Origin of the sequence: Prevotella sp. kh1p2 (assembly GCF_900111525.1) — a bacterium.
Taxonomy (GTDB): Bacteria; Bacteroidota; Bacteroidia; order Bacteroidales; family Bacteroidaceae; genus Prevotella.
In genome coordinates this window covers 114899-172569 of the sequence record NZ_FOHY01000003.1, presented here as the reverse complement: position 1 = coordinate 172569, position 57671 = coordinate 114899, and the positions used below count along the sequence as shown (strand labels likewise).

Annotated in this window: 35 protein-coding genes (2 of these 35 running past the window's edge); 29 read left to right on the top strand and 6 right to left on the bottom strand. The window is 55.0% G+C overall.

Translation table 11 applies throughout. The features are described from left to right. From BMW31_RS03215 to BMW31_RS03180, 7 genes are all read left to right on the top strand, one after another. Positions 1-1040, top strand: partial view of an efflux RND transporter periplasmic adaptor subunit gene (locus tag BMW31_RS03215; RefSeq protein WP_091820962.1) — the 3' portion only. Its footprint begins 157 nt before the window's first position; the window shows 1040 of its 1197 coding nt (coding positions 158-1197); its start codon lies off the left edge, out of view; it ends in the stop codon at positions 1038-1040. 93 nt (positions 1041-1133) lie between these two features. Beyond that, positions 1134-4421 (top strand): efflux RND transporter permease subunit, encoded by a 3288-nt coding sequence (locus tag BMW31_RS03210; RefSeq protein ID WP_091821052.1) that lies wholly within the window; start codon positions 1134-1136, stop codon positions 4419-4421. Continuing rightward, a complete protein-coding gene (locus BMW31_RS03205; RefSeq protein ID WP_091820960.1) occupies positions 4408-5802 on the top strand; it encodes an efflux transporter outer membrane subunit in 1395 nt (464 codons plus the stop codon). The genes BMW31_RS03210 and BMW31_RS03205 overlap by 14 nt, the downstream gene beginning before the upstream one ends. A gap of 23 nt (positions 5803-5825) precedes the next feature. Beyond that, entirely contained in the window at positions 5826-6608 is a 783-nt protein-coding gene (gene lpxA / locus BMW31_RS03200) for an acyl-ACP--UDP-N-acetylglucosamine O-acyltransferase (protein ID WP_091820958.1), read from the top strand. Between the two features lie 410 nt (positions 6609-7018). Beyond that, the gene (locus BMW31_RS03190; RefSeq protein ID WP_091820954.1) at positions 7019-9205 is read left to right on the top strand and encodes an alpha-galactosidase; all 2187 of its coding nucleotides are present in this window, start codon (positions 7019-7021) and stop codon (positions 9203-9205) included. A gap of 15 nt (positions 9206-9220) precedes the next feature. Beyond that, complete coding sequence (locus BMW31_RS03185) at positions 9221-12106, top strand: TIM-barrel domain-containing protein (protein ID WP_091820953.1); 2886 nt, start codon at positions 9221-9223, stop codon at positions 12104-12106. Positions 12107-12261: 155 nt separating this feature from the next. After that, the gene (locus tag BMW31_RS03180) at positions 12262-13281 is read left to right on the top strand and encodes an alpha/beta hydrolase (RefSeq protein ID WP_091821050.1); all 1020 of its coding nucleotides are present in this window, start codon (positions 12262-12264) and stop codon (positions 13279-13281) included. Between the two features lie 469 nt (positions 13282-13750). Here BMW31_RS03180 and BMW31_RS03175 read toward each other — a convergent pair whose 3' ends face one another. Continuing rightward, on the bottom strand, positions 13751-14530 hold the full coding sequence (locus BMW31_RS03175) for a radical SAM protein (RefSeq protein WP_091820951.1): 780 nt from the start codon (positions 14528-14530) through the stop codon (positions 13751-13753). Positions 14531-14765: 235 nt separating this feature from the next. On the opposite strand from BMW31_RS03175, the gene BMW31_RS03170 reads away from it, so the two are divergent. From BMW31_RS03170 to folK, 6 genes are all read left to right on the top strand, one after another. After that, positions 14766-15647, top strand: a complete 882-nt coding sequence (locus tag BMW31_RS03170; protein ID WP_091820949.1) for a cell division protein FtsX — start codon at positions 14766-14768, stop codon at positions 15645-15647. 74 nt (positions 15648-15721) lie between these two features. Then, positions 15722-15964 (top strand): DUF3098 domain-containing protein, encoded by a 243-nt coding sequence (locus BMW31_RS03165; RefSeq protein WP_091820948.1) that lies wholly within the window; start codon positions 15722-15724, stop codon positions 15962-15964. Then, positions 15965-16822 (top strand): undecaprenyl-diphosphate phosphatase, encoded by an 858-nt coding sequence (locus BMW31_RS03160; protein ID WP_091820946.1) that lies wholly within the window; start codon positions 15965-15967, stop codon positions 16820-16822. Next, positions 16822-17526 (top strand): tRNA pseudouridine(55) synthase TruB, encoded by a 705-nt coding sequence (gene truB, locus BMW31_RS03155; protein WP_091820944.1) that lies wholly within the window; start codon positions 16822-16824, stop codon positions 17524-17526. Before BMW31_RS03160 ends, truB begins: the two co-directional genes overlap by 1 nt. Positions 17527-17529: 3 nt before the next feature. Then, a complete protein-coding gene (queA, locus tag BMW31_RS03150) occupies positions 17530-18696 on the top strand; it encodes a tRNA preQ1(34) S-adenosylmethionine ribosyltransferase-isomerase QueA (RefSeq protein WP_091820941.1) in 1167 nt (388 codons plus the stop codon). Beyond that, positions 18696-19130 carry a 2-amino-4-hydroxy-6-hydroxymethyldihydropteridine diphosphokinase gene (gene folK, locus BMW31_RS03145; protein ID WP_091820940.1) on the top strand — a complete coding sequence of 145 codons (435 nt, stop codon included), beginning with the start codon at positions 18696-18698 and terminating at the stop codon, positions 19128-19130. The genes queA and folK overlap by 1 nt, the downstream gene beginning before the upstream one ends. Before the next feature lie 132 nt (positions 19131-19262). Here folK and rpsO read toward each other — a convergent pair whose 3' ends face one another. Beyond that, positions 19263-19532 carry a 30S ribosomal protein S15 gene (gene rpsO, locus BMW31_RS03140; RefSeq protein WP_091820938.1) on the bottom strand — a complete coding sequence of 90 codons (270 nt, stop codon included), beginning with the start codon at positions 19530-19532 and terminating at the stop codon, positions 19263-19265. A 276-nt stretch (positions 19533-19808) separates the two neighbouring features. On the opposite strand from rpsO, the gene typA reads away from it, so the two are divergent. The 3 genes from typA (at position 19809) to BMW31_RS03125 (ending at position 27012) form a co-directional block, all read left to right on the top strand. Continuing rightward, positions 19809-21611, top strand: coding sequence for a translational GTPase TypA (gene typA / locus BMW31_RS03135; RefSeq protein ID WP_091820936.1), 1803 nt, complete (start codon positions 19809-19811; stop codon positions 21609-21611). Positions 21612-22171: 560 nt separating this feature from the next. Then, entirely contained in the window at positions 22172-25312 is a 3141-nt protein-coding gene (locus BMW31_RS03130) for a SusC/RagA family TonB-linked outer membrane protein (protein ID WP_091820934.1), read from the top strand. 20 nt (positions 25313-25332) lie between these two features. Further along, positions 25333-27012: a SusD/RagB family nutrient-binding outer membrane lipoprotein gene (locus tag BMW31_RS03125; protein ID WP_091820932.1), complete on the top strand. Its 1680-nt coding sequence runs from the start codon at positions 25333-25335 to the stop codon at positions 27010-27012. A 353-nt stretch (positions 27013-27365) separates the two neighbouring features. Here the strand turns inward: BMW31_RS03125 and BMW31_RS03120 are convergent, their stop codons facing one another. Continuing rightward, entirely contained in the window at positions 27366-28067 is a 702-nt protein-coding gene (locus BMW31_RS03120) for a porin family protein (RefSeq protein ID WP_094148851.1), read from the bottom strand. 376 nt (positions 28068-28443) lie between these two features. Here BMW31_RS03120 and BMW31_RS03115 point away from each other — a divergent pair, with 376 nt between their 5' ends. From BMW31_RS03115 to BMW31_RS03095, 5 genes are all read left to right on the top strand, one after another. Further along, on the top strand, positions 28444-31584 hold the full coding sequence (locus tag BMW31_RS03115) for a SusC/RagA family TonB-linked outer membrane protein (protein WP_091820928.1): 3141 nt from the start codon (positions 28444-28446) through the stop codon (positions 31582-31584). Between the two features lie 36 nt (positions 31585-31620). Then, a complete protein-coding gene (locus BMW31_RS03110; protein ID WP_091820926.1) occupies positions 31621-33267 on the top strand; it encodes a RagB/SusD family nutrient uptake outer membrane protein in 1647 nt (548 codons plus the stop codon). A 109-nt stretch (positions 33268-33376) separates the two neighbouring features. Beyond that, entirely contained in the window at positions 33377-35629 is a 2253-nt protein-coding gene (locus tag BMW31_RS03105; RefSeq protein WP_091820924.1) for a GH92 family glycosyl hydrolase, read from the top strand. Between the two features lie 672 nt (positions 35630-36301). Further along, positions 36302-38047, top strand: coding sequence for a class I mannose-6-phosphate isomerase (locus BMW31_RS03100; protein ID WP_091821048.1), 1746 nt, complete (start codon positions 36302-36304; stop codon positions 38045-38047). Positions 38048-38065: 18 nt separating this feature from the next. Further along, a complete protein-coding gene (locus BMW31_RS03095) occupies positions 38066-39160 on the top strand; it encodes an ROK family protein (RefSeq protein WP_091820922.1) in 1095 nt (364 codons plus the stop codon). 225 nt (positions 39161-39385) lie between these two features. Here BMW31_RS03095 and BMW31_RS03090 read toward each other — a convergent pair whose 3' ends face one another. Together BMW31_RS03090 and BMW31_RS03085 are read right to left on the bottom strand one after the other, a co-directional pair. Then, complete coding sequence (locus tag BMW31_RS03090; RefSeq protein ID WP_091821046.1) at positions 39386-39865, bottom strand: S-ribosylhomocysteine lyase; 480 nt, start codon at positions 39863-39865, stop codon at positions 39386-39388. Between the two features lie 45 nt (positions 39866-39910). After that, on the bottom strand, positions 39911-40603 hold the full coding sequence (locus BMW31_RS03085; RefSeq protein WP_091820920.1) for a 5'-methylthioadenosine/adenosylhomocysteine nucleosidase: 693 nt from the start codon (positions 40601-40603) through the stop codon (positions 39911-39913). Between the two features lie 394 nt (positions 40604-40997). Between BMW31_RS03085 and BMW31_RS03080 the strand changes: the two genes are divergently transcribed. Genes BMW31_RS03080 through BMW31_RS03060 form a run of 5 tightly spaced genes read left to right on the top strand, consistent with a single transcriptional unit; the run spans position 40998 to position 50256 of the window. Further along, positions 40998-43538, top strand: coding sequence for a YfhO family protein (locus tag BMW31_RS03080; RefSeq protein WP_091820918.1), 2541 nt, complete (start codon positions 40998-41000; stop codon positions 43536-43538). Further along, positions 43535-46372, top strand: a complete 2838-nt coding sequence (locus BMW31_RS03075; protein ID WP_255404799.1) for a bifunctional fucokinase/fucose-1-phosphate guanylyltransferase — start codon at positions 43535-43537, stop codon at positions 46370-46372. The genes BMW31_RS03080 and BMW31_RS03075 overlap by 4 nt, the downstream gene beginning before the upstream one ends. Before the next feature lie 9 nt (positions 46373-46381). Beyond that, complete coding sequence (locus BMW31_RS03070; RefSeq protein WP_091820914.1) at positions 46382-46840, top strand: NUDIX domain-containing protein; 459 nt, start codon at positions 46382-46384, stop codon at positions 46838-46840. Between the two features lie 22 nt (positions 46841-46862). After that, a complete protein-coding gene (locus tag BMW31_RS03065) occupies positions 46863-47720 on the top strand; it encodes a GSCFA domain-containing protein (protein ID WP_091820912.1) in 858 nt (285 codons plus the stop codon). 58 nt (positions 47721-47778) lie between these two features. Further along, complete coding sequence (locus BMW31_RS03060) at positions 47779-50256, top strand: bifunctional UDP-N-acetylmuramoyl-tripeptide:D-alanyl-D-alanine ligase/alanine racemase (protein WP_091820910.1); 2478 nt, start codon at positions 47779-47781, stop codon at positions 50254-50256. A 540-nt stretch (positions 50257-50796) separates the two neighbouring features. On the opposite strand, the gene BMW31_RS03055 is transcribed toward BMW31_RS03060, so the two are convergent. Beyond that, positions 50797-51534 carry a nitroreductase family protein gene (locus BMW31_RS03055; protein ID WP_091820908.1) on the bottom strand — a complete coding sequence of 246 codons (738 nt, stop codon included), beginning with the start codon at positions 51532-51534 and terminating at the stop codon, positions 50797-50799. 321 nt (positions 51535-51855) lie between these two features. On the opposite strand from BMW31_RS03055, the gene BMW31_RS03050 reads away from it, so the two are divergent. From BMW31_RS03050 to BMW31_RS03040, 3 genes are all read left to right on the top strand, one after another. Next, positions 51856-53976, top strand: coding sequence for an AAA family ATPase (locus tag BMW31_RS03050; RefSeq protein WP_091820906.1), 2121 nt, complete (start codon positions 51856-51858; stop codon positions 53974-53976). Continuing rightward, complete coding sequence (locus BMW31_RS03045) at positions 53976-55289, top strand: 5-methylcytosine restriction system specificity protein McrC (RefSeq protein ID WP_091820904.1); 1314 nt, start codon at positions 53976-53978, stop codon at positions 55287-55289. Before BMW31_RS03050 ends, BMW31_RS03045 begins: the two co-directional genes overlap by 1 nt. Positions 55290-55968: 679 nt before the next feature. Continuing rightward, positions 55969-57671 carry the 5' portion of an adenosylcobalamin-dependent ribonucleoside-diphosphate reductase gene (locus BMW31_RS03040; RefSeq protein ID WP_091820902.1) on the top strand. It continues 877 nt past the right edge of the window, so 1703 of the gene's 2580 nt are visible here — the first part of the coding sequence; its start codon is at positions 55969-55971; its stop codon lies beyond the right edge, outside the window.

Here is a 57671-nt window from a genome sequence, read left to right as displayed (position 1 = left end):
AGGGCATTCAGGATGTGGAGGTGCGCCCCAAGGTGTCGGGATTCATCACCAAAGTGTATGTACACGAGGGCCAGACGGTAAGCGCCGGCCAGGTGTTGTTTACTATTGACAGCGAGACCTACCGTGCATCAGTGCGCCAGGCCCAGGCCGCCCTCAACACTGCTCGGGTGCAGATGAACACTGCCCGGATGACTTACGAGAACAATAAGAAACTTTTTGAGAAGAACGTCATAGGCCAGTACGAGCTCAGTACGGCCCAGAACTCCTACGCCTCGGCACAGGCAGCTGTGTCGCAGGCACGGGCAGCGCTGGCTTCGGCTAACGAGACGCTGAGCTGGTGCACCGTCAAGAGCCCGGCATCGGGCGTGGTAGGCAGTCTGCCTTTCAAGGAGGGCGCACTGGTGAGCGCATCGAGCATGGAGCCGCTCACCACCGTTTCAAATATCAGTACAGTGGAGGCGTTCTTCTCCATGTCAGAGAGCGAGATACTGGAGCTTACCAAATCGGCCGGTAACGTGAGCTCCGCTATCAACTCCATTCCCGCAGTAAAGCTGCAGCTGGCCGACGGCACGGTGTACAACCATCCCGGAAAGGTAGTCAAGATGAGCGGCGTGATAGATGCAGCCACCGGCTCCGTGTCGCTCATAGCCCATTTTGCTAACCCCGAGAAGCTGCTCAAGAGCGGCGGCGCAGGGCAGATTATCATCCCCAGAGCCAACAACAACGCCATCCTGGTACCGCAGGAGGCAACCTCGGAGGTGCAGGATAAGATTTTCGTTTACGTGGTGGGCAAGGACAACAAGGTGAAATATACCGAGATAACCGTGAACCCGCAGAACGACGGAAAGAACTACATCGTGACCAGCGGACTGAAAGTTGGCGACCGATATGTGAGCAAGGGCATTACCAAACTTACCGACGGCATGGAAATAAAGCCCATAACGGAGGCGCAGTACCAGCAGAAGATAGACAACGCTGCCAAGCTCTCCGAGCAGCAAGGCACCGCCAAGGGATTCATAGATGCAATGAAGAGCAAATAAGGATGCGGCATCAAGGTGCCCGGAAACGGCCTTCGGGCTGTTTGACGGGCACAGCGAATGATGCCGGCTACCAGGATACATAAAACCAGAAATATGTCATTTACAAACTTTATCAAACGTCCGGTACTCTCGACGGTGGTGTCCATCTTCTTCGTCCTGCTGGGTACAATCGGACTGATATCACTGCCTATCGAGCAGTACCCGGATATCGCGCCGCCTACTATCGTGGTTTTCACCTCCTATCAGGGCGCTGATGCCAACACGGTGTTGAACTCCGTCATCACTCCTCTTGAGGAGAGCATCAACGGAGTGGAGAATATGACCTACATGACCTCGCAGGCTACCAACGACGGTTCGGCCTCCATTACGGTCTACTTTAAGCAAGGTTCCGATGCCGACATGGCTGCCGTGAACGTGCAGAACCGCGTTTCGCAGGCCCAGGCACTGCTGCCGGCCGAAGTAACTCGTGTGGGCGTAACGGTGATGAAGCGCCAGACGTCGAACGTTATCATGTACTCGCTTACGACCGAGGACGGCCGTTACAACAACGAGTTTGTGACCAACTACAACAATATCAACATTGTACCGCTGCTCAAGCGTATCAACGGCGTGGGCGACGTGCAGAGCCCGTCTACCGCCAGCTACTCCATGCGCATCTGGCTCAAGCCCGACAAGATGAAGCAGTACGGCCTCGTGCCTACCGACATCAGCGGAGCGCTGGCCGAGCAGAACATAGAGGCTGCGCCGGGTAAGTTCGGCGAGCAGAGCGACATGGCCTATGAGTACGTGCTGCGTTATAAAGGCAGGCTCAAGACTGCAACGGAGTACGAGAACATTATACTGACAAGTTCCACCACGGGGCAGACCCTCAAGCTGAAGGATGTGGCCAAGGTAGAGCTCGGTGTGCTGCAGTACAACGTGAACCTGATTAACAACGGCCAGCCTGCCGTAATGGGTATGGTGCAGCAGATAGCCGGCTCAAACGCCACGCAGATTGCCACCGACGTGAAGGCAGCCCTGAAGGAAGCGTCAAAGAACTTCCCGCCTGGACTGGAATATACCATCGAGCAGGATACTACCGAGTTCCTCTTCGCCTCTATCGAAGAAGTAGTAATGACGCTGTTCATCACCCTGCTGCTGGTGTTCATTGTGGTTTACATCTTCCTGCAGGACTTCCGCAGCACGCTCATTCCTATGATTGCCGTGCCAGTAGCTTTGATAGGTACGTTCTTCTTCTTGTGGGTATTCGGCTTCTCCATCAACTTGCTCACGCTTTCGGCATTGCTGCTGGCCATCGCCATTGTAGTAGATGACGCCATCGTGGTGGTTGAGGCCGTGCACGCCAAGCTCGACCAGGGCTACCAGAGCTCGCTTACGGCATCTATCGATGCCATGAACGAAATCAGTTCCGCTATCATTTCCATTACGCTGGTGATGTCGGCCGTGTTCGTGCCGGTATCGTTCATCGGCGGTACTTCGGGTACTTTCTACCGTGAGTTCGGTGTAACGATGGCCGTGTCTATCGTTATCTCGGCCATCAACGCCTTGACCTTGTCGCCTGCCCTCTGTGCTATCTTCCTGAAACCGCACAAAGAGGAGGAGACCGAAAAGAACAAGACGTTCATCGGCCGCTTCCATGAGAACTTCAACAAGGTATTCGAGAAGACGACCACTAAATATAAGAAAGGTGTAGAACACGTTATCAACCACCGCATCATCACCGCTGCCATCGTGGCCGTAGGCATCATCGCGCTGGTTATAACCATGGGAACAACCAAGACCGGACTGGTTCCCGACGAGGATACCGGTACGCTCTTTGTAACCATCTCGGCCGCTCCCGGTACCAGCCAGGCACGTACGTCGGAAATAGTGAAGGAGGTTGACAGGATGCTTGCAGGCAACCCGGCCATTCAACGGCGTGAGGCTGTGATGGGTTATAACTTCATCGCCGGCCAGGGTTCTGACCAGGCAACCTTCATTATCAAGCTAAAGCCGTTCGAGGAGCGCGGAGGCGGTTTCTTTACCCGCATCAAGAACGCCATCACCGAGGCCGACCCTATGGCCCTGTTCGTGAACCCCAAGGAGGCAAACTCCGTGCTGGGCATGATTTACAAGCAAACAGCAAGCATCAAGGACGCACAGATTCTGGCCTTTGGTCCGCCAATGATACCGGGCTTCTCGGCACAGAGCGGTCTGACGCTCTCGCTGCAGGACAAGACTGGTGGCGACCTGAACAAATTCTTCCAGGTAACACAAAGCTTCCTGAAGGAACTCAACAAGCGTGAAGAAGTGCAGACCGCCATGACTTCCTACAACCCAAGTTACCCGCAGTATATGGTCGACGTGGATGTTTCCAAGACCAAGCAGGCCGGCATCTCGCCGTCAACTGTACTGGCAACGCTGCAGGGCTACTACGGCGGACTGTACGCTTCGAACTTCAATGCCTATGGTAAGCTCTTCCGTGTGATGATACAAGGCGACGTGGCCAGCCGCATGCGCCCCGACGGATTGAGCAATATCTATGTGCGTACGGCATCGGGACAGATGTCTCCTGTAAGTGAGTTCGTGAGCTTGCGGCGTGTATATGGCCCGTCAAACGTGACACGTTTCAACCTCTTTACTTCCATCAGCGTGAGCGTTACGCCTGCAACGGGCGTCTCGTCCGGCCAGGCCATGGAAGCTGTCAAGGAAGTTGCAGCCCAGTCGTTGCCCGATGGCTACGGCTACGAGTATTCAGGTTTGAGCCGTTCAGAGGCCGAGAGCAGCAACTCAACGGCACTTATATTCGTGCTGTGTCTGGTCTTCGTGTACCTGATACTGTCGGCCCAGTACGAGAGTTATATCCTCCCGCTGGCTGTAATACTCTCAATACCGTTCGGACTTGCCGGCGCTTTCATCTTTACTCAGCTGTTCGGCCATTCCAATGACATCTACATGCAGATTTCGCTCATTATGCTTATCGGTCTGCTTGCCAAGAACGCCATCCTTATTGTGCAGTTCGCACTGGAGCGCAGGCAAACAGGTATGGCCATCCGCTATTCAGCCATCTTGGGAGCAGGCGCCCGTCTGCGTCCTATTCTGATGACTTCTCTGGCCATGATTATCGGTCTGTTGCCGCTGATGTTCGCATCCGGCGTAGGCAAGAACGGTAACCAGACCCTCGGCGCAGCCGCAGTAGGCGGTATGCTCATCGGTACTTTGTGCCAGATATTTGTGGTTCCGGCCCTGTTCGCCGTCTTCCAGTGGCTGCAGGAGCGCATCAAGCCCATCGTATTCGAGGACGAAGTAAACGAAGAGGCGGCCATAGAGCTCCAGCAGTATGCACACACCAAGAAGCCATCTACTTACGTAAATCAATTCGACGAAGATGAAAATAAATAAATCAATCCTGTTCCTGGGCCTTGCAGCGACGGTGTTCACCAGCTGCAAGAGCCTGTACGGAAAGTACGAACGCCCTGCTGTGAACACGGCGGGACTGGTGCGCGACTCGGCCTCTGTTACCGATACGCTTGCCGTTACCGATACTACGAGCTTTGCGAACATACCCTGGCGCAGCGTGTTTACCGACCCGCAGCTGCAGCAAATCATACAGAAAGGGCTCGACAACAATAAAGATTTGCTCAACGCAGCGCTCAACGTGAAGATGGCCGAAGCCCAGCTCAAGGCCGCCAAGCTCTCGTTCCTGCCCTCGTTTACCTTCACTCCGCAGGGCACCATCGCCTCTTGGGACGGCAACAAGGCCACCAAGACCTACAGCCTGCCCATCAACGCGAGCTGGAGTGTTGACCTCTTCGGCAACCTGTTGAGCCAGAAGCGTGCCGCGCAGATGGCCCTGCTGCAGAGCAAAGACTACCAGGTGGCCGTACAGACCAATGTAGTAGCCAACGTGGCCAACCTCTACTACACGCTCCTGATGCTCGACAAGCAGCTGGAACTGGTAACTGACATGGAGAAACTGACCAAGGACACCTGGGACATCATGAAGCTGCAGAAGGATGCAGTCATCGGAGTACGCTCCACGGCCGTGCAGGGCGCCGAGTCAAACTACTACTCGGTACTCACCCAGAAGACCGACATCAAGCGCCAGATACGCGAAAGCGAGAACGCGCTCAGCCTGCTCGTTGGACAGCAGGCACAGACCATAGCCCGCGGCAGGATAGAAGACCAGAACCTGCCCACCAGCTTCTCCACCGGCGTAGGCCTCCAGCTGCTCAAGAACCGGGCCGACGTGCACGCTGCCGAGATGGCTCTTGCCGAGTGCTTCTACGGTGTCGAGACGGCTCGCAGCCGCTTCTATCCCTCCATCACCATCAGTGGCAGCGGCGCTTTCACCAACAGTGGCGGCGGCATGATTACCAATCCGGGCAAGTGGTTGCTCAGTGCAGTGGGCGCGCTCACGCAGCCCATCTTCATGCGGGGGCAGCTCATAGCCGGCCTGCGCGTAGCCGAAGCCCAGTATCAGCAGGCTTACAACACGTGGCAGAACACCATTCTGTCGGCCGGAAACGAAGTGAGCAACGCCCTCGTGCTGTACAACTCCTCGGCCGAGAAGAGTGCCATAGAGGCCAAGCAGATAGAAGTGCTCAGGCAGAACGTGGAGGACACCAAGCTCCTCATGGCCAGTGCAGGCAGCACCTACCTTGAAGTAATCACGGCGCAGAGCAGCCTGCTGAACACAGAACTGTCCAAGGTGGCCGACGACTTCAGCAAGATGCAGGCCGTGGTCAACCTGTATTATGCCCTCGGAGGCGGTGCAAAGTAGTGTTGAACTTAAACAATAGAATTATGGCAAGCCAAATAAGTGACAAGGCAGTGGTATCTCCTAACGCCAAGATAGGCAACAACTGCAAGATATTCCCCTTCGTGTATATCGAAGACGAGGTAGAGATAGGCGACAACTGCATCATCTTTCCCTTCGTGAGCATCCTCAACGGAACCCGCATGGGCAGCGATAACAAGGTGCACCAGGGCACCGTTCTCGGCGCTCTTCCGCAGGACTTCAACTTTACGGGCGAAAAGTCGGAGCTCGTCATCGGCAACAACAACATCATTCGTGAGAACGTGGTGGTGAACCGCGCCACGCATGCAGGCGGGCAGACCGTTATCGGCAACGACAACTTCCTGATGGAGGGAGTCCACATCTCGCACGATACAAAGGTGGGCGACAACTGCGTTTTCGGCTACGGAACAAAGATAGCAGGCGACTGCGAGATAGGCCACGGCGTCATCTTCAGTTCCTCCGTCATCGAGAATGCCAAGACCCGGGTGGGCAAAGGCGCAATGATACAGGCCGGAACAACCTTCTCCAAGGATGTTCCTCCATACATTGTAGCCGGTGGAAAGCCCGTGGCCTACGCCGGTCCTAACAACACCATTATGACCACTATGGGTATAGAGGACAAGGTGCAGAAGCACGTTGCCAACGCCTACAGGCTGGTGTTCCACGGCCAGAACAGTGTTTTCGACGCCGTGCTGCAAATCAACGCCCAGGTGCCCGACAGTCCTGAAATTCGCGAAATAGTGAATTTCATCAAAGCAACCAAACTTGGAATTATCAGTAAAATGTAATTCATACCTATACATTTTTACTTGTACGAAGACAGGCTGGCCGAGAGGTCAGCCTGTCTTTTTGTTTTCCGCCGGGCCGGCGGGAGCCCGGACGGCTTCCCGGAAGCCATCACCCAACACCCCACACCCCACCTTCGGGAACTTTTGACAGGTGTCGCACAATCGTGCGACAAGTGTCGAATTCATGTGCGACACTTGTCGAAAGTTCCTGCTTGTGCCTTTCAACACCTTTTTGCCGCAACTTTTGCAACCCGAGAGCATGCCGGCCGGCATCGTTCTGCACAGTTTGCGCAGAGGCTTTGATACGTTTCTGCCCTTTCATGATACAATTTTACACAATTAGCTGCTGCGAGTTGCGCGAACTGATAATTTTTTGTAGCTTTGCAAGTAAATCCAACTACCACCTTGAAATGAAAAAAAACCTCTTCTTATTGTTTGTATTGCTCTCTGCTGCCGTCGGTGTGCGGGCGGAGAAAGTGACCATTGCCGCCAAGAACATCGCCATTGTTCTGGATGTTGAAAATGGCCGTCAGCCCCAGTATCTCTACTTCGGCACCCGGCTGAGTGCTGCCGACGAGGCTGCCCTGCAGCTGCCCCAGGGCGGCCGCATGGATGCTTACCCGGCCTATGGGCTCAACACGCCGGCCGAAGCAGCACTCGCCATGCGCCATGCCGACGGCAACCTGTCTACTGCCTTGGTGGCAACGGGCGTATCTCGGCAGGGCAATGTTACCACCATTCACCTCGAGGACCCCGTCTATGCCACGCAGGTTGACCTGAAATACAAGGCCTACGCAGATGTTGACATGATTGAGATGTGGACCGAGATAACCAACCGCGAGAAGTCTGCCGTTACGCTCACCCAGTTTGCCAGCGCCATGCTGCCCATCCGCCGGGGCAACGTGTGGCTCTCGCACCTCTACGGCTCGTGGGCCAACGAGGGCCGGCTGGCCGAAGAGGAGCTGCTGCCGGGACAGAAAATCATCAAGAACAAGGACGGCGTGCGCAACAGTCATACCGACCATGCCGAAGTAATGTTCTCCCTGGATGGTAAAGGTCGCGAGAATGCAGGTGACGTAATAGGCGCCGCCCTGTGCTACAGCGGCAACTACAAGCTTAAGGTCGAGACCGATGATACGGACTATCATTACTTCTTTGCAGGCATAAATGAGGAGAATTCCGAGTATCATCTCAAGCGCGGAGAGACCTTCCGCACGCCCGTTCTGGCACTAACATTCAGCCGTGAAGGCCTGAGCGGGGCCAGCCGAAACTTCCACAAGTGGGGCCGCACTTATCAACTGGCCCACGGCAACAAGCCTCGCAAGATACTGCTCAACAGCTGGGAGGGTGTTTACTTTGACATCAACGAGGCCGGCATGGACCAGATGATGGCCGACATAGCCGGCATGGGCGGCGAACTCTTTGTGATGGACGACGGCTGGTTCGGCGAGAAATACCCGCGAAAGAACGACCACACCTCGCTCGGCGACTGGCAGGTGGACCGCCAGAAGCTGCCTCACGGCATTGAGGGGCTCATAGCCGACGCGGGAAAACACGGCATCAGCTTCGGCATCTGGATAGAACCCGAAATGACGAACCGCATCAGCGAACTCTACGAAAAACATCCCGACTGGATTATCAAGGCGCCCCGGCGCGACGCGGTGCAGGGTAGGGGAGGCACGCAGCTGGTGCTCGACCTGAGCAATCCTAAGGTGCAGGACTTCGCCTTCGGCATAGTCGACGGGCTGATGACCAGGTATCCGGGCATCGACTACATCAAGTGGGATGCCAACATGGCCGTCATGAACCACGGTTCGCAGTATCTGCCCATGCAGGACCAGAGCCATCTCTACATTGCCTACCACGAGGGCTTCCGCAAACTGTGCGACCGCATCCGCTCGAAGTATCCCGACCTCACCATTCAGGCATGTGCCAGCGGCGGCGGAAGGGCCAACTGGGGCGTGCTGCCTTGGTTCGACGAGTTCTGGGTCAGCGACAACACAGACGCCCTACAGCGTGTGTACATGCAGTGGGGCACCAGCTATTTCTTCCCCGCCATTGCCATGGCGAGCCACATCAGCGCCGTACCAAACCACACGGTGTTCCGCACCACGTCGCTCAAGTACCGTATCGACGTGGCCATGAGCGGCCGGCTGGGCATGGAAATCCAGCCCAAGAACATGACCGATGCCGAGAAGGCGCTCTGCCGGCAGGCCATTACGGAGTACAAGCAGATACGCCCCGTGGTCCAGTTTGGCAACATCTACCGCCTGCAGAGCCCATACGACAGGCAGGGAGTGGCCTCGCTCATGTACGTTGATGATGCCCGGAGCAAGGCCGTGTTCTACTGGTGGAAGACCGATAACTTTGCCAACCAACACCTGCCGCGCATCAAGATGGCGGGCCTGCAGGCCAACAGGAACTATCGCGTACACGAGCTGAACCGCATCGACAACAAACCTCTCGACTTCGAGAGAAAGAGCTTCAGCGGCGCGTACCTGATGGAGCATGGCCTCGAAATACCCTACACGCACTCCGTAGACCATGCCGAAAGGAACGAATGGTCGAGCCGTGTGCTCTTTCTGGAAGCACAATAACCAATCCCGAAGGCTATGAAAAAGCTAACGATATTTCTCCTCTCAGCGCTCTGTATGGTGTCCATGCAGCTTTGGGCACAGCGTTTCGTCGACGTGCCGCTGCTCAGTCCGGTAGCCGGAGGGCCGCAGCTGGTGCGCCTGCAGGTTGTGAGCGACAAAATCATACGTGTGGAGGCAACGCCCGAACGGGCCTTCCCTGCTAAGCAGAGTCTCATCATCGTGCCGCAGAAACCTTTCTCCGACTATCAGGTAAAGCAATCGGCAACGGCCGTAACCGTAAGCACCCGCAGCCTGCGGGCTGTGGTCGACCGCAGTAACGGGCACGTCCGCTTCTTCTCGTCCGGCGGCCGCGAACTGCTTGCCGGCGACGGGGCAGGGGGCATGAAGTTTACTCCGTTCACCGTGCCGGAGCGAGAGATTGGCGCCGACAGCAAGCTCACCGAGGCCCAAAAGCATGGCTGGACGTGGCAGGCTACGTTCGCTTCGCCTGCCGATGAAGCCTTCTACGGGCTCGGGCAGCATCAGTCGGAGGAGCTGAACATGAAAGGACGGAACGAAGATTTGTTCCAGTACAATACCAAAATCAGCGTTCCGTTCGTGTTGAGCAACAAGGGCTACGGCCTCCTGTGGGACAGTTACAGCTATTGCCGCTTTGGAAATCCGGCCGAATACCTGCAGTTGAACGGCGCTTTCAGCCTCTACGACCGCGACGGAAAGCCCGGAGGACTGACCGGAACTTATGTTGGCAAGAACGGCGAGCAGCTCGTCAGGACAGAAGACTCCATTTACTTTGAGAACTCGGAGACCATCGTCAACCTGCCCCGGGGCTTCAAGTTGAATGGTTCACACGTAACTTACGAGGGCTTCATCGAGGCTCCCGTCGACAATCTCTACCGTTTCATACTCTATTATGCGGGCTATGTAAGGGTGTTCATAGACGGTACCGAGGTGGTGCCCGAGCGTTGGCGCACGGCCTGGAACCCCAATGCGTACAAGTTCAACTATGCCTTGAAGCGCGGCAAGCGTGCCCGCCTGAAGATTGACTGGAAGCCTGATGGCGACGTGAGTTACTGCGGTTTGCGTGCTGCCGCGCCCCGTCCGGAAGCCGAGCAGGCCAAGTTGAGCATCTGGAGCGAGATGTCGCGCGACATGGATTACTACTTCATAGCCGGCAACAGCATGGATGAAGTGATTTCGGGTTACCGCACCTTGACTGGCCGGGCACAGGTAATGCCCCGCTGGGTCATGGGTTTCTGGCAGAGCAGGGAGCGTTACAAGACCTCCGGAGAAATCGAACGGACGCTGGCTGAGTTCCGTCAGCGCCACATACCCATTGATAACATCGTGCAGGACTGGAACTATTGGCGCCTGGATGATTGGGGCAGCCATGCGTTTGAGGCTGACCGGTATCCCAATCCGCAAGCTATGCTCGACAGCGTGCATGCCATGCACGGCCGGTTCATGATTAGCGTGTGGCCCAAATTCTATGTCACGACCAACCACTACAGGCAGTTGGACGCCCGCGGATGGATGTATCACCAGGCTGTTCGCGACTCCATATACGACTGGTTGGGCTTCATGGGCTCGTTCTACGATGCCTACGACGCCGGCGCACGCAAGCTGTTCTGGAAGCAGATGAATGAAGAACTCTACTCGAAATACCGCTATGGCATCGATGCCTGGTGGATGGATGCCTCGGAACCCAATGTACGCGATTGCACGCCGATGTGGTATCGCAAGGCACTTTGCGGCCCCACGGCCCTCGGCTCGGCAACAGAATACTTCAACGCCTACAGCATCGTGAATGCCGATGCCATCTACAACGGGCAGCGCTCGGTAAATCCCGGCCGCCGGGTGTTCCTGCTTACGCGCAGCGGATTTGCCGGCGAGCAGCGCTACAGCACTGCTTCGTGGAGCGGAGACATAGGCACCCGTTGGGAAGACATGCGTGCCCAGATGACTGCGGGCATGAATTTCTCCATGAGCGGCATACCCTTCTGGGGGATGGATCAGGGCGGTTTCTGTGTCGAGAACAGGTATATGGCAGCCCAGACTGCCTTTGACCAGACCGGAGAAGAGAACGCCGACCTGCAGGAATGGCGCGAGCTGCAAGCCCGCTGGAACCAGTTCGGTTGCTTCATCCCGTTGTATCGCACGCACGGACAGTGGCCTTTGCGCGAGGTTTGGAACATAGCACCCGAGTCGCATCCGGCCTACAAGAGCATCGTATGGTACCACCGGCTGCGCTACAGGCTCATGCCGTACCTGTATTCGATGGCCGGCGCCGTCCACTTCAGCGACTACACGATGATGCGGGCACTGGTGATGGACTTCACGGACGACGCCCGCGTCAACAACATCAAGGACCAGTGGATGTTCGGCCCCTCGCTCATGGCGTGCCCGGTGGGTTATTACAAGGCCCGCTCCCGCGAGGTTTACCTGCCGCGGCAGCGTGGTTGGTTCGACTTCTATACGGGCAAGCACTATGCCGGTGGCCAGACCATAACGGCCAGTGCGCCGTATGAACGCATTCCGGTGTTCGTTCCCGAAGGTTCCATCATTCCCATTGGACCGGCTATGGAGTGGAGTGACGAGAAGCCGGCGGAGCTCATCAACCTCTATGTTTACGGCGGGCGCGATGCTGAATTCACGCTTTACGAAGATGAGAATACCAACTATGACTATGAGAAAGGGCAGTATTCGACAATCAAATTCAGCTATCATTCAGCTTCGCAGACGCTCACCATCAGTCGCCGTAACGGCCGGTTTGACGGTATGTTGCAGCAGCGCAGGTTCAACATCGTGCTGATAGACGCTGCCCATGGGCGCCCCCTCGACCTTGACAAGCCACAGGGGCGGATGGTGAAGTACAGCGGCAAGGCGGTGAAAGTAAAGCTCTGACCAGCGCCCGAACGGCATCGGCAGCCGTTATTGCAGTAAGAATGGTAACTTCTCCAGCAATTCGGATAGCGCGAATTTGCCTGTTTTTCCTTACCTTTGCATGCAACAAACAAAGTGTATGTATGAAAGCAGTAAGTTTAATAACCTGCCTCCTGATGCTGACAACAGGTGTGGGGGCGCAGAATACAGGAAAGGAAAAGAGTATGGAGCAAATGAATTTGACGCAGGAATGGGACAAGGTGTTCCCGCAGAGTGACAAGGTAGACCACTGCAAGGTTACCTTCCACAACCGTTACGGCATCACGCTGGCGGCCGACCTCTACAAACCCAAGGGCGCAACGGGGCGACTGGCTGCCTTGGCCGTGAGCGGTCCTTTCGGCGCAGTGAAGGAGCAGAGCTCCGGACTCTATGCGCAGACCATGGCCGAGCGTGGCTTTCTGGCGCTGGCTTTTGACCCCTCGTTTACCGGCGAGAGTGGAGGAGAGCCGCGGGGCATGAACTCGCTCGACATTAACAGCGACGATTTCAGCGCTGCCGTCGACTATCTGAGCAACCGTAACGACGTAGACGCCGAGCGCATAGGTATCATCGGCGTGTGCGGATGGGGTGGCATTGCCCTCAACGCAGCCAGCATCGACACCCGCATCAAGGCCACCGTGGCCTCTACCATGTACGATATGCCGCGTGTGGGTGCCTACGGTTACTTTGACAAAACTACCGCCCAGGAGCGTTACGAGATGAAACAGCAGCTCAACAAGCAGCGTACTGCCGACTATCGCAACGGCACCTACGCCAAAGCAGGTGGCGTAGTTGACCCGCTGCCGGCAGATGCACCGCAGTTCGTTAAGGAGTATTACGCCTACTACAAGCAGCCGCGCGGCTACCATAAGCGGTCGGTAAACTCGAACGAAGGCTGGAATCTGACGGCCAACCTGAACTATATGAACGACAAAATACTCGTTCACCCGGAGGATTTAAGGAGTGCCGTGCTCGTTATTCATGGCGAGAAGGCCCACAGTCGCTATATGGGAGAGGATGCGTTCAAGCTGTTGCAGGGTGACAACAAGCAGTTGCTGATTGTTCCCGGAGCCACACATACAGACCTGTATGACCAGACGGACAAGATTCCCTTTGACAGAATGGAGCAGTTCTTCAGGCAGTATCTCGGCCAGTAAGCCTGCCCCGGTCTGCAGACCAGCAATTTTCAAAGGGCGAAAAGCACCGCAACGCCGCTGCTTTTCGCCCTTTTCTTGTTTTTGTCCTGCTAACTTTGTCATTTGCGAATATAGTATATTTCCATAATACAATATATTATTCGCATTCCAGGAGAATATAAAATAAGAGCTTGAAGTGCCGCTTTCGGAGTACGATAGTGATGCTTCACGAACTTTCGACACTTGTCGCACAATCGTTTGACAGGTGTCACACAATCGTGCGACAAGTGTCGAAAGTTCCCGAATGTGGTCTTTTGAACTGAAAAAGCTATAAAAAAGGGTGGCAATTGGTTTAATGATTGTTGATTGTTTGCGTCAAGCAGGCATTATCCACCAATCAAATCATAATTATCAATTGTCCATTTTCAATTCTCAATTATCACAAATCATAATTATCAATTGTCAATTCTCCATTCTCAATTACCACCGGTCAGTACGATGCCGTACATGGAATTCCGGCTGCAACCACCCGGTCGCGTATGGCATCAAGCTCCTGCGGGGTGGCTTTCAGCAAGCCGTGGTCGGGCGTTTCGCGGTCGATGGTGTAAATCATCACCTCGCTCGGGGCGATGTCTTTAACGGCTGCAAGCCACGGGGTGACGTATTCGTCGCCCGTGTTGTCAACACTTTTGCCGCCGCTTGTTCCCTTCATGAACAGCGTCTGGATGATGACGTGGCCACCAAACGATTTGAGGCCGGCAATGATTTGCCGCACGTCGTAGTGCGGACTCACGGGTCGGTCGACCCTACGGATGTAGTCCGCGTTGACGGTATCTAACTTGAGGATGTTGTTGTCGACCTTCATCAGCGCGCTGTGTACATCCTGCCGGTGAATGAAAGTAGCGTTGCTGAGCACCGAAATCTTGGCTTCGGGGCAGTAGCTGTTGCGCAGTCGCACGGTATCGTCGATGATTCCGGCAAACTCCGGATGGCTGGTAGGCTCGCCGTTGCCGGCAAAGGTGAGCACGTCGGGGTGCTGTCCTTGCTCGTGCATCAGCCTTAGCTGGGCCTCCAAGGCCGCGGCCACCTCGCTTCGGGAGGGCCTTTTCAGCTTGGGCAGGCGGTCTTTGTTAAAGCCACATTCGCAGTACACGCAGTCGAAAGTGCAGCTCTTGCCGTCTGGCGGCAGCAGGTTGATGCCCAGTGAAAGCCCCAGCCGGCGGCTGTGAACGGGCCCGTAGATGGGTGCGGGGTATATTCTTGTACTCATGCTCTTTTGGTTTGGTTGTCGGGAAGCAAAGGTACAACTAAATCGGGAGAAAGCAGTGGCAATCTTCAGTTTTTCGTATTCTGCGTAGTTAATGGTCGTTAAACAGTCGCTTAATCGTAATTTTTTTTGTTACTTTGCACCGAAATTAGACGAAGTCCGTCCCCTGCGCAGGCCGTACCTGCAAGCGGATGGCTTTCTGCTTTTGATAACTTAGGTATAATATTGCTTTCAGCTAATGGGAAAAAACCGAAATAGAGCCCGCAGCCGGCAGGGGTTGCAGGTCGTTACTTTATGTATCAGTACGGCACTGGTGTTGATTTTGTTGGGAATGGTGGTGTTCTCCGTGCTTACGGCACGTAATCTCTCGTCGTACGTGAAGGAAAATCTCGTGGTGACGATGATGCTTGAACAGGACATGACTAACTCCGAGGCACAACAGCTGTGCACCAAGCTGAAAGCCCGTCCGTACATCAACCAGCTCTCGTTTATCAGTAAGGAGCAGGCGCTCAAGGAGCAAACTGCCGCCATGGGTACCGACCCTACGGAGTTTACCGGGGGCGACAATCCCTTCCTGGCATCGGTAGAGCTGACGCTGAAGGCCGACTATGCCAACACCGACTCGCTGAAATGGATATCCAAAGAGCTGAAACGCTATCCCAAAGTGAGCGACATCACGTACCAGAAAGACCTCGTCGACAGCGTGAACACTACGCTCACCAAGATCAGCATCGGCCTGCTTGTGCTGGCGGTGCTGCTTACCTTCGTTTCGTTCTCGCTCATTAACAACACCGTGAGGCTTGGTATTTACGCCCGCCGGTTCTCCATCCACACCATGAAACTTGTGGGTGCGTCGTGGAGTTTCATCCGTGGGCCGTTCATCCGCCGCGCCATCGGCATCGGCATCGTGGCCGCGCTGATAGCCTGCCTCGTGCTGGGCGGCTGCATCTATGCCCTCTATCGCTACGAGCCCGATACGCTTACGGTGGTTACGTGGCAGGTGATGGCCGTCACGGGCGGCGCCGTGCTGCTCTTCGGCATCATCATTACGGCCATCTGCGCAAGCATATCGGTTAACAAGTTCCTGCGTATGAAGGCTGGCGAACTGTACAAAATTTAGCACCATCTGCGGCCGCTGCCCTGTGGAGAGCAGGCCGTCGGAGAAACAGAAACAAGAATATAGAGAGAAAAAGAATGGACAGAAAGAATTTTGCATTTGATAAGGTCAACTTCATTTTGCTGGCTGTCGGCATGTTGGTTGTCATCATCGGTTTCGTCCTGATGAGCGGTGGAGGCTCTTCCGAGAATGCTTACGACCCCGCGATTTTCAGCCCCATGCGCATCAAAGTGGCACCCGTAGTGTGCTTTGTGGGCTTTGTTTCCATTATCTACGCGATTATCCGCAAACCCAAGGACAACGATCAAAGCCAGGACTAAATGACACTGATACAGACTATCATCATTGCCATTGTGGAAGGACTGACGGAGTTTCTGCCCGTTTCGTCCACAGGGCACATGATAATTGCCCAGAACCTGCTGGGTGTTCAGCAGGGCGACCCCTTCGTGCACGCGTTTACATTCATCATACAGTTTGGCGCCATCCTCTCGGTAGTGTGCCTGTACTGGAACCGTTTCTTCCGGCTTGACTACACGCCGGCACCCGAAGGAAGTACCGGATGGCAGAAGCTGAAACACAAGTGGTACTTCTACTGGCTGCTGTTGGTGGCCTTCATTCCGGCTGCCATCGTGGGGCTGATAGCCAAGAAATCGGGGCTGCTCGACTGGTTGCTCGACAGCGTTGAGGTAGTGGCCGTGATGCTCGTCGTGGGAGGTGTCTTCATGCTCTTCTGCGACAGGCTGTTCAACAAGGGGAGCGAGGCAAACGAGGTTAACGAAAAGCGGGCCTGGAAGATTGGATGGTTTCAGTGCCTGGCCGTGATACCGGGTGTTTCGCGTTCTATGGCTACCATCGTGGGCGGCATGCAGCAGCGGCTTACCCGCAAGCGGGCTGCAGAGTTCTCGTTCTTTCTGGCTGTTCCCACTATGGCTGCAGCCACTTTGCTGGACTTGCTCGACCTGTTGCAGGAGGGAGGAGGCTGGGCAACGGGTCATAACATCATGATGCTGCTCGTTGGCAGCGTGGTGGCATTCGTTGTGGCACTGCTGGCAATGAAGTGGTTTGTGGCTTTCTTGACCAAATACGGCTTCAAGGCATTTGGCATTTACCGCATTCTCGTTGGCGGATTCATCCTGATATGGCTGCTGATGGGGCATAATCTCACAATGGTAGACTGATGAATTTCCGCAAAGGAGAAATCTTCGCCATCGACAAGCCGTACAAGATGACGAGCTTCGGGGCACTGGCACACGTGAGATATCTGCTCAGCCACACGCTGGGTTACAAGGTCAAGATAGGCCATGCAGGCACTCTGGACCCCTTGGCAACAGGAGTCCTGGTGCTTTGTACGGGCAAGGCGACCAAACAGATAGAGCAGTTGCAGGCTCACACCAAAGAGTACACGGCCACGCTTCAGCTTGGTGCGACCACTGCCAGCTACGATATGGAGCACGAGGTGAATGCCCACTATCCCACGGAGCAGATTACCCGCGAGCGCATAGAGAGTGTGCTGGGCAGCTTTGTGGGTGATATCCAGCAGGTGCCTCCTACCTATTCGGCCTGTAAGGTCGACGGTGAGCGGGCCTACAACTTGCGTCGCAGCGGCGAAAACGTGGAGCTCAAGCCCAAGAATATACACGTAGACAGCATTGAGCTGACGGCTTTTGACCCCGCGAAGATGCAGATGAGCATCCGTGTGGTGTGCGGAAAAGGAACCTATATCAGGGCCCTGGCACGCGACATCGGCCGCGCCCTGGACAGCGGAGCTTATCTCACGGCACTGCGGCGCACGCGGACAGGCGACTTCTCCGTAGCTGATTGCATTGACTTTGACCATTTCCAGGAGTGGCTCGACAAACAAGAAATAGATAAGGAAATATAATATATGAAGTTATCACAGTTTAAGTTTAAGTTACCGGAGGAGCAGATTGCACTGTATCCGCACAGCTTCGTGCGTGAGTTCACTAACGACGACGGGAGCAAAGGCTCCTTTCGGGTGACGCGCAGAGACGAGTCCAGGCTGATGGTACTGCACCGGAAATCGGAGAAAATAGACTTGTTCAGGAACGACGAGCATGGCAATCCCATCGAGGGAGAATACCTCGATTTCCGCAATATCATAGATTATTTTGACGAAGGCGATACCTTCATCTTCAACGATACAAAGGTTTTTCCGGCCCGTCTCTATGGAACAAAGGAGAAAACGGATGCCAAGATAGAGGTGTTCCTGCTGCGCGAGCTCAACGAAGAGATGCGCCTGTGGGACGTTTTGGTAGAACCGGCGCGCAAGATACGCATCGGCAACAAGCTCTTCTTTGACGAGAGCGGCACCATGGTGGCAGAAGTCATAGACAACACCACGAGCCGCGGCCGCACGCTCAGGTTCCTCTACGACTGTCCGCACGATGAGTTCAAGCGCGAACTGTTTGCCCTCGGCGAAGCTCCATTGCCTCATTACATCCTCGACCGCAGGGATAATCCGCATGCAACGGCCGAAGACATGGACGATTTTCAGTGCATCTATGCTAAAAACGAGGGTGCTGTAACGGCGCCGGCAACGGGACTTCACTTCAGCCGGGAGCTGATGAAGCGCATGGAAATACATGGACTGAATGCCGCCTACATCACGTTGCACTGCGGCTTGGGCAACTTCCATGCCATTGAAGTGGAAGATCTCACGAAGCACAAGATGGACTCCGAGTCGATGGTTATTGGCAAGGAGGCCTGCAACATTGTGAACCGAGCCAAGCAGGAAGGCCACCACGTGTGCGCCGTAGGCACCAGCGTGGTGAAAGCAACGGAAACAGCAGTGGGCACGGACGGCCTGCTCAAGGAGTATGCCGGGTGGACTAACAAGTTCATCTTCCCGCCTTACGACTTCGGACTGGCCGACTGCATGGTGGCCAACTTCTACCATCCGCTATCCACGCTCCTCATGTCAACGGCCGCTTTCGGAGGCTACGACCTCGTGATGGAGGCCTACGAACTGGCTGTCAAGCATGGTTATAAGTTCGGATGTTTCGGCGATTCACTGCTTATTCTCGACGACTGATGCACCACGTATATCTGAGTCTGGGCTCCAACATGGGCAACCGGAAGTGGAACATCCGTCATGCCGTAGAGCGGATAGGGCAGCTCATCGGGCCGGTTGGCTGCCAGTCGTCACTCTACGAGACCAAACCGTGGGGCTTCGAGTCGCCCAACGACTTCATCAACGCCTGCGTGAGCTGCTCCACCAAGCTGTCTCCGCGCCAGACACTGAAGGCTACGCAGCAGATAGAACGCGAGCTCGGCAGAGTGCGTAAGACAAAAGACGGCATGTATGAGGACAGGATTATTGACGTGGACATTCTGCTCTACGATGACTTGAGCGTGAATGAGCCCGACCTGAAGATACCCCATCCGCTCATGGAAGAGCGCGACTTCGTGATGAAACCGTTGCAAGAAGTCCTGAAGAAGGAGAGAGACGGCGCCCCTACAGCCTAAAACTCTGTTATTAAATAAGGAGAAGAAACTGCGCGGCCAAGCACCTTTCCCGTTGCGCTAAACCCAAAATAAAAGCCCGGTGTTCACTGAACACCGGGCTTGTTTTGTTGCCTTGGCAAACCTTGTAGCCGCTTATTTACGCAGGCCGAGTGCCTTGATGATGGCACGGTAACGGTTCACGTCACGGTTGTAGAGATAGTTCAGCAGTGCGCGACGCTTGCCTACGAGCTGTGTCAGCGAGCGAGTAGTCACGAAGTCCTTGTGGTTCTTCTTGACGTGCTCGGTCAGGTGGGCAATACGATAGGTAAAAAGCGCAATCTGGCTTTCGGCAGAACCCGTGTCTGTAGCAGACTTTCCGTACTGGCCAAAGAGCTCTTCCTTCTTAGCTTTGTCTAAATACATGATTGTAAAATGATTAATAATTTGCCATTACATCCTTCGAGCGCCCTTCTGCCTTAATCACAACAGAAACGCTGTCGAATGCATCGGATTTTCCGAAAATGCGGTGCAAAGGTACTACTTTTTGCCGAGAGAGCCTGCAATAGCAGCCTGCTAATGTCGAATATTTAACAAAAATTACATCCTGCTCTCCGCAATATATGCCGGCGCAGGCCCCTTGTGTCTTATTTTTTTCGTACCTTTGCAGCCGTTAAGTAAATAGCTTTTTAAGGTAAACAAATGCAAGACATTAGAAACATTGCAGTTATTGCGCACGTCGACCATGGAAAAACCACGCTGGTCGATAAGATGATGCTCGCCGGAAAACTCTTCCGTGAAGGACAGGATAACAGTGGTGAGGTTCTCGACTCCAACGACTTGGAGCGCGAACGCGGTATAACCATTCTCTCGAAGAATGTGTCTATTAATTGGAAAGGTGTAAAAATCAATATTCTCGATACTCCAGGACACTCCGATTTCGGTGGCGAGGTGGAGCGCGTTCTCAACATGGCAGACGGCTGCCTGCTGCTTGTCGACGCCTTTGAAGGCCCCATGCCGCAGACGCGTTTCGTGCTCCAGAAGGCCCTCCAGATAGGCTTGAAGCCCATCGTGGTGGTGAACAAGGTAGACAAGCCCAACTGCCGGCCCGAGGAAGTGTACGAGATGGTGTTCGACCTCATGTGCGATCTCAACGCCACAGAGGAGCAACTCGACTTCCCGGTGGTATATGGCTCGGCCAAGAACGGCTGGATGGCCGCCGACTGGAAGACCCCGACGGACAACATTGAGTACCTGCTCGACAAGATACTGGAGACCATTCCCGCCCCCAAGCAGCTGGAGGGAACCCCGCAAATGCTCATTACATCGCTCGACTACAGCAACTACACCGGCCGCATAGCTGTGGGCCGCGTTCACCGTGGCGTGCTCAAAGACGGCATGAACATAACCATCTGCCACCGCGACGGCAGTCAGGAGAAAACAAAAATCAAGGAGTTGCACACCTTCGAGGGCATGGGTCACAAGAAGACCGATGCCGTAGAGAGCGGCGACATCTGTGCCGTGATAGGCCTGGAGCGCTTCGAGATAGGCGATACCATTGCCGATTTCGACACTCCCGAGCCCCTGCCGCCCATCGCCATCGACGAACCAACCATGAGCATGCTGTTCACCATCAACGACTCTCCGTTCTTCGGGCGCGAGGGGAAGTTCTGTACAAGCCGCCACATCAACGACCGTTTGCAGAAAGAACTTGAGAAGAACCTGGCCTTGCGCGTAGAACCGTTCGAGGGAACGACCGACAAGTGGATTGTCAGCGGCCGTGGCGTACTCCACCTCTCGGTGCTTATCGAGACCATGAGGCGCGAAGGCTACGAGCTGCAAGTAGGCCAGCCGCAGGTTATCTACAAAGAAATTGACGGCCAGAAGTGCGAACCCGTAGAGGAACTCACCATCAACGTGCCCGAGGAATTTGCCAGCAAGATGATTGATATGGTAACCCGGCGCAAGGGGGACTTGGTGGGCATGGAGACCGAAGGTGAGCGCGTGAACATCCAGTTCGAGATTCCGTCGCGCGGAATCATCGGCTTACGCACCAATGTACTTACCGCTTCGCAGGGCGAAGCCATCATGGCGCACCGCTTCAAGGAGTACCAACCCTTCAAGGGTGAAATCATTCGCCGCACCAACGGCTCCATGATAGCCCTGGAAACGGGAACGTCCTACGCCTATTCCATCGACAAGCTGCAGGACCGCGGCAAGTTCTTTATCGACCCGGGAGAGGAAGTTTACGCCGGCGAAGTGGTGGGAGAACACGTGCACGACAACGACCTGGTCATCAACGTAACCAAGGCCAAGCAGCTTACCAACGTGCGCGCAAGCGGTTCAGACGACAAGGCGCGCGTGATACCCAAAACAGTCATGAGCCTGGAGGAATGCCTCGAGTACATCAAGGGCGACGAGTACGTGGAAGTAACGCCCAAGAACATGCGCATGCGCAAGATAATTCTCGACCATCTGGAGCGCAAGCGTTCCAACAAGGAATAACAACCCGTATATATAATAAGGTGGCCCTGCCTGCTCGGTGAGCAAGCAGGGCTTTTTGCGTTTGGCGGTTTGCCGGTGGCGGGTCTGTACCCGGACTGTGCCAAAGGCCGCCGCCGAGGGTGCCGCCGGGCCGCTCCGGTGGTGCCGGATGTGGTGAGCAGGAACTTTCGACAAGTGTCGCACGATTGTTCGACACTTGTCACACCATCGTGCGACACTTGTCGAAAGGTCACGAAGCATGCCTTTTGTACCCTTTTCGGTTCTTGTTGGAACCCAGGCTGACGGACTGCGGACCGTAGCCGTACAGTGGGCGGCCATCGTACCAGCCTACCGGCATCGCCATGCTGTCCGAAATCCAGTTTTATCCTCCGTACCGACAGAAAAACCACTCTCTATGGGCGGCATTTAAATCTTGTTAACCAAAAATGCCGGGAAATGTGTTTTAGTTTTAAAATATTGTCTTACCTTTGTAACAGATTAAAGCCTAACGTAGCCCTGAGGGGGCGATATAGCCTGATTTTTAAGTATTAATTATCATTGAATCCTAAATCATCAAAACAATGAAGAAAGTAAATGTCTTATGGTACTCCATGCGAGTCTGTTTGACACTTATGCTCATGTTGTTTGCACTTCAGGTGAGTGCACAGAGCATAACGGTCAAAGGAAATGTAAAGGACAATACCGGCGAGCCCGTTATCGGTGCCACGGTAAAGGTTCTTGGTTCTACGACAGGTGTTATAACCGACGTCGACGGTAACTATACCATCGAGTGTCAGGGTAACTCCAAACTTGAGTTTTCCTACATCGGAAGCAAGACCCAGGTTGTTGAAGTAGGCAACCGGCAGACGGTTGACGTGACGCTGACGGAAGAAAGCACTGCCATTGACGAGGTGGTGGTTACCGCGCTGGGCATCAAGCGGCAGTCGCGGTCGCTCGGCTACTCCACTACAAAGGTGGGAGGCGATGAGTTCCAGCTCGTTCGCGACCCCAACCTGGGCAATGCCCTCTCGGGTAAAGTGGCCGGTGTGAGCGTTGCAGGCAACGCCACAGGCTCAATGGGAACCTCGCGCGTGGTTATTCGCGGTAACTCGTCCATGACGGGCAACAACATGCCGCTGTACGTTGTAGACGGCGTTCCCTTTGACAATGCCAACCAAGGTTCGGCAGGCCAGTGGGGCGGAGCCGACATGGGCGACGGTCTGAGCAACCTCAACGCCGACGATATCGAGAGCATCCAGGTGCTCAAGGGTGCTGCCGCATCGGCCCTCTACGGCTTCCGCGGCGGTAACGGTGCCATCCTGATTACCACCAAGAGCGGCAAGAAGAACCAGCCCACGAGCGTAGAGGTGAACGAGAACCTAACCTTCAACACCATTTACGACTATCGCGACTGGCAGAAAAACTTCGGTCTTGGCCTCGAAGGCAACAAGCCTACTTCCGTGAATGCAGCCATCGAAGGCGAAAGCAACAGCTGGGGTGGGGCGCTGGACGGCTCGGAGGCCGTTAACTTCCTGGGCAACAAGTATGCCTACTCCTATGTAGACAACTGGAAGAACTTCTACCGCACGGGCATCACCACCAATACCTCTGCCTCTATCAGCGGCTCTTCCGACAAGGTGGTGTATCGCTTCGGCGCTTCTTATAATAAGGAGAAGAGCATCCTGCCCAATGCAGGCAACCGCCAGGTGGGCCTGAACATGAACACCACTTACCAGATATTCAAGAACCTCTCGGCCATCGTAACGGCCAACTACGTGTTCGACAAGTCGAACGGACGTTCCAACCTTTCCGACGGTAACGGCAATACAAATGCCTCGCTCATCTACCGCGGCAACTCTTTTGATGTGCGCTGGCTCGAAGGAACCTCACGCGGCTGGGGCACAAAGCTCGACGGCGGCGAGATGATAGGCGGCAACAACGTGTACTTCAACAACCCTTACTGGCTGCAGTACCGCAAGACCAACGACATGGACCGTAATCGCCTGACGGGCTCCGTAACCCTGAAGTGGGACATTACCGACTGGCTCTACCTGCAGGGAGCCGTGCAGCGCGACGGCTACAACATCGAGTTCAAGCAGGTGCAGCCCATAGGCGCAGCTGCCGACCCGAACGGATGGCTCACTGAATACGAAAAGAACTTCCACGAAACCAACTACAACTTCCTGCTTGGTTTCAGCAAGCAGTTCGGCGACTGGAACGTTTCGGCAACCTTCGGCGGCAACAAGCTCAACAATATCTATAAGATTTACTACACTTCCAACGGTGGTCGCCCGTTCACGGTTGATGGCCTCTGGTCAGTCAACAACATCACCGCAGCAGGCCAGTCGCCGCAGAAAGTGGTTTCCCGCTTCCAGGTCAACTCGCTTTACGGCACCTTCGACCTCGGCTGGAAGAACCAACTCTTCCTCAATCTCACGGGCCGCAACGACTGGTTCTCTACCTTGGCAGATGACAGCAACAGCTACTTCTACCCCTCGGCAACCCTCTCCTGGGTGTTTACTGATACCTTCCGCGAGCAGCTGCCCAAGTGGTTCGACTTCGGTAAAGTACGCTTAGGCTACGCTTTCGCATCAAATGGAACGGAGGCATACCAGAACTTGCTGCGCTACAAACTGCGCAACTACACGGTCAACGGGCAGCAAACGGCAACGCAGAACAATGACGACCGCTTCCCCAACCCGGCCCTGAAGCCTGTTCACATCTCGGAGTTTGAGGTTGGTCTGAACCTCTCTTTCCTGAACAGCAGGCTGAACTTCGACCTCGCCTACTATGTTAAGAACACGAAGGACGATATCGTTTACGTTTCCACATCATCGGCTTCGGGCTTCGGTTCGTCCGTTGAAAACATCGGCGAGCTGCGGAACAGCGGCTTCGAGTTCATGGTCGACGCCTATCCTGTACGCAACCAGGACTTCTCCTGGAACACAACGCTGAACTTTGCCTACAACAACAGTGAGGTGAAAAACCTCGGTGCCGGCACCAAACGCATATCAGTTGTGGGCGGGCAGTCGCGTAACGGCAACGTTGGTATCTATCAGGTAGTGGGCGAACCCTATGCAGAAATCATCGGTGCACGCTACAAACGCAACGAAGCCGGCCAGCTCCTGCTCAAGAAAGGACTGCCACAGGCCGGCGACCAGGAAGTCTTGGGCAATGCCGTTTATAAGTGGACGAGCGGCTGGAAGAACACTTTCACGTACAAGAACTTCATGCTCTCCTTCATGCTCGATGCCAAGTTCGGCGCTAAGTTGTTCTCCGGAACCAACTACCAGCTGTACTACTACGGCATGCACAAGAACACCCTGGAGGGCCGTACGGCCCAGAACCCGGCCGGTTCCATCGTTGCCGTGGGCATTGACGAGGCTACCAAGCAGGCCAACACCACTGCTGTGAGCGCCCAGTCCTACTACCGCGCCATCTGCGATGCCAACATTGCAGAGGAGTTTGTGTACAGTGCCGACTTCATCAAGCTGCGTGAACTCTCGCTTGGTTACACCTTCCCCAAGGCCATGCTGGAACCACTGAAGGTGGTAAAGGGATTGAGCGTATCCGTGGTTGCACGTAACCTGTGGACCATCATGAAGCATACACCGAACATCGACCCCGAATCTGCTATCAACGCTACCAATGCCCAGGGCTTGGAGTTGAATGGTTATCCGGCCACGCGCAACATCGGTTTCAATGTGAATGTGAAGTTCTAAACTTTTAAAAGGCTACAACAATGAAAAAGATAAAATATATATTACTGGCTTCCGTGGTTGCACTTGGTATGACAAGCTGTAACGATTTCGGCGATATCAATATCGACCCGGAGAATTTGAACGAAACAAATGTACCCTACGCGATGGTGTTCTCCAACGCACAACACCAGGCTCTGGGGTCTGACTGGGATATGTGGCGCACCGGATGTATCTACTCTGCCGAGTGGACTCAGCAGCTTTCGTCCATCGACTGGTGGCACTATTACGCCCGCTACGAGTGGAGCGACGGCTATTCCGGCTCTTTCTGGGACACTTTCAACGGCGATCGCGGAGCCGTGCGCGACGTAACCACCTGCTACGACCTGTGGAAGGAAGACCCCGAAAGGCAAGCGGACTACAACATGGCCCGCGTGATGCGCATCTATATGATGGCCAAGATGTCCGACCTCTACGGCGACATTCCCTACTCGGAGGCAGGCCGTCCGAAGCTCACAAACTATCCCAAGTACGACAAGCAGGAAGATATTTACACCTCGATGCTGGCCGAACTGCAGGAAGCCCAGGCCAATCTGGCCTCCGGGCAGTCAGCACTTGGCGCTCACGACCTGTACTACCAGGGCGATGTAGCCAAGTGGAAGAAGTTTGCCAACTCGCTTATGCTGCGCCTCGCCATGCGACTGGTGAAGGTTAACCCAACGCTGGCCAAGCAGTATGCGGCGCAGGCAGTGGCTAACGGCGTGATGACTTCCAATGCCGATAACTGCAAACTGGACCACGTGGGAGGCAAGACAACCAACGATTCGTCGGAACCTTTCGCCAAGATTAACGCCCACGAGGACCGCGAGTTCTACCTTGCCAAGACCTTTGTAGACATGTTGAAGTCTACGAAAGATGCCCGTCTGTGCCTCATAGGCACCGTGGCACCCACACAGGACGGCAAGCAGTACACCGACGTACAGAAGAACAGCGACGGCCTCTGGACAACTGCCGACTACGGCAACATGAGCTACGCGGCGCAAGATGGCATGCCCGTGGGCGGATACAGCAACACCGGCAGCAGCCAGTACTTCGTGGGCAAGGTTGACAATCGCTTCAACAACGCCGACTTCCTGGCCAAATACGGCGCCTACTTCTCGTCGCCCAACCGCTGCACCTATGCCGACCCCGAGGCTCCCACCTTCGTGGTAACCTACGCCCAGACCTGCTTCCTGATGGCTGAAGCTGCCCAGCGCGGCTACATCTCGGGCGATGCAGCCACCTACTACAACAACGGTGTGAAGGCTGCCTTTGAGCAGTATGCCCAGTTCCCCGACTATGCAGCTGCGCTCTCGGCCCTCAATGCCGACGCTACAGTTGGCCTCGGCTCGGGTGCTACGCTGGCCCAGTACGCCGATGCCTATCTGAAGGCCAACCCGTTCAACGCCGCCAAGGCGCTGGAGCAGATAAACACGCAGTATTACATCAATACCTTCGGCGACCCGCACGAGGTGTTTGCCAACTGGCGCCGCTCCGGTTTCCCGGCTCTGCAGCCTGCTGCCATGGCCAAGCTCGACGGCCAGTGCGCTACCGATGGCTCCATCCCACGCCGTTTCCGCTACCCCACAAGGGAGTCGCAGGTAAACAAGGAGCATTATGATGCTGCCGTTGCCAACATGGGAGGCGACACCTTCAGCACCCGCGTGTGGTGGGACAAGCAATAACTGAACCGCCGATGCAGCTGCATCGCAGGTTTCCATAAAAGCCAAGGGCTCCACGCACAGACAGCGTGGAGCCCTTGTTGCGTTGATGGGTGGTTGATACGGGAGGCTTGCTTGTTGTTACCCGCGGTGCAAATGGCACCTGTTTTGGGCGTTGAAGGATAGAGTCAGGAACTTTTGACAGGTGTCGCACGATTATTCGACAAGTGTCACACAATCGTGCGACAGGTGTCGAAAGTTGGTGAAAGGCATCTTTTGCACCCCTTCGGGCAGTTTTCAGGCAGCCGAAAGGAATGGTTGCAGATGATTGCCGCATGGCTGCCGCAGCGTGCCCGGAGCCGAGTACGGGGCCCGGGTTACAGGTTCAACCTGTAACCTACGGAGATGGTGAAGGCCTTGTTTTTTACCTTGAGGTCGTCGGAAAGTTTGTCGATGTTCGTCAGTCCGATGTTGTAGCGTGCATCTATCACCACGTGCTCGTACTCGTACGAGAGGCCCAGCGGGATGGCTACGTCCGTCTTGCGGTACATCTCCTTTACATCTGTCTTGATATCCTGCGTCTCTCCGTAGGTTTTCTCGCCCGTATCAGGGTCCGCGGTGTAATGAGTTTCCTCGTGGCTTGTGCGTGCGTTGGTGAGCACAGCCAGCTGTACGCCGGCCTTTACGGCCAGTCCGCGGGCTATGTAGTAGTTAACCAAGAGCGGAAACTGCACGTAGCCGAGGTTGGTTCTCATGGCAGCAATGCCGGTGTAAGTGTTCGGATTGCCGCCCTCGTTGATACTGAAGTTGGCATAACGGCAGCCTTGGGTGGTGTAGAAGGCACCGAGCGAAACGCTCAGAGCGGGCAGGGCCTGGTACTCCACTTCGGCTCCGGCGGTGAAACCGGCCTTGAACTTGGAGTCCAGTTTCTCGTTTACGTCAATGTAAAGTTCGTTGTCGGTCAGGTTGGCAAGGCTTACGCCAACTTTTGGTGTTACGGAGAAGGTGCCCGTGGGAGCCTGAGCCGAGGCGGCCGAGGTGTAGGCCAGCAGCAGGATGGTAAAGAGTTTATGTTTCATGTTGATGCGTTTTTTAGCATAACGTATCACTCTCCGTTTTATTGCCGGGCGGCTCCACCTTATTTATATAAGTGCAGGCGGAAGACCGGAGGGCTGCCAGGGTGCCGCCGGCAGCGGTGAGCGGTCGCGCTGGGGCTGCGGAACGGGCAGTTTAAACATATTTAACCAAAAAGTGAGAGCAACAAGTTGCAGGCTGCAAAAAATGTTTTAACTTTGCCGATGAAGCACAAGCCAACAGCTTGATGCGCCCTTACTAAACATAAACTTGTGACTTAACGCGAACGCACTACTGTAACCTCAGTGGCGTCATGGCGCCGAAACATTAAGCAACTGCAACCAATAGGAGATATTCACCCTAATAATAACTTAAAAACCTATGAGCAAAGAAGAAAAGAAAATCAAGAAAGCGATGAGCTATTCGCTTTTACTTCTCTCTGCATGTACAATGACTTTTGCTGCTCCTGCGTTTGCCGGAAACGGAACGGGCAAGGCAAAGTTGGCAGGCCTGGAGGCCGTGCAGCAGGGAAACAACATCGTGGTAACGGTGGTAGACGGCAACAATGAGCCCGTTATCGGTGCCAGCGTGCTGGTGGTTTCGACCAAGGCAGGCGGCGCTACCGACGTCGACGGCCGCTGTACCGTGCAGGCCCGGCCCGGCGACAAGCTGCAAGTTTCTTACATCGGGTTCAAGACCCAGACCGTTACTGTGGGCAATGGCTCCACGCTGCAGATAACACTGACCGAGGACCGCGCCGTACTCGACGAGGTGGTTGTTGTGGGTTACGGCACCATGCGCAAGTCGGACGTAACGGGATCTATCTCCGTTGCCAAGGGCGAAGACATGCTCAAGGCCCAGAACTTCTCGGCTTTGGACAACCTGCGCGGTAAGGCTGCCGGCGTAAACGTGTTCTCCAACTCCGACGACATCGCAACTTCTACGCCTCGTGTCATCATCCGCGGCATGGCAACCATCAACGCCAGCTCCGACCCTCTGTATGTAGTAGACGGCGTGGTGATGAACAACTTCGCACTCGTTAACCCCAACGACATCGAGTCGATGGAGGTTCTCAAGGACGCTTCGGCCACCGCCATCTACGGTGCCCGTGGTGCCAACGGCGTTATCATGGTAACAACCAAGCGCGGACTCAAGGGCGAAACGGGCACGAAGATAAGCTACCAGGGCTCCGTAAGCCTGCGCCACATGGCCCGCAAGATGGATGTGCTGAACGCGCAGGAATGGTGCGAGGCCTGGATGAAGGGACTGGAGAACGAAAACAAGTACAACGGCACCAGCTGGTCGCTCAACCGCACCGACTGGTTTACGGACAGCAGGTACTTTGACAGTCAGGGTAATCCGCTCTACGACACCGACTGGCAGGACGAAGCTACCCGTACCTCCATCTCTCACAACCATCAGATTAACATCCAGCAGTCGGGTAAGAGCTCGTCGGTGGGTGCCTTCCTCAACTACTCTGACTATGAAGGCATCATGAAGAACACATGGAACAAGCGCGTGAGTGCCAAGATGGCCTACGACGCCAACCCCACCTCATGGCTCACAACGAACGTGAACCTGATGGTGAACCACATGTGGGGCCGCTTTACCGACGCCTTCGGAGGCGGACAGGAGGCCCGTCGTACGATGATAGAGATGCTGCCCTGGCTTCCGCTTCGCGAACCCGACACGGGCAACTACACCACGTCGGCTTCTCCGGGTGCCATGACGGACCGCTTCGGTTTTGAGGGAATGTCGAACCCGGTGATGATTCTGGAACTGCAGAAGCGCCTGTATTACAACACTCAGATATTCGGTAACGGAGCCCTTACGTTCCATCTGCTGCCCGGACTCGACCTCAAGACGCAGCTCGGTATCGACTGGCACGGCATCGACAGCCGCCGTTACGCCTCCACGACGCTGAACAACATCTCCATGCCTAACGGCCGCGCAGAGAGCTCACACCGCTCTAACCTCTACTGGCAGGAGGAAACCTACCTCACGTACAACAAGACTCTGGAGCAGCACAGGCTCAATGCCATGCTCGGTTTGTCGTGGACCGGCTTCACTTCTCGTTCCAACGGATCCGTTACCGAGGGCTTCCCCGATGACTTCTACGAGGACAATAACATGAGCGTAGGCACTAACCCGGAGTCGCCCACGTCGAATGTCGACAAGTGGACCATGAACTCCTACTTCCTCCGTTTGGCCTATACGCTCAAGGATCGCTACTCGGCAACCGTGACGGGCCGTATCGACGGCTCCTCCAAGTTCGGTGAAAACAACAAGTATGCGTTCTTCCCATCGGCCGGTCTGGCATGGATTGTGTCCGAAGAAGACTTCATGAAGCCCGTTACCTGGATAAGTAACCTGAAGCTGCACACCAGCTACGGCCTGACCGGTAACTCCGAAATAGGAACCTACAACTCACTGGCAAAGACCAGCGCAGGCACCTTGCTGCTCGACGGTTCGCGTGCTTCGTATCTCTACCTGAGCTCAATGATGAACAAGGACCTGAAGTGGGAGAAGACCGGACAGTTTGATATCGGCTTCGAACTCGGCCTCTTCCAGAACCGTCTGAACTTCGATGTATCCTATTACTACAAGAAAACAACCGACCTGTTGCTTAACTGTCCCGTCCCTCATTCTACCGGTTTCCAGACTCAGTTCAAGAATATAGGCTCGGTGAAGAACTCCGGTCTCGACATGATGGTTACCGCTTATCCGGTACGCACCAGTGATCTGACCTGGCAAACCTCACTCAACCTGAACTACAACAAGAACAAGATACTGCACTTGGGAGACAACGATGAGGACATTGAACTCCTGGGTTGGGTAGGCGGATCGGAAGCTATTCTGCGCGTAGGTGAGAGCATGGGCAGCTTCTACGGCTACAAGCGCTATGGCGTTTGGACAACAGAAGACTACCAGGCAGGCAAGTGCGAGCTCAAACAAGTGGGCCGTCCGAACCGTTCGGAGAACAAGATGATACTCGGAAAGGGACTTCCTGACTGGACGGGCGACTTCAGCAACACGCTCAGTTACAAGAACTGGGACCTGACAATGGACTGGCAGTTCGTTTGGGGAGTTGAGACCATGCAGCAGTTCTACCATCCCACCTACGACCGTTTTGGCATTACGAACGGTTTAACCAACATTCTTTACGACGCATACGACGGCACCAACCCCGGTACCATGGAGCAGATGATTCGTTTAGCCAACTCTAACCACGCCGGACAGGACACCACCGTCGACTCTTCTTGGATTTCCGACGGTTCTTACCTGCGCCTCAACATGCTGCAGTTGGGTTACACTTTCAAGCCCGAACTTTGCAAGAGCATTGGTCTGCAGGCACTTCGGCTCTACGTGAGTGGCAGCAACTTGCTGCTTTTATGCTCCAAGGACTTCAACGGCTACGACCCGGAATCGACCTCACAGGGCAGCCAGTTCGGCCAAAACATGACCTTCTACTCTTATCCGAGGTCAAGAACATTCACCTTAGGTGTGAACGTAACCTTTTAATTAAACATCGACTACCAACAGAAAAGAATGTAAGATATGAAAAAGATATTTATATTTGCGGCTTGTGCAGGCCTGCTTCTGTCTTCCTGCAACGATTTCCTGAAAGAAGAGACGGACTCCATTCTGACCGGGAAAGACTTCAACAAGACCGACAATCATTTCCTTGGACAGGTGAACTACCTGTACCGCAACGGCTCCATCGAGGAGTATTCCAGCGCCGGCAGTGCGTACATAGGCCCGTTTGCTTCAGTTACGGCCATGCTGACCGGTTACTTCCGCAATTCCTATGAGGGCCAGGAGAACGTCTGCCAGTATGCGCGCGAACTGGAAAGGCAAGGTCAGACGAACAACGTATCGGGCACCATGGACGGCGTTTGGGACAACTGCTACGATGCCATCAACGTAGCAAACAGCGTGATAAACAACATCGCGAATCCTGAAGTTGCCGTCGTTGCGGCCAACAAGGAGCAATACATAGCCGAGGCAAAGTTCTTCCGCGCCCAGAACTACTTCTATTTGGTCAAGACTTTCGGTGATGTGCCCCTCTCTATGACGGCCTATTCCAGTGCCGATGACGACATGATGCTGCCCCGCACGGCCAAGGCAGAGGTGATGAAGCAGGTTGTACAGGACCTGAAGGATGCCGTCAGCGTGCTCAAGGCCGACACCTGGCAGAACGCCAAGCACCGTATTACGAAGTACGTGGCCGAGATGGCGCTCACCGATGTGTACATGTACCAGGGCGACTATACCAATGCGGCGGCCATGGCACAGGACATCATCAACTCCGGTAAGTACCAATTGACCGAGAACTCGGACCGTACACTCGGCAGCGCGTACAATAAACTGCGCACGACCGACGACCTTCCGGAGGTCATCTACGCCCAGGAGTTCGACAACACCATAGCTACCAGCGGCTGGTGGCCCACCTACGCCTTCACTTCTTCGGCTACCGGTACCTTCAACAAGTACGCCATCACCGAGCGAGTGTTCGGTCCTTACGGCCGTTACCTCAACATCTACACGGCCGATGACCTGCGCGGACAGGAGAAGCAGTTCTTTGCCACATCCTATACCAACGTGAACTACGAGAAGGACGGCAAGAAGGAGCCCAAGACATGGACCATGCCGACGCAGCAGGGAGTGGCCAATACCGACCCCGCTTACTATGACCAGATAGGCTGCTGGTACTACTTTGACCAGAATGCCATGGAGATTACGGGCCGTGGAACCAAGGACTGGAACATCTACCGCTATGCAGAAACGCTGCTCGATGCTGCCGAGGCCATTGCCCAGACCACAGGAGTAACGGCCGAGGCTGCCGGCTATCTGGCCCAAGTACAGAGCCGCGCACTCGGCAAAAGCGTAGCACAGCTCACCTCGTCGCTGCAGAGTCTCTCCAAGCAAGCCTTCATCGAGGCCTGCTGGACCGAGCGCCTGCGCGAGTTCCCGCTGGAGTTCAAGATTTGGGACGACTGCGTGCGCACGGGCAAGTTCCCCGTTATCGACACCGCCATGCACAGCGGCAAGGTTACCTATGTTGACCTCATCGGGGCTACCAACGGCTCCGGCGCTGTCTTCAAGCAGACCGATTTGCTCTGGCCTATATCTCTGAATGAGATTCAGCGCAACCCTAACCTGACCCAGAACGAGGGCTACCAGAAGAGCAACAGCGGCAGCTGACAGATTGCCAAACAGGCATGAGAGGGGATGGGGACGGTTTTCCCATCTCCTCTTTGCCGATTTTGGCTCTGCCGATATCATTCACAAAAGACTTAAATCAACAGTAAACATGAGAATAATCAGACTTTCCGTCGCTCTCGGCATCATCTTGGCAGCGTTTTCCATGAACGTACAAGCACAGCATGACAATGCCGCCAGCGTCGACCCCTTTATCGGTTCAGGCGGCCACGGGCACGTGTTCGTGGGTGCCAACGTGCCCTTTGGAGCCGTTCAGCTTGGCCCCATGAACATCTTCAAGGGCTGGGACTGGTGCTCCGGCTATCATTACAGCGACAGCATCATCATCGGTTTCAGCCATACTCACCTGAGCGGAACCGGCTGCGCTGACCTTGGAGACGTCAGCTTCATGCCTTACTCGGGCACGCTGCGTACCGCCACCGGCCGGCAGGACAACATCCAGGGCGCTGCTTCTTCCTATTACGACCATGAGCACGAGCAGGCTGCGCCCGGCTATTACCAGGTAGACCTGAAGAATGGCGTAAAGGTCGAGCTTACTGCTACCGACCGCGTGGGCATGCACCACTATCAGTACACCGCTGCGGGAACTCCGCGCGTGCTGATTGACTTGGCCAACGGCATTGACAGCAAGACCTACGAGTCGTATGTGCAGCGAGTTGACGACTACACCGTGCAGGGTTACCGCTTCGTACACGGCTGGGCGCCCACCCACAAGGTGTTTTTCTACGCCAAGTTCAGCAAGCCCGTAAAGAGCCTCGACACCTTCCTGGGCGACGACAGGATTGGCCACGACGAACTGCAGGGCCGCAACGTCAAGAGCGTGGCATCCTTTGCCGACGATGTAAAGGATGTTCTCGTAAAGGTGGCCATCTCGTCCGTGAGCTGCACCAACGCCAAGATGAACATGGAGCAGGAACTTCCGGGCTGGGATTTTGCCGCTACCCACAAGGCTGCCGCAGACAAGTGGAACCGGCAACTGGGTGTTGTCGACATCCAGGGCGCATCCGAATCGGAGCGTAAAGTGTTCTACACGGCCCTTTACCACATGTTCATTGCCCCCACCCAGTACTGCGATGTCAACGGCGACTTCCGCGGAATGGACGACAAAATCTACACGAACAACAAGTTCAGGAACTACACCACCTTCTCTCTCTGGGACACCTACCGCACGCTCCATCCGCTTTTCACCGTCCTGGTTGCCGACAAGATAGACGACATGATGAACTCCATGCTGAGCATCTACGACCAAAACGGCAAGCTGCCCATCTGGCCCTTGCTCTCTGGCGAGACCAACTGTATGCCCGGTTACAGCAGTGTGCCGGTTCTGGCCGATGCCTATCTGAAGGGTTTCCGCGGCTTCGATGCCACCAAGGCAGTCAATGCCATGATTGCAACAGGCACCTACGACAAGCAGAACGGTGTGCCCGAGTTCATGCGCTACGGCTATATACCGGCCGACAAGAAGCGCGAGGCCACTTCCATTAACCTCGAATATGCCGCCGACGACCGCGGTACAGCCCTCATGGCCAAGCGTATGGGGCGCACGGAAGACTACCAGACGTTCCTCAAACGCAGCAATTCCTACCAGTTGCTCTTCGATACCAAAATCAACAAAATACACCCCAAGATGGCCGACGGCAGCTGGTACGAGCCCTACAACCCCTTCCTCGCCAACCACCGCGATGGCGTTGGAGACTTTACGGAGGGCAATGGATGGCAGTACACCTTCATGGTTCCGCAGGATCCCGAGGGCCTGATAGCCTGCCACGGCGGCGATGCAGCCTTTGTGAAGAACCTCGACAGCCTCTTCGTAGCCGAGGGTGACCTGGGCGAGGGAGCACCACCCGACGTATCGGGCATGGTGGGCCAGTACGCCCAAGGCAACGAGCCCAACCACCACATACCGTATCTGTACGCCTACGCCGGTGCTCAGTACAAGACGGCAGCCTGCGTACGGGCTCTGCAGAAGCAGTTTTACGTGGCCCAGCCCGATGGCTATGCAGGCAACGAAGACTGCGGTCAGATGTCTGCCTGGTACGTATCATCGGCCTTGGGCCTGTATCAGGTCAACCCGTCCAACGGCGTTTACGTCTTCGGCAGTCCGTCGTTCGCCCGCGCAACGGTCAACCTGCCCGGCGGAAAGAAGTTCACCGTGGTTGCCCACAACAACAGCGACCGCAACGTGTACATACAGAGCGCCCGCCTCAACGGCCGCAAGTACACCCGCAGCTACGTGACCTATCAGGACATCATGCGCGGTGGAACGCTGGAATTCGTAATGGGTCCGGAGCCCAACAGGCACTTCGGCGCCGCCAAGAAGGACCGCCCGGTAAGTGCGCGTTAATCCTGCAGCGGCTGCAACAGCCCTTTTCAGCCTCTTCTCCGATGATGGAGAAGGGGCTTTTTCTTTACTTGCAGGCGCCGAAAAATCCCTCTCCTTATTCTTTACAAACGCCCCTTCAGGTTTTGCGTGTAGCCTGCGAGGCGGCCGGTAGGCTGCAAATACGCGCTAAAAACGACGTTTGTTAATTTACTGATAATCAGAGCGTTGGGTTTTGAAGGATGATTTCGGAGGGCTTGAACGATGCTTTCAGCACGCCAAAGGCTATGTTTTTCGGCCCAAAGAGTTATGCTTTTGGCCCCTTGAAGCTATCCTTCAGGCTCTTTAAAGCATAGCTTCGGGACTCCTGAAGCATAGCTTTATGCAGGCAGAAGATGGTTTTCAGTGCTCAAGGAGCATGTTTCCGGCTTTTCCGTTTGCTGTTTCGCGTAAAACCGATGCACGTTTTTCAGGCATGATTTCTTGACATTCTGCCCATCTGCTGCTATCGTTCGAGCCGTGTGATGTCTGTCGGTTCGGTCGGCGAAAACGGCCGGCATCGCAACTGCTGCCGGCAAAAAGAGGGCCGAATGATTGCCTGTTTGCGCGGAATTTGCTAAATTTGCGGTGGCTAACGGCCGCAGACATGGAAACGACAAATGCCAACACCTACAAACTAAAATGACGAACAACGAAATGAGAACAAGCAATTACGACAAGTTTCCCTACACTCCGGTGGCGGGAACAATGTGCTCCGGCTGGCCGGAGATACTGGGCAGGCTCGCTGAAGCCATGCAGCCGCACGGCCAGAACTGCGTGGCGGCGGTGGAATGTTACCAGGGGGTGCTGCACACAGAGCTGGCGGCACAGCTGCGAACGCTGCCCGGCGTGACCTTCATCAACACGAACGACCTTTTTAAACCTGCAGAGGAGACGGAGCGCATGACGCATCCGTGGGTTACCGACGACCGCCTCTTCGGCCGCAGAGCCAGCTTCTCGTACGCCGATTTCCTGTGTCCGGAGCGGGTGGAGGCCTGCCGGCAACAGATTGAGCAGGCCCGCGGGCCCGTGTTGGTGTACGGTCACGGCGCGGCCGAGGTGGTCAGCCGGCCCTCAATCCTTGTCTATGCAGACATGCCCCGGTGGGAGATACAGCAGCGGGAGCGCCGCCACATCATCGACGGACTTGGCGTCCGTAACCGCGAGGAGATGCCGAGCAAGCAGTACAAGCGTGGCTATTTCGTGGATTGGATTGTGTGCGACAATCTTAAAAAGCGGCTGATGGAGCGCGTAGACTTCTGGCTCGACACCACCATCGAGGGCCATCCGAAGATGATTTCGGGTGCTACCATGCTCCAAGGGTTGGCACTCACGGCCCGCAGACCGTTCCGCGTGGTGCCCTTCTTCGACCCTGCGCCGTGGGGCGGGCAATGGATGAAGCGCGTGTGCGGCCTCGACCCCGCGCAGCAGAACTACGGTTGGTGCTTCGATTGCGTGCCCGAGGAGAACAGTCTCATGCTGCAGGTGGACGGTCAACTGTTTGAGATGCCGGCCAACAACCTCGTGTTCAGTCAGACGAGAGCTCTGCTCGGAGGCTCCGTGGAGGCCCGTTTCGGGCAGGATTTCCCCATCCGCTTCGACTTCCTTGACACCATCGGCGGCGGCAACTTGAGCCTGCAGGTGCACCCGACTACGCAGTACATACGCGATACTTTCGGCATCTGGTACACTCAGGACGAAAGTTATTACCTGCTGGATGCCGAGGATGGGGCGACTGTTTTCCTTGGATTGAAGGACGGAGTGGACTCATCAGAGATGATTTCGGCCCTGGAAGAGGCGCAGAATACGGGCGGCGAGTTCGATGTAAAGCGCTACGTGAACCAGTGGCCGGCCAAGAAACACGACCACTTCCTCATCCCCGCGGGCACCATTCACTGCTCCGGAGCCGGCGCCATGGTGCTCGAAATCAGCGCAACGCCCAGCATCTTCACCTTCAAGCTGTACGACTGGGGGCGCCTGGGGCTTGACGGACTGCCCCGACCCATCAACATCGGCCACGGCGCACACGTCATCCAGTGGGAGCGCAACACCGGCTTTACGCGCAAGAACCTCGTGAACCACGTTGAAACCGTGGCCCGGGGCGACGGCTGGAAGGAAGAACGCACCGGCCTGCACGAGAACGAATTCATCGAAACCCGGCGTCACTGGTTCACCAAACCGGTGGAGCACCACACCTGTGGAGGCGTTAACGTGCTCAATCTCGTTGAGGGCGACGAGGCTGTAGTTGAGAGTCAGTCGGGTGCCTTCGAGCCTTTCGTGGTGCATTATGCCGAGACCTTCATCGTTCCGGCTGCCGTAGGGCGCTACACCATCCGTCCTTACGGCCGCTCGGAGGGGCGGCAGTGCGGAACCATCAAGGCCTATGTGCGGTTCAGACAATAACCTGTAAAACCTGAAAATATGAATTTTGAAAATGACAAACGTGTCATTCTGACACTCGATGCGGGTGGAACAAACTTCGTGTTCACCGCCATGCAGGGTGGCCGGGAGATAGTGGAACCGTTCTCCTTGCCGTCCCGGGCCGACAATCTGGAGGCTTGCCTGGGCCAGCTTGTTACCGGTTTCGGCCGTGTAAGAGAGCAAGTGCCCGTTCTGCCTTCGGCCATCAGCTTCGCTTTCCCGGGCCCGGCAGACTACGAAAACGGCATTATCGGCGACCTGCCCAACTTCCCCTCCTTCCGCGGAGGCATCCCCCTGGGGCCTTTCCTGAAGCGGAAATTCGGCATTCCCGTATTCATCAACAACGACGGAAGCCTCTTTGCATACGGCGAGGCCATGGCAGGAGCACTGCCGGAGGTGAACCGTAGGCTGGCCGAAGCCGGCAGTCCGAAGCGTTACAGGAACCTGTTGGGCATCACGTTCGGCACGGGTTTCGGCGCCGGAGTGGTGACTGGAGGCGAGCTTCTCTTAGGAGATAACGGCGTGGGAGGCGACATCTGGTGCTTCCGCAACAAGAAGTATCGCGACTGCATTGCCGAGGAGGGCGTCTCCATACGTGCCGTGAAGCGCGTGTACCGTGAGCTCTCCGGCGACCGGACCGACCTTACGCCGAAGGAGATAGCCGACATCTGCAACGGCAAACGTCCCGGCGACCAGGCTGCGGCACGGCAGGCATTCGCCGAACTGGGTGAAGTTGCCGGCGATGCTATTGCCATGGCAGACACCATAGTGGATGGTTTGGTGGTGATAGGGGGCGGCGTTGCCCACAGCTCCGACCTCATTTTCCCGTCTCTGGTGGCCGAGATGAACAGCAAGCTCAAGATGTTCAGCGGCGACGAAGTGGGCCACATGCAGATGCGGGTCTACAATCTGGAAGACCCGGCACAGTTCGCCGACTTCGTGAAAGGCGGTGCCGTAAAAATCAATATACCCGGAACAGACGAGCAGGTAGACTACGATCCCGTTAAGCGAGTGGGCGTTGTACGCACCCGGATGGGTGCCAGTGCCGCCATATCCATGGGCGCCTACGTCTATGCTCTCAATCATTTGGGGTGATGGGTGATGGGTGTTGGAGCTTTAGGTGATGGGTGTTGGGTGGTAATTTGGGTGTTGGGTGATGGGTGATGGGTGTTAATGAAATGCCAGTTCCACTTGTTCCGACTTCAGAAAAGAAGACAGTTGGAACGTAGAAGATTATTTTCCGCAAAACAAACCATTAACACCCATCACCCAACACCTATCACCCGAACCTCCAACACCTATCACCCAACACCTAACACCCTATACAGGGTATACCAGATTGGCGTCGGTTATCTGCTCAAGAACCTCGGTCAGGAACTTTCTTGCTTCCCAGCGGGCCATCGGCAAGTCATGAAGAAGCCAGTTGCCGCAATCTTTTGGAGCCGCGCCGGGTATCTCTCCGTCGAACGCTGCAATGAAGCTGAAAGTCCGTTTCATCAGTTCAACGATGTCGCGGCTCTCCAGGTCGCCCCTTAACAGCAGGTAGTTGCCCGTCAGGCAGCCCATGGGGCCCCAGTAGATAACGCGGTCTTTCCACGCTGCATCATTGCGCAGAAAGGTTGCGGCCAGGTGTTCGATGGTGTGGATGGCACCGGGATGGAGCGCTGGCTCACGGTTCGGCTCCTTCATCCGGATATCGAACGTGGTGACGACCTCGCCACCCACCTCGTCTTTTCGGCTCACGTAGATGCCTCGGAGCAGCTTTTCGTGATTGATGGTAAATGATGGTATCTTGTTCATAATCATAAAATTAATTCGTAAACGGTTATGTCCCGGCCTCCCGTATCATAAACTCTGGAGGAACGACCGTGTGACATTGAAGCTGCCTTCTGCCATTCGGGCCCAGAAGTCGAAGTATTGGGCGGCCTTGTTGTCCTTGAGCGGCACGTCGCTGATGATGCGGAAGCTGATGAACGGCGTCTGGTAGAGGTGGCAGGTCTGGGCAATGGAGCAGCTCTCCATGTCGACTGCCACGGCATCGGGGAAGCGGCAGAGGATTTCCTGCATCTTCTCGCGGCTGTCAACGAACCACTCTCCCGACACCGTAAGCCCGCTCCTGATGGTTACGCCGCAACTTACGGCCAGCGCCTTGGCCACCAGTTCCTGCGGTGCATGGTAGCGGGCGGGCATGCCCATTATCTGCCCAAACTCCACCTCGGTGCCACAGTAGGCGTCGTGATACGTGCAGGCAGAAGCCACCACCACGTCGGTGGGGTTCAGAGTCGTGTCGGCCCCGCCTGCCACTCCGGTGGAGATAACCAGGTCGGGATGGTAGTTGTCTATCATCTCCACGGCTCCCACGGCCGAATTTACCTTGCCTATGCCGCATTGCTGCATGATGATTTGCTTGCCGCCGATGTCTCCTGTCACGAAGTTGCGGCCGTTGCGGCGCTCTGTGTGGCTCTGGTCAAGGAGGGTGCTCAGTTGGTTGAACTCCTTGTCCATGGCCACTATGATGCCTATTTTCTGTACATTCATGTGCTCGAAGGAATTTGCGGAGCCGAGGCCCCGCCTGTTGTTGATGATGCAAAGTTAAGCAAAAAAAGCCTCACGGCAAAGCATTGACACGGAAGATTAATGCCCCGCAGGGTGCAAAAACGCGGCAGCGGAGGTGCAAAAGGATGCTTTCGGGAACTTTCGACAGGTGTCGAACGATTGTGTGACAAGTGTCACATTCATGTTTGACACCTGTCGGAAGTTCCCGACCGATAGCTTCAGCATCCGCGTCTGCACCCTCCGGTCAGCTGCCTTTATGCCGGCAGTAACGCTGAAATAGCAACCGGCAAGCCGTGCAGGCTGTATTTCGTATCTCCATTTCTTTATTTTTTCGTTTTTATTGTCTATCTTTGCAGCATCATAACAACCTATACAGATGGACAGATTGAAGAAATATTGGCTGGATATCGCCGCTGTCGCGATGTTTGCAGTTATCTCTTTTGCTTATTTCATGCCAGCCGACATCGACGGGCGGATACTCTACCAGCACGATGCCTCGGCCGGCCGGGGCGCCGGACAGGAGCAGATGGAGTACCTGCAGCGTACCGGCAAGCGCACGCGGTGGACCAATTCGACCTTCAGCGGCATGCCTACATACCAGACGGCGCCCTCGTACACCAGTACCGACGGCCTGCAGAAGGTGATGAATGCCTATCACCTCTGGCTGCCCGACAATGTGTGGTACGTGTTTGCCTACCTGCTGGGCTTCTACATCCTGTTGCGTGCATTCGACTTCCGCAAGGAACTCGCCATCCTTGGTTCAGTCATCTGGGCCTTCTCCAGCTACTTCTTCATCATCATAGCTGCCGGCCACATCTGGAAAGTAATGGCCCTTGCATACCTTCCACCCATGATAGCAGGCGTGGTGATGGCCTACAGGGGCAAGTATCTGTGGGGCCTCATACTCACTGCGGTGTTTGCTGCCTTCGAGGTGAAGGCCAACCACGTGCAGATGACTTACTACTATCTGTTCATCATTCTCTTCATGGTCATAGCCTACTTGGCGCAGGCCGTCAGGGAAAAACAGCTCCGCCGCTTCTTTAAGGCCACGCTGGTTTGCGTGGCGGGTGCAGCCATCGGCGTTTGCATCAACATGAGTAACCTTTATCATACGTGGCAGTACGGGCAGGAAAGCATGCGCGGCAAGAGCGAACTGGTGAAGAAGAACGCCGCTAACCAGACAAATAGCGGACTGGACAGAGACTACATCACGCAGTGGAGTTATGGCATTGACGAGACGCTCACCTTGCTTGTACCCAACGCAAAGGGCGGCGCCTCGGTGCCGTTGAGCCACAACCAGACGGCCATGAAGAAGGCCGACGGCGAGCTGCAGCAGATGTTGCCGGGCCTGTACGACGGCATTCCGCAGTACTGGGGCACCCAACCGGGAACGAGCGGGCCGGTGTACGTGGGCGCTTTTGTCATGCTGCTGTTCGTCTTGAGCTTGTTTATTGTGAAGGGACCCATGAAGTGGTGCCTGCTGGCAGTTACGGTGCTGTCGGTTCTGTTGTCGTGGGGCAAGAACTTCATGCCCTTTACCGACTTCTTCATTGATTACATTCCGCTGTACTCCAAGTTCCGTACGGTGTCGTCCATCCTCGTCATTGCCGAGTTCACCATCCCGTTGCTGGCCATGATGGGGCTCAAGCGGATAGTCGACGAGCCTGATGTGCTGACTTTGAAAGCGAAGTGGCTCTACACCAGCTTGGCCCTTACGGCCGGTCTCTGCCTGCTCATGGGGTTGATGCCGGGCGCCTTCTTCGACTTCACCAACCCCCAGGAAGTGAGCATGTTCTCGCAGATACAGGGCATGACGCCCGACGTGCTCAACCGCATTACGGGCAACATAGCCGCCATGCGCGAAGCTATGTTCACCTCGGATTGCTGGCGCAGCTTCTGGATTATCGTCATCGGTACGCTCTTCCTGCTGCTTTACAAGGCGCGCAAGCTCAATGCCGTCATGATGACGGCAGGCATCACGGTGCTCTGCCTGTTCGACATGTGGCAGGTGAACAAGCGCTACCTGAACGATGACATGTTCGTGGAGAAGAGCCTCCGCGACCAACCGCAGCCCATGACGGCCACCGACCAGCAGATTCTGCGTGACAAGAGCCTCGACTACCGGGTGCTGAACCTGGCCTCGAACACCTTCAACGAGAACGAGACATCCTACTATCACAAGAGCATAGGGGGCTACCACGCAGCCAAGCTGCGCCGCTATCAGGAAATGATAGATGCCTACATAGGCCCCGAGATGCGCAAGATGATGCCCGCCATAGCCCAGGCCAACGGCGACATGACGCAGGTGCCGGGCGACAGCCTCTATCCGGTGCTCAACATGCTCAATACCAAGTACGTTATTCTACCGTTGCAACAAGGCCGCACGGTGCCCATTCAGAACCCTTATGCGTATGGCAACGCGTGGTTCGTGGATAAGATTACATACGTTGACAATGCCAACGAGGAGATAGAGAGCGTAGGAAAGATGAGCCTGCGGCACGAGGCCGTGGCCGACAGGAAGTTTGAACCGGAACTCGGGAGCATGCCCAAGCGCGAGGCGCCCGACATGAATGCCACCGTTGTACTGAAGCAGTACGAGCCCAATGAGCTCACTTACGAGGTCAACAGCACCGTAGGAGGAGTGGTGGTGTTCTCTGAAATCTACTATCCGGGATGGACCGCAACCGTCGACGGGCAACCAGCAGGCGTGGGACGAGTAAACTACATCCTCCGCGCCCTGCGCGTTAAGCCGGGCAAACACGAGGTAGTGCTCAGCTTCTTCCCCAAGAGCGTGGGCCGTACAGAGACCGTTGCCTACGTTGCCTACGCCGTGTTGGCGCTCATCATCGTGCTCGGTCTGCTCATGGAATGGTGCCGGCGCAAGCGCGGAACCGATACGGAAGCAAGGCAATCATGAAGAAGCTGCTGTCGCTGCCGCCCAATCTCGTGAGCTGTTTCCATGAGATTACGGGCTATGACGAGGCCGAATGGTTTTGCACCAACGACCCCGTGGGGCACAAGCTCGGCTCCGGCGGAGGCTCTGCCTGGCTGCTGCAATCGTGCTATGAGCAGGATGGAGGCGGGCTGTCGTTCGACGAATGGCTGCCTGCCGACCGCCGTTTGCTGCTGCATGCGGGCGGTCAGAGCCGCCGGTTGCCTGCTTACGCGCCGTCGGGCAAGGTGCTGACGCCCATTCCCGTGTTCCGTTGGGAGCGCGGGCAGCGGCTTTCGCAAGACTTGCTTTCGCTCCAGTTGCCCCTCTATGACCGCATCATGGCGGCTGCACCACGCAGTCTGCACACGATGATAGTGAGCGGCGACGTGTATATCCGTGCCACCGAGCCGCTGCAACCCATACCTGAGGCCGACGTGGTTTGCTACGGTCTCTGGCTTGACCCCGAGACGGCAAAGAACCACGGCGTGTTTGTATCGGCCTGCGAGTCGCCCTCCGTGCTGGAATGTATGTTGCAGAAGCCTTCCGTACAGGCGCTGGGAGAACTGCGGAAGTCACACTTCTACCTGACCGATATCGGCGTCTGGCTGCTTTCGGACAAGGCAGTGAAAGTGCTGATGAGGCACTCCGTGAGGGGCGGACAGGTGCAGAATTACGACCTCTACGGCCAGTTTGGCTGCTGTCTGGGCACCCATCCCACGCTGGATGATGCCGAGATACGCGAGCTCAAGGTAGCTGTGCTGCCCCTGCCGGGTGGAGAATTCTACCATTTCGGCACCTCGCACGAGCTCATTTCGTCAACTCTGGCCATCCAGAACCTGGTCAACGACCAGCGCGAAATCATGCACCATTCGCTCAAACCGCATCCTGCCATGTTCGTGCAGAATGCCGACGTGCGCATGAAAATAACGGAGGCAAACCGCAACCTGTGGATAGAGAACAGCTGTGTTGGCAGGTCGTGGACCGTAGCTCACGACGTTATCATTACCGGAGTGCCTGCAAACGACTGGACACTGACGGTGAACGCCGGGCAGTGTGTGGACCTAGTGCCGATAGGGGAGCATGCTTTTGCGGTGCGACCTTACGGCTACAACGATGCTTTTCGCGGCCCGTTGCTGGGCGATACCCTGTATCTGGGCCGCCCGTTTGCGGACTGGGCGGCCGAAAGAGGCATCGACTGCGAGGGCATAGAGGGAAAAGAAGACCTGCAATCGGCCCGCATTTTTCCCGTTGTGGCTAATGTGGAAGAGGCCGAAAGCGTGCTGCGCTTCATGCTCAACGAACCTGACAACGAAGCCGGTCGCGAACTCTGGCTGAACAGCAGCAGGCTGAGTGCCGACGAGATAAGTGCCCGGGCCAACCTGCGAAGGCTCACTGAACAGCGCTGCCGCTTCCGGGCAGCCAATTGGCCGGCACTGGCCAGGAACCACGAACACAGCGTTTTTTACCAAGTGGACTTATCGGACGCGGCTCGGGAGTTTGCTTCCATGAATATTCCTGCACCCGACCCGTTGCCTGAAACACTGCCACTGATGACGCGTATCCACGATGCCATGTTCCGTTCGGAGCTGCAACGGCTGCGTGGAGAGGCATCAGCAGAGAGCGAGCAACAGGCATTCAACTTGCTGGCTCACGGCCTCACGGCTCCCGTTCTGTCCGATAAGCAAAGCCCGAAGATGAACATCTACCGCGATCAAATAGTGTGGGGACGCAGTCCGGTGCGCATAGATATAGCCGGAGGATGGACAGATACGCCCCCTTACTGCCTGATGGAAGGCGGCAATGTCATTAATCTGGCCATCGAACTCAATGGTCAACAGCCCATTCAAACGTACGTGAAGCCTTGCCCGAAGCCGCACATCATCCTGCGAAGTATAGACCTCGGTGCCGCCGAAACGGTGACTACGTTCGAACAACTGGCTGACTTTAACCACGTGGGCAGCCCGTTCTCCATCCCCAAGGCAGCCTTGGCGCTGGCCGGTTTCGTACCTGCTTACTCGCAGGAGAGCTTCAGGAGCTTGGACGAACAGCTGCAGTCGTTCGGCTGCGGCATTGAGCTGACGCTTCTCTCGGCCATTCCCGCCGGCTCCGGATTGGGCACCAGCAGCATCTTGGCGGCAAATGTATTGGGCGCGCTGAATGACTTCTGCGGCCTGAACTGGGACAAGAATGAGATTGGCCGGCGCACGTTAGTGCTGGAACAGCTGCTCACCACGGGCGGCGGATGGCAGGACCAGTTTGGCGGAATCTTATCAGGCGTGAAGCTGCTGCAGACCTCACGCGGTTTCAATCAGGTTCCCGAGGTGCGCTGGCTGCCCGATACGCTGTTCGCCGATGCCGAATACAGCGGCTGCCATCTGCTCTATTATACCGGCATAACGCGAACGGCAAAGAACATACTGGCGGAAATCGTGCGCCGCATGTTCCTCAATCAGCACGATGAAATCAACCTGCTGCGCGAGATGAAGGAGCACTCCATCGCCATGTACGAGGCCATTCAGCGTGGCAACTTCAGTGAAATGGGAGCCTTGGTGCGCAAGACCTGGCAGCAGAACCAGCTGCTTGACAGCGGCACAAACCCGCCGCCGGTGCAGCATCTCACCTCACTCATCGACGACCTCTGCCTGGGTTACAAGCTCCCCGGGGCAGGAGGAGGCGGCTATCTGTACATGATAGCCAAGGATCCCGAGGCCGCCTCACGCATCATCAAGACGCTTTCGGATCACCGGCTGAACGACAACGCCCGCTTTGTACGCATGTCGCTGAGCCACACGGGCATGCAAGTGAGCCGCAGTTAACATATAAATATGTACACCTATAAATATCCTCATCCGGCCGTAACGGCCGATATGGTCGTGTTGGCCCATGATGGCAACGACGCTAAAATACTGCTCATAGAGCGCAAGAACGAGCCTTACAAGGGCTGCTGGGCGTTTCCGGGCGGCTTCATGAATATTGACGAGACGGCCGATGATGCCGCCCGCCGCGAGTTACAGGAAGAAACAGGCCTGCAGGTGGACAAGATTTATCAGGTTGGAGCTTTCTCGCAGGTTGACCGTGACCCACGAGAGCGGGTTGTCACGGTAGCCTTCTACACCGTGCTGCCTGCCATCAGAGCCGCTTCGGGCAGCGATGATGCTGCACGTGCACAATGGTTCTCGCTGCATGAACTGCCTCCTCTGGCCTTCGACCATGCAGAGATACTGCAGGCGGCACTGGCCCGCATGGCAGCCGACCGTTCCTTTAACGTTGAAAAATACAAGTAACCAGCAGCGCTACTCACCAGCTATGGAATTTAGGACACAAGTAAACATCGAGCCTTCGGCATGGAAGATAGCGCCCTGCGAGGACATGCTATTCGTGGGAAGTTGCTTTGCCGACAACATGGGTCGGCGCTTCCGCGAGGAGAAGTTCCGCGCTGTGGTAAACCCGTTCGGCGTGATGTACAACCCCGCCAGCGTGCTGCACACCGTGCGCCGCTTTGCAGCAACGGTGGGGGAGAGTGTTCCCGCCCCGCAGGTAGCTGTCCTCACGCTGGGCACCAACCATGTTTACATCCTGAAAGAGACGGGCGAAATCGTTGACAACTGCATGAAGCGGCCGCAGCGGCTCTTTACGGAAAAAGCGTTGGATGTTGACGAATGCACACGTTATCTGGCCGAGACAGTAGACCTGTTGCGGCAGCTGAACCCAAAGGTGAAGGTCATTTTCACCGTGAGTCCCATCCGTTACCGCAAGTACGGGTATCATGGCAGCCAGCTGTCAAAGGCCACGTTGCTGCTGGCTGTTGACCGATTGCTGAAGCTGTTGCCGCAACCGGCAACGGCGGATGAGGCCGGCGCGGCTTTTGCTGCCACCTATTTTCCGGCTTACGAACTGCTGAACGACGAGCTGCGCGACTACCGTTTCTACGATGCAGACATGCTTCATCCCTCCCGGCAGGCCGTAGACTACATCTGGGAACGCTTTGCAGCCACCTACTTCGGGACAGATACCAACGCATTCCTGGCCGAATGGAAGCCCATTCGCGATGCTCTTGCCCACAAACCCTTCAGTCCCGAGTCGGCCGAATATAAGGCCTTTATGGATAAAACAATGTTAAAAGTATCCTTGCTTTCAAAAAAATATCCGAAATTTGCACTCTGATTTGCGGGCTGCAGCCACCTACAGCCGGCATGTCATGACGTAAAGTAACGATTAAACGATGACATATACTATTGAAAAAGTAACCACACTGATAGGTGCGCGCCGCTATGGAGAGGCCGACGCCAACGTCGGTTTCATCCTCACCGACAGTCGTTCGCTCTGCTTCCCGGAAGAAACATTGTTCTTCGCCCTGAGGTCCGAACGCAACGACGGCCACAATTACATTCGCGAACTTTATCGTCGCGGCGTCCGCAACTTCGTGGTTGCCGCCGTGCCTCATGGCTATGCACAGGATTACCCGGGTGCAAACTTCCTCAAGGTGATGGACACTTTGAAGGCTCTGCAGCGCCTGGCAGAGCGTCATCGCGATGAGTTCAACATCCCCATCGTGGGCATCACCGGCTCCAATGGCAAGACTATGGTCAAGGAGTGGCTCTATCAGCTGCTCTCGCCGCAGCTCTTCGTAACCCGCAGTCCGCGCAGTTACAACTCCCAGATAGGCGTTCCGCTCTCCGTGTGGCTCCTGAACGAGCAGACGCAAGTAGGCGTTTTCGAGGCCGGCATCAGCCAACCGGGCGAGATGTTGGCGCTGCACGACATCATCCAGCCTACCATCGCCGTGCTCACCAACCTCGGCGCAGCCCATCAGGAGAACTTTCCGACGATGGCAGACAAGTGCAGAGAGAAGCTCGTACTGTTCCATGACGCCCGGACAATAGTCTACAACGCCGACGACGAGGTTGTTGCAAAGGTGGTGAACGAGTGCGATTACAACGGCGAAAAGCTGTACTGGAGCCTTGAGGACAAGCAAGCGCCCATGTACGTCAGGTCGATAGAGAAGAAGGAAACGGCCACCACCGTTACCTATATATATAAAGGTGGCGAGGAGAACTGGTACAGCATCCCCTTTATCGACGACGCCAGCATCACCAACTCCATCGTCTGTGCTGCCGTGGCCTTGCACTTGGGTGTGCGGGCCGACGCCCTCGACGAGCGCATGCAGCAGCTGGAACCCGTGGCCATGCGCCTGGAAGTAAAGCAGGGGCGCCACGGCTGCACGCTCATCAACGACTCCTACAATTCCGACATCAATTCTCTTGACATAGCGCTCGACTTCATGAACCGCCGCCCCGACCACAAAGGCCGGCGCCGCACGCTCATACTGAGCGACATTTTCCAGAGCGGCGAGGAGCCTGCAAGGCTCTACCGCGAAGTCTCCGACCTGGCTCTGAAGCGCGGCGTGCAGAAGTTTATCGGCATAGGTCCGCGGCTCACGGCTGCCGCCGGCGAGATACGGGTGGGCGAAAAATTCTTTTTCACAACCGTAGAGCAGTTCATCCGCAGCGAAGTTTTCCGCTCCCTGCGCGATGAGGTCATCCTCCTGAAGGGCGCCAGGCAGTTCGGCTTCGACCAGCTTACGGAGCTTCTGGTGCAGAAAGTGCACGAAACGGTGCTCGAAGTGAACCTGAACGCCGTGGTAAAGAACTTGAACTGGTACCGCTCGTTCATGAAACCGGAAACCAAGCTGGTGTGCATGATAAAGGCCGATGCCTACGGTGCGGGCAGCGTGGAGATAGCCAAGACGCTGCAGGACCACCGCGTAGACTACCTTGCAGTGGCCGTTGCAGACGAGGGAGTGACGCTTCGGCGCAACGGAATTACGGCCAACATCATGATTATGAACCCCGAGATGACGGCTTTCAAGACCATGTTCGACTACGACCTGGAGCCCGAAGTGTACAGTTTCCGCCTGCTCGAAGCCCTCATCAAGGCAGCAGAAAAGGAGGGAGTAACCGACTTTCCCGTCCACATCAAGCTCGATACGGGCATGCACCGCCTCGGTTTCAGCCCCGAGGACGACATGGAGAAGCTCATCGACAGGCTGAAACACCAGAATGCCATCATCCCCCGTTCGGTATTCTCCCACTTCGTAGGCTCCGACAGCGACAGCTTCGACGACTTCAGCGCCCGCCAGTTCGAGCGCTTCGACAAGGGCAGCCGCCAGCTTCAGGCAGCCTTCGACCACAAGATATTGCGCCACATCGACAACTCCGCAGGCATCGAACACTTCCCCGAAAGGCAGCTCGACATGTGCCGACTGGGCCTTGGACTCTACGGCATCAACCCCCGCGACAACCGGATACTTGCCAACGTGTCTACTCTCAAGACCACTATCCTGCAGCTGCGCCGCGTTCCGGCGGGCGAAACCGTGGGCTACAGCCGCAAGGGAACCATCGAGCGCGACAGCGTGATAGCAGCTATCCCGATAGGATATGCCGACGGATTGAACCGTCATCTTGGCAACCGGCGCTGTTACTGCTTGGTAAACGGCCGCCAGGCGCAGTATGTGGGCAACATCTGCATGGACGTTTGCATGATAGATGTAACCGACATACCCTGCAAGGAGGGCGATACGGTCGAGATATTCGGCGATGCGTTGCCCGTTACAGTGCTGAGCGACGTGCTTGGCACCATACCTTACGAGGTGCTCACCGGTATCAGCAACCGCGTGAAGCGCGTCTACTTTCAGGATTAAAGACCACGGCTCGGGGTGCGTTCAGCCCGCTTTCTGGCGGTTGGGATGATGCTTCGGACAGCTTTGATCGAGTGTCCGGAGTTCTCCGAAGTGTTTTTGCGGGCAACGTACCCTGCATTCTTTCAGCTGAATTTGCCAAAAAGTGCATCAAACCTCATGGGTTTGATGCACTTTGTTTTAGTGGCATACGGCTTTTGCTCCCTATGTCTGTCGATACCGGTGGGTGTTGTTTCCGGGGCTCTCGGGGCTCTCTCGTGTTCAGATTCACGGGTACTGACGCTGCCAATGTTGCCCGGCAGCGTAGCTGTTGCAACACTCTCACTGTCAGACACTTAACGTGTGGCTTTCTTGGAGATGCCTTTCAAACCTCTTGAACGATACCTTCAAGCCCCTTGAACATATCCTTCAAGAGGCTTGAAAGGCACCTTCAGGCGGAGCAGGTCGGTTTTCCGGATGAACGGGAGACCAAAACGGAGCCTCTTGCACCTGTTCGTCCAATCCGTTTTATCGCCCCCTAAAGCACCTCTGACATCATCTTTTTTACAGAAAGCCCTGCCTCCGGAGCGCCTCCATCATGCCCTCCGACATGGCTTCGTTGTCCTTGCGCGTGTAGCGTATGTCGGTAAACACCTGCGCGAGCGTCTCCTTCCGGTTTATTTCCACAAAGTGGCGGTTCTCCGGCAGGGCCTCCTTGGGGCCGTAGAACTCGTCGATGAGGGCGGGCGTATAGTCGCGGTAGGTTTCGTGATGGATGACGGCAGCCAGCGGCAAGCGGTCGGAGAGGGGCGGCTCTTCGGCGGGCCAGCCCAGCGTGATGGTGGCTACGGGCATGACGAGGCGGGGCAGCTGCAGGATGTTGATGAGCATCTGGGGCATGTACACCGTGGTGCCGAGGTAGCAATAGCCCAGCCCTTGCTCCTCTGCCAGGTTGCAGAAGGTTTGGCAATACAGCAGAGCGTCGGTGGCGGCGTTGATGAAACTCAGGAAGTTGTCATATCCCGGCTCGGCTTGGCGGGTCTTGGCCCAGAGCGTGGTGCGGCGGAAGTCGGCGCAAAAGGTGAGTACCACGGGCGCTGCGGTTACCATGGGCTGGTTGAAGTGGGCAGGAGCGAGCCTCTTCTTCATCTCCTCGCTGCGTGTAATGACTACGCTGTAGAGCTGCAGGTTGCCCATGGTCTGCGTACGCTCGGCCTCTTCCAGCAAGCGCTCCAGCAGCTGGTCGCTCACAGCCTTGTCTGCATATTGGCGGATGCTCCGCCGGTTCAAAAGATTCTTCATAGGCTTGTTTGTTTCTGCAAAGATAGTGAATTTAATTCATAATCACCTTTCGCTTCCGTTTCTACCTGCATTTTCCCGCCCAAATCCGTCCGTTTCTGTATATTAGTTGTCGTGTTTTACCCCGTTTCTCAATTATTATTTCTATCTTTGCAGACAAGAGTCAAACCAGGCTCGCTGTGCGTTTGGCAGATAGTTCTTACTGACCTGATAGAACAATGAAGAAAAACAAGGAAGGCGCAACTGTGCCGTGGCCAACCCTTATACTATGAAACAAAGGACGGGAAAGCTCCGGCTGGCAATGAGGCTGATAAAAACAAAATAATGAAATTTACCTGGATACCCTTTTATCGTGAATTTGCAAGCAAACTCCTGCAATTCAAAAGTGACCGCAGTGAGCTGCTCGAACTTATCTACAGTCACCGTGACGAGCTCCAAGCCGGCTACTTGCATGACAAAGGAGGTGAGAATGATTTGTGTACGGACATAGATCCGTTTACCACGTTCGGGATATTTAACCGAAACATTACGTTTGCCAACAGGGTTAAAATCATCACAATCTTCAGGCAACTGCTGAATATCAAGGCCGATGTTCCGAGTGACTTTGAAGGCGTTCCACTTTTGAATGGGCTGAAATCGCACTTCTTTGGGTTCAGAGATCGCAGAGAACACGATGACATTCAGAGCCTTTGGAACCTGTTTGAGAAGGTGGTAAAGGGCGAGGACTTTGCCACCGAGTACAACAAAGTCATAAGGCAATACATCATTAACATTAACATCACGATGGGTTTGTTTTGGGTTCGACCTAACGATTTTATAGCGCTCGACAGCACCAATCGCATCTATCTCAAGCAGCAGTACGGCTTACTGCTACCCAAGAAAGTACCCGATTACTCGGCATACATGAATATTTTGAATGATATAAAAAACAAAATGGCAGCTAACAAGATAAAGGAGAAAACCTTTAGTGATATCTCGGCCAACGCCTATGTAGGCGCCCCGGCTACGAAAAAGGCAGAACAAACGTGGTACGACGATGAAATAGGAACCTGGAAAAGGCGAAAGAACATTGTACTTTATGGTGCTCCGGGAAGTGGGAAGACCTACGAAGTGCCCGAATTCGTGGTCAGACTCTGCGCTCCAGGCTTCGATGCAGATGCCGCAAGCCGCGAGGAACTCATCCGCAAGTATCACGAACTCAAGAAAGAGAAGCGGGTAATGTTTACAACCTTCCACCAGTCGATGGATTACGAGGACTGGGTAGAAGGCTTGCGGCCTGAAACGGATGACGAGAATCAAGTAACCTACAATGTTAAAGATGGTATTTTCAAGCTGTTATGTAAAGAAGCCGAGAAACCCATCGTTACAAGCAAGCAAACGGGAATTGCCCCTGATGCGGTGGTATGGAAAGTATCGCTTGCCGGAACGGGCGACAATCCGGTTCGTACAGACTGCATGAAGAACGGCTATATCCGCATAGGATGGGACGGTTACGGCCCCGTTATCTCCGGGGAAACAGACTGGAGCATACACAACGGAGAAGGTAAGCAGATATTGGATGCCTACATCAACAAGATGAAAACGGGCGATATCGTGATGTCCTGCTATTCGAGCCAGACTATAGATGCCATTGGCGTTGTTACAGGTGACTATGAGTATAACGACAGTCTGCCCAATTACAAACGCGTAAGGAAAGTAAACTGGCTGCTGAAAGGCATCAATGAAAACATTGTAGAGATGAACGACGGCAAGACAATGACGCTGGGCACGGTCTACAAGCTGAACTCCATCACGCTGGATAATGTCCGTTCCATTCTTGACAAGTATAAAGCTTCGGCTCCGATGGAAGAAAATAATCGTCCCTATGTGTTGGTTATAGATGAGCTGAACCGTGGTAATGTCTCCAAAATATTAGGCGAACTCATTACTTTACTTGAGCCTGACAAGCGTAAAGGGAGGCAAAATGCAGAGAGCGTGGTGCTACCTTATTCGAAGAAAGCATTCCAGATACCTGATAACGTGTACCTCATAGCAACCATGAATACGGCCGACCGCTCGCTGGGTTCTCTGGATTACGCCGTCAGAAGGCGGTTCGCTTTCATCCCCGTTTTACCTCACGGACTGGAGGAAAATGGTTTTGACAAAGAACTCTTCAAGCAGGTGAGTAAACTGTTCATTAAGAACTTCGATGAATACGAAGCAAGTGGATGGAATCAATCTTTCAAGTTGCAGCCGTCAGAGGCTCTCTCTGTAGAGTTCAGACCTGAAGATGTGTGGATTGGGCACAGCTATTTCCTGATGAAAGACGAACAAGGCGAGGACTGCACCGGCAGTCGTTTGCGTTACGAAATCATTCCATTGCTGGAAGAATACGTCCGCGACGGCGTGCTCACAGTGGAAGCCCAGACTGTTATAGATGAATTGTACAAGCAGTTAATGGAGTAATGAATGTCATCAAACTGAAAGAGCAGATGCCCGAAAATACGTTACTCGGTCAGCCGGAAAGGGACAGTGTGCTTCCCTACATGGCTGACGGAGAGGAAATAACGTGTCAGGTAAGAAGAGGAAGCAATGACAGCGAACTCTGCCTAAAGATAGTTCGGAAAGGAAACGACATTGCGGCCACCGGATCGTACTTCGTAGGCACTGATTGGATTAGAGAGAAAGAACTGGCCGTGCTGTTAAGTCCGAAGATGAACGACGACTTTGAAGTGGACTGTGTCCGCATGCTGAATGAGGCACTCTCGGATCCCGCAAACTTCTCACATCTCGAAGGTCTGCTCACTATCCGCTTTGACAAACCGCCCATACGCATAAACCAGAAGCAGGATTTCTTGAGTATTTTCTTGATCACGGAGTATCTGCACCTGTTGCAGTGCATTGTAAGAAAGGGACTAAAGAAAAGTTTCTATGTCGTGGAAGACAATCTGAAAGGCAAGCTCAAGGGGCGTATTCTCATTGGTAAGAATATACACGAAAACCTGACAAAGGGACTCGTGAGCAACAACGTGTGCCGTTTTCAGGTCTATGACATTGACTCTGAGGAGAACAGAATCCTCAAGAAGGCCTTGCGGTTTTGTGAGAAACAGCTGGAAATGTACCCTGATACGCTCAACATTTCGTCTTTGAAAGCTAACGTGCGCTATGTAAAGCCCAGCTTTGCGCAAGTGAGCGATGAGGTAAGTGTAAAGACAATTAAGGCTTTCAAGGGTAATCCGATGTTCAAGGAATACAACTTGGCGGTTGAGTTTGCAAGGTTATTGCTACACCGTTACAGCTATGATATTACCCTTGCAGGACGGGAAGAGATAGATACTCCACCATTTTGGATAGACATGAGCAAGCTTTTCGAACTGTATGTGTTCTGTCGTTTACGAGCGATATTTACCGTAAAGAATGAAGTAAAGTATCATTTCAAAGCCCACCGGCAGGAACTTGACTTTCTGCTTAAGCCCACACAATGGCCAGACCCCTATGTGATAGATGTTAAATACAAGCCAAGGTACAAGGGTAGTGGCGGCATATCGATGGACGATGCAAGGGAAGTGAGCGGTTACGCAAGGCTTAACAAAGTATATGAAGAACTGGGATTGGGGGAAAACGAAGCACTGCCGATAAAGTGCCTAATCATTTATCCGAACCAAGAACAAGAAGAACAATTCACCATTACAAAGGAACAGGAACCAGTATTTGATAAAATCCCGGGCTATGTAAGGTTCTATAAAATAGGTATTAGGCTTCCCGTAATAAATGGATAACAAGCAATTGCCTGCTTTGTGGGAACGTTTCTATTCACTTTTTTGTGCCTGCAGACCGACTTCTGCAGTCTGTCGACACAATATTGCAGCACTCTCTCATATTACAACCGCATTAAAAGACATGTATGTGTACTTGTACACAGCAGGGTGCGAACAACGTGAAGCTGCCTGATAGAAGCAACCGTAAGGTCGTGGTGCCATAGAGAAGAGTACAGGCGGGCATATTCTGTAAGTTACTGTGTTCCAATCACTTTTCGTAATGGCATTTTTTCGGTTTGATAGAGCTGTGCTTCAACGGCTTTGAACGATAGCTCCAAGGCTGCCGAAGCATAGCTTCAAGCCCCTTGAAGCATAACACCTACACGACGGCTGCAATCATGTCTGAATCCGGTTACTTGTTCGGAGTGTTTTTCCGCAGCATCAATAGACTCGTTGCAGATGAACATAAGATAGCTGTTGGTGCACTTGGCTAACGCTCGTTTGTAGTATTCGCGTTTATAAAAAGCAGAAGTTGAACGGGTTGGAGGATTTTGTTCGTTGAATACTATCTTAGAGTTGACGGTTTTGGATAACTTTTGTTATCATTTTATCTATTAAATTTTCTTTTTTTGTTTTCCTTATATGGAAAAATAATCGTAGCTTTGCAATCGCGAAGAACGATTAATCTAAACAACAGATAATGGAAAAATTAAAGACTTACTCATTTGAGGAGGCTTACCAAGACACGCTGAAGTATTTTGGCGGTGATGAGCTGGCAGCCAGGGTTTGGGTGAACAAGTATGCGATGAAAGACAGCTTCGGGAACATCTTCGAGAAGTCTCCGGCCGACATGCACTGGCGTATCGCCAACGAGATTGCACGTATTGAGAACAAGTACAAGAACCCTCTCAAGGCGCAGGAGATATTCGATTTGCTCGATCATTTCCGCTACATAGTTCCTGCGGGCAGCCCTATGACGGGCATAGGCAACGACCATCAGGTGGCCAGTTTGAGCAACTGCTTTGTCATCGGGCTTGATGGAAACGCCGATTCTTATGGCGCCATCATGAAGATAGACGAGGAGCAGGTGCAGCTGATGAAGCGCCGCGGCGGCGTGGGTCACGACTTGAGCCACATTCGCCCGGCCGGTTCACCGGTCAATAACTCGGCACTCACCAGCACTGGTCTTGTGCCTTTCATGGAGCGTTACAGCAATTCGACCCGCGAGGTGGCCCAGGACGGCCGGCGCGGAGCACTGATGCTGTCCGTCAGCATCAAGCATCCGGACAGCGAGGCTTTCATCGATGCCAAGATGACGGAGGGCAAGGTGACGGGCGCCAACGTATCTGTAAAGATTGACGACGAGTTCATGCAGGCTGCCGTTGACGACAAGCCGTACGTTCAGCAGTTCCCCATCACGGGCAACAAACCCTTTGTAAAGAAGGAAATTTCAGCTCGCAAGCTGTGGGAGAAGATTGTTCACAATGCCTGGAAGAGTGCTGAACCGGGCGTGCTGTTCTGGGATACCATCATCCGTGAGAGCATTCCCGACTGCTATGCCGAACTCGGTTTCCGCACGGTGAGCACTAATCCCTGCGGCGAGATACCGCTCTGCCCTTACGATTCGTGCCGGCTGCTGAGCATCAACCTGTACAGCTACGTGGTGAACCCGTTCACTAAGGATGCTTACTTCGACTTCGACAAGTTCAGGAAGCATGTTCAGCTGGCCCAGCGCATCATGGACGACATCGTTGACCTGGAGATGGAGAAGATTGACCTGATAATGGAAAAGATAGGAACCGACCCTCAGAACGAGGAGGTTAAAACCACCGAGCGCCATCTCTGGGAAAAGATTAAACGTAAGAGCGGCATGGGTCGCCGTACTGGTGTGGGCATTACGGCCGAAGGAGACATGATAGCAGCCATGGGATTGCGTTACGGCACCGAGGAAGCTACGGACTTCGCAGTGAGCGTACACAAAGCTCTGGCGCTGAATGCTTACCGCTCTTCGGTGACAATGGCTAAGGAGCGCGGCGCTTTCGAAATCTATGACGCCAAGCGGGAAGAGAAGAATCCTTTCGTAAACCGCCTCAAGGAAGCCGACCCCGAGCTGTATGCGGACATGGCGAAGTATGGCCGCCGCAACATTGCCTGCCTGACCATAGCCCCTACGGGCACCACTTCGCTCATGACGCAGACCACGAGCGGCATCGAACCTGTATTCATGCCGGTGTACAAACGCCGCCGCAAAGTGAACCCCAACGATACTGACGTGCATGTTGACTTCGTGGACGAGGTGGGTGACAGCTTTGAAGAGTACATCGTATATCATAGCAAATTCCTTGAATGGATGAAGATTAACGGCATCGATACCACCAAGAAATACACGCAGGAGGAAATCGA

What these genes read in the sequence shown, in the direction of transcription:
- typA (WP_091820936.1), top strand. Translation starts at nt 19,809, where the DNA reads ATGCAAGACATTAGAAACATTGCAGTTATTGCGCACGTCGACCATGGA.
- queA (WP_091820941.1), top strand. Translation starts at nt 17,530, where the DNA reads ATGAAGTTATCACAGTTTAAGTTTAAGTTACCGGAGGAGCAGATTGCA.
- BMW31_RS03085 (WP_091820920.1), bottom strand. Translation starts at nt 40,603, where the DNA reads ATGAATGTACAGAAAATAGGCATCATAGTGGCCATGGACAAGGAGTTC.
- BMW31_RS03125 (WP_091820932.1), top strand. Translation starts at nt 25,333, where the DNA reads ATGAAAAAGATAAAATATATATTACTGGCTTCCGTGGTTGCACTTGGT.
- BMW31_RS03110 (WP_091820926.1), top strand. Translation starts at nt 31,621, where the DNA reads ATGAAAAAGATATTTATATTTGCGGCTTGTGCAGGCCTGCTTCTGTCT.
- BMW31_RS03185 (WP_091820953.1), top strand. Translation starts at nt 9,221, where the DNA reads ATGAAAAAGCTAACGATATTTCTCCTCTCAGCGCTCTGTATGGTGTCC.
- BMW31_RS03090 (WP_091821046.1), bottom strand. Translation starts at nt 39,865, where the DNA reads ATGAACAAGATACCATCATTTACCATCAATCACGAAAAGCTGCTCCGA.
- BMW31_RS03055 (WP_091820908.1), bottom strand. Translation starts at nt 51,534, where the DNA reads ATGAAGAATCTTTTGAACCGGCGGAGCATCCGCCAATATGCAGACAAG.
- BMW31_RS03130 (WP_091820934.1), top strand. Translation starts at nt 22,172, where the DNA reads ATGAAGAAAGTAAATGTCTTATGGTACTCCATGCGAGTCTGTTTGACA.
- BMW31_RS03075 (WP_255404799.1), top strand. Translation starts at nt 43,535, where the DNA reads ATGAAGAAGCTGCTGTCGCTGCCGCCCAATCTCGTGAGCTGTTTCCAT.
- BMW31_RS03115 (WP_091820928.1), top strand. Translation starts at nt 28,444, where the DNA reads ATGAGCAAAGAAGAAAAGAAAATCAAGAAAGCGATGAGCTATTCGCTT.
- BMW31_RS03175 (WP_091820951.1), bottom strand. Translation starts at nt 14,530, where the DNA reads ATGAGTACAAGAATATACCCCGCACCCATCTACGGGCCCGTTCACAGC.
- BMW31_RS03070 (WP_091820914.1), top strand. Translation starts at nt 46,382, where the DNA reads ATGTACACCTATAAATATCCTCATCCGGCCGTAACGGCCGATATGGTC.
- BMW31_RS03180 (WP_091821050.1), top strand. Translation starts at nt 12,262, where the DNA reads ATGCTGACAACAGGTGTGGGGGCGCAGAATACAGGAAAGGAAAAGAGT.
- BMW31_RS03120 (WP_094148851.1), bottom strand. Translation starts at nt 28,067, where the DNA reads ATGAAACATAAACTCTTTACCATCCTGCTGCTGGCCTACACCTCGGCC.
- BMW31_RS03050 (WP_091820906.1), top strand. Translation starts at nt 51,856, where the DNA reads ATGAAATTTACCTGGATACCCTTTTATCGTGAATTTGCAAGCAAACTC.
- rpsO (WP_091820938.1), bottom strand. Translation starts at nt 19,532, where the DNA reads ATGTATTTAGACAAAGCTAAGAAGGAAGAGCTCTTTGGCCAGTACGGA.
- BMW31_RS03045 (WP_091820904.1), top strand. Translation starts at nt 53,976, where the DNA reads ATGAATGTCATCAAACTGAAAGAGCAGATGCCCGAAAATACGTTACTC.
- BMW31_RS03065 (WP_091820912.1), top strand. Translation starts at nt 46,863, where the DNA reads ATGGAATTTAGGACACAAGTAAACATCGAGCCTTCGGCATGGAAGATA.
- truB (WP_091820944.1), top strand. Translation starts at nt 16,822, where the DNA reads ATGAATTTCCGCAAAGGAGAAATCTTCGCCATCGACAAGCCGTACAAG.
- BMW31_RS03190 (WP_091820954.1), top strand. Translation starts at nt 7,019, where the DNA reads ATGAAAAAAAACCTCTTCTTATTGTTTGTATTGCTCTCTGCTGCCGTC.
- BMW31_RS03095 (WP_091820922.1), top strand. Translation starts at nt 38,066, where the DNA reads ATGAATTTTGAAAATGACAAACGTGTCATTCTGACACTCGATGCGGGT.
- BMW31_RS03060 (WP_091820910.1), top strand. Translation starts at nt 47,779, where the DNA reads ATGACATATACTATTGAAAAAGTAACCACACTGATAGGTGCGCGCCGC.
- BMW31_RS03210 (WP_091821052.1), top strand. Translation starts at nt 1,134, where the DNA reads ATGTCATTTACAAACTTTATCAAACGTCCGGTACTCTCGACGGTGGTG.
- BMW31_RS03080 (WP_091820918.1), top strand. Translation starts at nt 40,998, where the DNA reads ATGGACAGATTGAAGAAATATTGGCTGGATATCGCCGCTGTCGCGATG.
- BMW31_RS03165 (WP_091820948.1), top strand. Translation starts at nt 15,722, where the DNA reads ATGGACAGAAAGAATTTTGCATTTGATAAGGTCAACTTCATTTTGCTG.
- BMW31_RS03160 (WP_091820946.1), top strand. Translation starts at nt 15,965, where the DNA reads ATGACACTGATACAGACTATCATCATTGCCATTGTGGAAGGACTGACG.
- BMW31_RS03170 (WP_091820949.1), top strand. Translation starts at nt 14,766, where the DNA reads ATGGGAAAAAACCGAAATAGAGCCCGCAGCCGGCAGGGGTTGCAGGTC.
- lpxA (WP_091820958.1), top strand. Translation starts at nt 5,826, where the DNA reads ATGGCAAGCCAAATAAGTGACAAGGCAGTGGTATCTCCTAACGCCAAG.
- folK (WP_091820940.1), top strand. Translation starts at nt 18,696, where the DNA reads ATGCACCACGTATATCTGAGTCTGGGCTCCAACATGGGCAACCGGAAG.
- BMW31_RS03205 (WP_091820960.1), top strand. Translation starts at nt 4,408, where the DNA reads ATGAAAATAAATAAATCAATCCTGTTCCTGGGCCTTGCAGCGACGGTG.
- BMW31_RS03105 (WP_091820924.1), top strand. Translation starts at nt 33,377, where the DNA reads ATGAGAATAATCAGACTTTCCGTCGCTCTCGGCATCATCTTGGCAGCG.
- BMW31_RS03100 (WP_091821048.1), top strand. Translation starts at nt 36,302, where the DNA reads ATGAGAACAAGCAATTACGACAAGTTTCCCTACACTCCGGTGGCGGGA.